The sequence below is a fragment of the Epibacterium sp. Ofav1-8 genome, assembly GCF_022348185.1.
Classification (GTDB): Bacteria; Pseudomonadota; Alphaproteobacteria; order Rhodobacterales; family Rhodobacteraceae; genus Epibacterium.
In genome coordinates this window covers 110,953-166,143 of the sequence record NZ_JAKRFD010000005.1, presented here as the reverse complement: position 1 = coordinate 166,143, position 55,191 = coordinate 110,953, and the positions used below count along the sequence as shown (strand labels likewise).

General features: G+C 61.7%; 57 protein-coding genes, 1 tRNA gene, 1 pseudogene and 1 riboswitch (2 of these 60 cut by a window edge). Of the genes and pseudogenes, 35 read left to right on the top strand and 24 right to left on the bottom strand.

Features of this window, described 5'->3' with window-relative positions; all coding sequences use genetic code 11:
• Positions 1–728, top strand: the 3' portion of a protein-coding gene (locus MHM97_RS09990; RefSeq protein ID WP_239322221.1) for a carnitinyl-CoA dehydratase. Its footprint begins 61 nt before the window's first position; the window shows 728 of its 789 coding nt (coding positions 62–789); its start codon lies beyond the left edge, outside the window; it ends in the stop codon at positions 726–728.
• Positions 729–902: 174 nt separating this feature from the next.
• Here the strand turns inward: MHM97_RS09990 and MHM97_RS09985 are convergent, their stop codons facing one another.
• Positions 903–1,538: a class I SAM-dependent DNA methyltransferase gene (locus tag MHM97_RS09985; protein ID WP_239322220.1), complete on the bottom strand. Its 636-nt coding sequence runs from the start codon at positions 1,536–1,538 to the stop codon at positions 903–905.
• A gap of 83 nt (positions 1,539–1,621) precedes the next feature.
• Here MHM97_RS09985 and MHM97_RS09980 point away from each other — a divergent pair, with 83 nt between their 5' ends.
• The gene (locus MHM97_RS09980) at positions 1,622–2,503 is read left to right on the top strand and encodes an SDR family oxidoreductase (protein WP_239322219.1); all 882 of its coding nucleotides are present in this window, start codon (positions 1,622–1,624) and stop codon (positions 2,501–2,503) included.
• Positions 2,504–2,552: 49 nt separating this feature from the next.
• Here MHM97_RS09980 and dxs read toward each other — a convergent pair whose 3' ends face one another.
• From dxs to MHM97_RS09945, 7 genes are all read right to left on the bottom strand, one after another.
• On the bottom strand, positions 2,553–4,481 hold the full coding sequence (gene dxs / locus MHM97_RS09975; RefSeq protein WP_239322218.1) for a 1-deoxy-D-xylulose-5-phosphate synthase: 1,929 nt from the start codon (positions 4,479–4,481) through the stop codon (positions 2,553–2,555).
• Positions 4,482–4,509: 28 nt separating this feature from the next.
• Positions 4,510–5,373, bottom strand: coding sequence for a polyprenyl synthetase family protein (locus MHM97_RS09970; RefSeq protein ID WP_239322217.1), 864 nt, complete (start codon positions 5,371–5,373; stop codon positions 4,510–4,512).
• Positions 5,374–5,379: 6 nt separating this feature from the next.
• Positions 5,380–5,625: an exodeoxyribonuclease VII small subunit gene (locus MHM97_RS09965; RefSeq protein WP_239322216.1), complete on the bottom strand. Its 246-nt coding sequence runs from the start codon at positions 5,623–5,625 to the stop codon at positions 5,380–5,382.
• Positions 5,622–6,548 carry a histone deacetylase family protein gene (locus MHM97_RS09960; RefSeq protein ID WP_239322215.1) on the bottom strand — a complete coding sequence of 309 codons (927 nt, stop codon included), beginning with the start codon at positions 6,546–6,548 and terminating at the stop codon, positions 5,622–5,624. Before MHM97_RS09960 ends, MHM97_RS09965 begins: the two co-directional genes overlap by 4 nt.
• Before the next feature lie 77 nt (positions 6,549–6,625).
• A complete protein-coding gene (locus tag MHM97_RS09955; RefSeq protein ID WP_239322214.1) occupies positions 6,626–7,567 on the bottom strand; it encodes a histone deacetylase family protein in 942 nt (313 codons plus the stop codon).
• Between the two features lie 9 nt (positions 7,568–7,576).
• On the bottom strand, positions 7,577–8,278 hold the full coding sequence (locus tag MHM97_RS09950; RefSeq protein WP_239322213.1) for a response regulator: 702 nt from the start codon (positions 8,276–8,278) through the stop codon (positions 7,577–7,579).
• On the bottom strand, positions 8,275–8,787 hold the full coding sequence (locus MHM97_RS09945) for a MarR family winged helix-turn-helix transcriptional regulator (protein WP_239322212.1): 513 nt from the start codon (positions 8,785–8,787) through the stop codon (positions 8,275–8,277). The genes MHM97_RS09950 and MHM97_RS09945 overlap by 4 nt, the downstream gene beginning before the upstream one ends.
• Positions 8,788–8,947: 160 nt before the next feature.
• Here MHM97_RS09945 and MHM97_RS09940 point away from each other — a divergent pair, with 160 nt between their 5' ends.
• Entirely contained in the window at positions 8,948–9,814 is an 867-nt protein-coding gene (locus MHM97_RS09940) for a branched-chain amino acid aminotransferase (RefSeq protein WP_239322211.1), read from the top strand.
• 179 nt (positions 9,815–9,993) lie between these two features.
• On the opposite strand, the gene MHM97_RS09935 is transcribed toward MHM97_RS09940, so the two are convergent.
• Positions 9,994–10,431: an organic hydroperoxide resistance protein gene (locus MHM97_RS09935; RefSeq protein WP_239322210.1), complete on the bottom strand. Its 438-nt coding sequence runs from the start codon at positions 10,429–10,431 to the stop codon at positions 9,994–9,996.
• Between the two features lie 110 nt (positions 10,432–10,541).
• Here MHM97_RS09935 and MHM97_RS09930 point away from each other — a divergent pair, with 110 nt between their 5' ends.
• Positions 10,542–10,973 (top strand): MarR family winged helix-turn-helix transcriptional regulator, encoded by a 432-nt coding sequence (locus tag MHM97_RS09930; RefSeq protein WP_239322209.1) that lies wholly within the window; start codon positions 10,542–10,544, stop codon positions 10,971–10,973.
• Positions 10,974–10,979: 6 nt separating this feature from the next.
• On the opposite strand, the gene MHM97_RS09925 is transcribed toward MHM97_RS09930, so the two are convergent.
• Entirely contained in the window at positions 10,980–11,921 is a 942-nt protein-coding gene (locus MHM97_RS09925; protein WP_239322208.1) for a DMT family transporter, read from the bottom strand.
• An 87-nt stretch (positions 11,922–12,008) separates the two neighbouring features.
• Positions 12,009–12,689 (bottom strand): cation transporter, encoded by a 681-nt coding sequence (locus MHM97_RS09920; RefSeq protein WP_239322207.1) that lies wholly within the window; start codon positions 12,687–12,689, stop codon positions 12,009–12,011.
• An 86-nt stretch (positions 12,690–12,775) separates the two neighbouring features.
• On the opposite strand from MHM97_RS09920, the gene MHM97_RS09915 reads away from it, so the two are divergent.
• Positions 12,776–13,192, top strand: coding sequence for a MerR family transcriptional regulator (locus tag MHM97_RS09915; RefSeq protein ID WP_239322206.1), 417 nt, complete (start codon positions 12,776–12,778; stop codon positions 13,190–13,192).
• Between the two features lie 57 nt (positions 13,193–13,249).
• On the opposite strand, the gene MHM97_RS09910 is transcribed toward MHM97_RS09915, so the two are convergent.
• Both MHM97_RS09910 and aroC read right to left on the bottom strand, forming a co-directional pair.
• Entirely contained in the window at positions 13,250–14,194 is a 945-nt protein-coding gene (locus MHM97_RS09910) for an AEC family transporter (protein ID WP_239322205.1), read from the bottom strand.
• Positions 14,195–14,203: 9 nt separating this feature from the next.
• Positions 14,204–15,307, bottom strand: a complete 1,104-nt coding sequence (gene aroC / locus MHM97_RS09905) for a chorismate synthase (RefSeq protein WP_239322204.1) — start codon at positions 15,305–15,307, stop codon at positions 14,204–14,206.
• A gap of 226 nt (positions 15,308–15,533) precedes the next feature.
• Positions 15,534–15,638: riboswitch (TPP riboswitch) on the top strand.
• A 52-nt stretch (positions 15,639–15,690) separates the two neighbouring features.
• Here aroC and thiB point away from each other — a divergent pair.
• The 7 genes from thiB (at position 15,691) to MHM97_RS09870 (ending at position 22,539) form a co-directional block, all read left to right on the top strand.
• On the top strand, positions 15,691–16,668 hold the full coding sequence (gene thiB / locus MHM97_RS09900; RefSeq protein ID WP_239322203.1) for a thiamine ABC transporter substrate binding subunit: 978 nt from the start codon (positions 15,691–15,693) through the stop codon (positions 16,666–16,668).
• The gene (locus MHM97_RS09895; RefSeq protein ID WP_239322202.1) at positions 16,644–18,215 is read left to right on the top strand and encodes a thiamine/thiamine pyrophosphate ABC transporter permease ThiP; all 1,572 of its coding nucleotides are present in this window, start codon (positions 16,644–16,646) and stop codon (positions 18,213–18,215) included. The genes thiB and MHM97_RS09895 overlap by 25 nt, the downstream gene beginning before the upstream one ends.
• On the top strand, positions 18,202–18,900 hold the full coding sequence (locus tag MHM97_RS09890; RefSeq protein ID WP_239322201.1) for a thiamine ABC transporter ATP-binding protein: 699 nt from the start codon (positions 18,202–18,204) through the stop codon (positions 18,898–18,900). Before MHM97_RS09895 ends, MHM97_RS09890 begins: the two co-directional genes overlap by 14 nt.
• Before the next feature lie 87 nt (positions 18,901–18,987).
• Positions 18,988–19,590: a glutathione S-transferase gene (locus tag MHM97_RS09885; RefSeq protein WP_239322200.1), complete on the top strand. Its 603-nt coding sequence runs from the start codon at positions 18,988–18,990 to the stop codon at positions 19,588–19,590.
• A gap of 237 nt (positions 19,591–19,827) precedes the next feature.
• On the top strand, positions 19,828–20,388 hold the full coding sequence (gene petA / locus MHM97_RS09880) for a ubiquinol-cytochrome c reductase iron-sulfur subunit (RefSeq protein WP_239322199.1): 561 nt from the start codon (positions 19,828–19,830) through the stop codon (positions 20,386–20,388).
• 12 nt (positions 20,389–20,400) lie between these two features.
• A complete protein-coding gene (gene petB, locus MHM97_RS09875) occupies positions 20,401–21,729 on the top strand; it encodes a cytochrome b (protein WP_239322198.1) in 1,329 nt (442 codons plus the stop codon).
• A gap of 18 nt (positions 21,730–21,747) precedes the next feature.
• A complete protein-coding gene (locus MHM97_RS09870; protein WP_239322197.1) occupies positions 21,748–22,539 on the top strand; it encodes a cytochrome c1 in 792 nt (263 codons plus the stop codon).
• Positions 22,540–22,663: 124 nt separating this feature from the next.
• Here the strand turns inward: MHM97_RS09870 and MHM97_RS09865 are convergent, their stop codons facing one another.
• The 3 genes from MHM97_RS09865 to dapF are packed head-to-tail and all read right to left on the bottom strand — an operon-like array spanning position 22,664 to position 25,297.
• Positions 22,664–23,185 (bottom strand): chloramphenicol phosphotransferase CPT family protein, encoded by a 522-nt coding sequence (locus tag MHM97_RS09865; RefSeq protein WP_239322196.1) that lies wholly within the window; start codon positions 23,183–23,185, stop codon positions 22,664–22,666.
• 19 nt (positions 23,186–23,204) lie between these two features.
• Entirely contained in the window at positions 23,205–24,470 is a 1,266-nt protein-coding gene (gene mtaB, locus MHM97_RS09860; protein ID WP_239322195.1) for a tRNA (N(6)-L-threonylcarbamoyladenosine(37)-C(2))-methylthiotransferase MtaB, read from the bottom strand.
• The gene (dapF, locus tag MHM97_RS09855; protein ID WP_239322194.1) at positions 24,467–25,297 is read right to left on the bottom strand and encodes a diaminopimelate epimerase; all 831 of its coding nucleotides are present in this window, start codon (positions 25,295–25,297) and stop codon (positions 24,467–24,469) included. The genes mtaB and dapF overlap by 4 nt, the downstream gene beginning before the upstream one ends.
• Before the next feature lie 248 nt (positions 25,298–25,545).
• Here dapF and MHM97_RS09850 point away from each other — a divergent pair.
• The 14 genes and pseudogenes from MHM97_RS09850 (at position 25,546) to MHM97_RS09785 (ending at position 39,598) form a co-directional block, all read left to right on the top strand.
• Positions 25,546–25,621: transfer RNA gene (locus tag MHM97_RS09850), tRNA-Lys, on the top strand.
• A gap of 338 nt (positions 25,622–25,959) precedes the next feature.
• Positions 25,960–26,097: pseudogene (locus MHM97_RS09845) on the top strand (integrase core domain-containing protein); the annotation flags it as partial.
• A gap of 57 nt (positions 26,098–26,154) precedes the next feature.
• The gene (locus MHM97_RS09840) at positions 26,155–26,436 is read left to right on the top strand and encodes a DUF2218 domain-containing protein (RefSeq protein WP_239322394.1); all 282 of its coding nucleotides are present in this window, start codon (positions 26,155–26,157) and stop codon (positions 26,434–26,436) included.
• Positions 26,437–26,561: 125 nt separating this feature from the next.
• Positions 26,562–27,458: a siderophore ABC transporter substrate-binding protein gene (locus MHM97_RS09835; protein ID WP_239322193.1), complete on the top strand. Its 897-nt coding sequence runs from the start codon at positions 26,562–26,564 to the stop codon at positions 27,456–27,458.
• Positions 27,459–27,464: 6 nt separating this feature from the next.
• The gene (locus MHM97_RS09830) at positions 27,465–28,415 is read left to right on the top strand and encodes an ABC transporter permease (RefSeq protein WP_239322192.1); all 951 of its coding nucleotides are present in this window, start codon (positions 27,465–27,467) and stop codon (positions 28,413–28,415) included.
• Positions 28,405–29,349 (top strand): iron chelate uptake ABC transporter family permease subunit, encoded by a 945-nt coding sequence (locus MHM97_RS09825; protein ID WP_239322191.1) that lies wholly within the window; start codon positions 28,405–28,407, stop codon positions 29,347–29,349. The genes MHM97_RS09830 and MHM97_RS09825 overlap by 11 nt, the downstream gene beginning before the upstream one ends.
• The gene (locus MHM97_RS09820) at positions 29,346–30,098 is read left to right on the top strand and encodes an iron ABC transporter ATP-binding protein (protein ID WP_239322190.1); all 753 of its coding nucleotides are present in this window, start codon (positions 29,346–29,348) and stop codon (positions 30,096–30,098) included. Before MHM97_RS09825 ends, MHM97_RS09820 begins: the two co-directional genes overlap by 4 nt.
• Positions 30,099–30,245: 147 nt before the next feature.
• On the top strand, positions 30,246–31,886 hold the full coding sequence (locus tag MHM97_RS09815; protein WP_239322189.1) for a GMC family oxidoreductase: 1,641 nt from the start codon (positions 30,246–30,248) through the stop codon (positions 31,884–31,886).
• A gap of 15 nt (positions 31,887–31,901) precedes the next feature.
• A complete protein-coding gene (locus tag MHM97_RS09810) occupies positions 31,902–33,515 on the top strand; it encodes a long-chain-fatty-acid--CoA ligase (RefSeq protein WP_239322188.1) in 1,614 nt (537 codons plus the stop codon).
• Positions 33,516–33,745: 230 nt separating this feature from the next.
• Complete coding sequence (locus tag MHM97_RS09805; protein WP_239322187.1) at positions 33,746–34,585, top strand: flagellar motor protein MotB; 840 nt, start codon at positions 33,746–33,748, stop codon at positions 34,583–34,585.
• A 130-nt stretch (positions 34,586–34,715) separates the two neighbouring features.
• On the top strand, positions 34,716–35,984 hold the full coding sequence (locus tag MHM97_RS09800; protein WP_239322186.1) for a flagellar hook protein FlgE: 1,269 nt from the start codon (positions 34,716–34,718) through the stop codon (positions 35,982–35,984).
• Between the two features lie 51 nt (positions 35,985–36,035).
• Positions 36,036–37,484 carry a flagellar hook-associated protein FlgK gene (gene flgK, locus MHM97_RS09795; RefSeq protein ID WP_239322185.1) on the top strand — a complete coding sequence of 483 codons (1,449 nt, stop codon included), beginning with the start codon at positions 36,036–36,038 and terminating at the stop codon, positions 37,482–37,484.
• 3 nt (positions 37,485–37,487) lie between these two features.
• Positions 37,488–38,495 (top strand): flagellin, encoded by a 1,008-nt coding sequence (locus MHM97_RS09790; RefSeq protein WP_239322184.1) that lies wholly within the window; start codon positions 37,488–37,490, stop codon positions 38,493–38,495.
• On the top strand, positions 38,495–39,598 hold the full coding sequence (locus tag MHM97_RS09785; protein WP_239322183.1) for a flagellar basal body P-ring protein FlgI: 1,104 nt from the start codon (positions 38,495–38,497) through the stop codon (positions 39,596–39,598). The genes MHM97_RS09790 and MHM97_RS09785 overlap by 1 nt, the downstream gene beginning before the upstream one ends.
• A 492-nt stretch (positions 39,599–40,090) precedes the next feature.
• Here the strand turns inward: MHM97_RS09785 and fliP are convergent, their stop codons facing one another.
• From fliP to fliF, 4 genes are read right to left on the bottom strand one after another with little or no spacing between them, the layout of a single operon-like run.
• Positions 40,091–40,837, bottom strand: coding sequence for a flagellar type III secretion system pore protein FliP (fliP, locus tag MHM97_RS09780; RefSeq protein ID WP_239322182.1), 747 nt, complete (start codon positions 40,835–40,837; stop codon positions 40,091–40,093).
• On the bottom strand, positions 40,834–41,130 hold the full coding sequence (locus MHM97_RS09775) for a FliM/FliN family flagellar motor switch protein (protein ID WP_239322181.1): 297 nt from the start codon (positions 41,128–41,130) through the stop codon (positions 40,834–40,836). Before MHM97_RS09775 ends, fliP begins: the two co-directional genes overlap by 4 nt.
• Positions 41,123–41,719, bottom strand: a complete 597-nt coding sequence (locus MHM97_RS09770; protein ID WP_239322180.1) for an ABC transporter ATP-binding protein — start codon at positions 41,717–41,719, stop codon at positions 41,123–41,125. The genes MHM97_RS09775 and MHM97_RS09770 overlap by 8 nt, the downstream gene beginning before the upstream one ends.
• On the bottom strand, positions 41,719–43,404 hold the full coding sequence (gene fliF, locus MHM97_RS09765; protein WP_239322179.1) for a flagellar basal-body MS-ring/collar protein FliF: 1,686 nt from the start codon (positions 43,402–43,404) through the stop codon (positions 41,719–41,721). The genes MHM97_RS09770 and fliF overlap by 1 nt, the downstream gene beginning before the upstream one ends.
• Before the next feature lie 119 nt (positions 43,405–43,523).
• Here fliF and MHM97_RS09760 point away from each other — a divergent pair, with 119 nt between their 5' ends.
• From MHM97_RS09760 to MHM97_RS09720, 9 genes are all read left to right on the top strand, one after another.
• Positions 43,524–44,048: a flagellar basal body-associated FliL family protein gene (locus MHM97_RS09760; protein WP_239322178.1), complete on the top strand. Its 525-nt coding sequence runs from the start codon at positions 43,524–43,526 to the stop codon at positions 44,046–44,048.
• Between the two features lie 9 nt (positions 44,049–44,057).
• On the top strand, positions 44,058–44,525 hold the full coding sequence (locus MHM97_RS09755) for a hypothetical protein (protein ID WP_239322177.1): 468 nt from the start codon (positions 44,058–44,060) through the stop codon (positions 44,523–44,525).
• On the top strand, positions 44,525–45,136 hold the full coding sequence (locus MHM97_RS09750; RefSeq protein ID WP_239322176.1) for a MotE family protein: 612 nt from the start codon (positions 44,525–44,527) through the stop codon (positions 45,134–45,136). The genes MHM97_RS09755 and MHM97_RS09750 overlap by 1 nt, the downstream gene beginning before the upstream one ends.
• A 74-nt stretch (positions 45,137–45,210) precedes the next feature.
• Positions 45,211–46,080 carry a flagellar motor stator protein MotA gene (gene motA / locus MHM97_RS09745; protein ID WP_239322175.1) on the top strand — a complete coding sequence of 290 codons (870 nt, stop codon included), beginning with the start codon at positions 45,211–45,213 and terminating at the stop codon, positions 46,078–46,080.
• Positions 46,077–48,521: a hypothetical protein gene (locus tag MHM97_RS09740; protein WP_239322174.1), complete on the top strand. Its 2,445-nt coding sequence runs from the start codon at positions 46,077–46,079 to the stop codon at positions 48,519–48,521. Before motA ends, MHM97_RS09740 begins: the two co-directional genes overlap by 4 nt.
• Before the next feature lie 369 nt (positions 48,522–48,890).
• Positions 48,891–50,930 carry a flagellar biosynthesis protein FlhA gene (flhA, locus tag MHM97_RS09735; protein WP_370645717.1) on the top strand — a complete coding sequence of 680 codons (2,040 nt, stop codon included), beginning with the start codon at positions 48,891–48,893 and terminating at the stop codon, positions 50,928–50,930.
• A complete protein-coding gene (locus tag MHM97_RS09730) occupies positions 50,927–51,706 on the top strand; it encodes a flagellar biosynthetic protein FliR (protein WP_239322172.1) in 780 nt (259 codons plus the stop codon). The genes flhA and MHM97_RS09730 overlap by 4 nt, the downstream gene beginning before the upstream one ends.
• Positions 51,703–52,794 (top strand): flagellar type III secretion system protein FlhB, encoded by a 1,092-nt coding sequence (flhB, locus tag MHM97_RS09725; protein ID WP_239322171.1) that lies wholly within the window; start codon positions 51,703–51,705, stop codon positions 52,792–52,794. The genes MHM97_RS09730 and flhB overlap by 4 nt, the downstream gene beginning before the upstream one ends.
• Entirely contained in the window at positions 52,791–53,195 is a 405-nt protein-coding gene (locus tag MHM97_RS09720; protein WP_239322170.1) for a hypothetical protein, read from the top strand. The genes flhB and MHM97_RS09720 overlap by 4 nt, the downstream gene beginning before the upstream one ends.
• A gap of 70 nt (positions 53,196–53,265) precedes the next feature.
• Here MHM97_RS09720 and MHM97_RS09715 read toward each other — a convergent pair whose 3' ends face one another.
• The 4 genes in view from MHM97_RS09715 to flgG are tightly spaced (at most 12 nt apart) and all read right to left on the bottom strand, a layout consistent with a single transcriptional unit that may run on beyond the window.
• Positions 53,266–53,790, bottom strand: a complete 525-nt coding sequence (locus tag MHM97_RS09715; protein ID WP_239322169.1) for a flagellar basal body-associated protein FliL — start codon at positions 53,788–53,790, stop codon at positions 53,266–53,268.
• A 12-nt stretch (positions 53,791–53,802) separates the two neighbouring features.
• Positions 53,803–54,540: a flagellar basal body L-ring protein FlgH gene (gene flgH, locus MHM97_RS09710; RefSeq protein ID WP_239322168.1), complete on the bottom strand. Its 738-nt coding sequence runs from the start codon at positions 54,538–54,540 to the stop codon at positions 53,803–53,805.
• On the bottom strand, positions 54,540–54,956 hold the full coding sequence (gene flgA / locus MHM97_RS09705; RefSeq protein ID WP_239322167.1) for a flagellar basal body P-ring formation chaperone FlgA: 417 nt from the start codon (positions 54,954–54,956) through the stop codon (positions 54,540–54,542). Before flgA ends, flgH begins: the two co-directional genes overlap by 1 nt.
• Positions 54,957–55,191: the 3' portion of a flagellar basal-body rod protein FlgG gene (flgG, locus tag MHM97_RS09700; protein WP_239322166.1), read on the bottom strand. It continues 551 nt past the right edge of the window; only the last 235 of its 786 coding nucleotides appear in the window; the start codon falls outside the window, past its right edge — the gene reads right to left on this strand; its stop codon occupies positions 54,957–54,959. It abuts the gene before it with no gap.

The window sequence follows — 55,191 nt, the reverse complement described above, 5'->3', positions numbered from 1 at the left end:
ACCGTCCCAAGGCCAATGCCATCGATTTGCAAACCTCGCGCCGGATGGGCGAGGCGTTTCAGGCCTTTCGCGATGACGATGACTTGCGGGTTGCGATCATAACGGGGGGTGGCGAGAAATTCTTCTGCCCCGGCTGGGACCTGAAGGCGGCCGCTGACGGCGATGCGGTGGATGGCGATTATGGCGTCGGTGGCTTTGGCGGTTTGCAGGAGCTGCGCGACCTCAACAAGCCGGTGATCGCCGCCGTCAACGGCATCGCCTGTGGCGGCGGGCTGGAGCTGGCCCTGTCGGCGGACATGATCCTTGCGGCCGATCACGCCAGCTTTGCCCTGCCGGAGATCCGCTCCGGCACGGTGGCGGATGCTGCGTCGATCAAGCTGCCCAAGCGCATTCCCTATCACATCGCCATGGAGCTCCTGCTGACGGGCCGCTGGTTCGATGCTGAAGAGGCCCATCGCTGGGGCCTGGTGAACGAAATCATCCCCGGCGATCAGCTGATGGACCGCGCCTGGGAGCTGGCGCGCCTTCTCGCCTCCGGCCCGCCGCTGGTCTATGCCGCGATCAAGGAGATCGTGCGTGATGCCGAGGATTCCAAGTTTCAGGATGCGATGAACCGCGTCACCGGGCGGCAGTTGCGGACGGTGGATGTACTCTACGGATCCGAAGATAACCTCGAAGGCGCGCGGGCCTTTGCCGAAAAGCGCGACCCGGTGTGGAAAGGGCGCTGAGGCCGCCCCATATCCGACCGGCGGCGGGCCGCTGACCGGGGCAACCGCCTGGAATGGAGCGTGAGGGCAAACCCGGAGGAGGGGGCGCTCCCGCCTGTTTCCGCCGCCCTTGCGGGCGACCAAAACAGTTGGGCCGGGCGCCGTGCCTGGCGGCACGGCGCGGCGCATCCGCGATCAGACCTTCTGAAACAGGGCGATCAGCGCGGTATCCTCGTGATGGGCGCTGCCTGCATCGCCCCCGTAGATGCGGACTTCGGGCAGGGACAGGTTGCTGATCCATTGTCCACGCAGCAAACGGTCAAAGGCTTCGGCAAAGCCGGCTTTTTGATAATGGGCCGCGTTGATGGACATCGCCAGCCAGGCCCCGGGGCGTGCGACCCTGAGAATGGCGGGCAGGACTTCCGGTCCGAGGTGCCCATGGGTGAAGGCTCCGGAGGAGACGACGCCTGCGTAACTGGCCCGAGGGACCGGGATCCCCTCGTACAGGTCCGCCTCGATCACGTCACGGTAGACATCCTTGCGCAACGCCTGTGCCAGCATATCCGGGCTGATGTCGGCGGCGTCGACCGGGGTGATCCGCAACCCCGACAAGGCGACGCCACACAGGCCGGTGCCTGCGCCCACATCGAGCACAGGTCCCTGTCCGCCAGCCTGGGCGAAGGCCCGGGCGGTCAGGCCGGGCAACAGATAGGCCTCTGACCTGGCAAAGCTTTCGTCATAACTGTCCGCCCAGTCTGCATAGAGCTGGCGCAAGTCGTTCGGGGACGCCGCCGCATAGGCGTCGCTCACATCGGGTGTTTTTCTGGTCATGCACAGATCAAAGGCGCGGCGGAGATTCGAATCAAGCCCTTGCCGTCTTGCATCTGCCCGCCGTGGATCGCATGGTCCGAAACATGACGAAAAAGACGCTTCTCTGCTTTGGATTTGGCTACACGGCGCGGGCTCTGGCGCGGACCCTCGCGGGACCGGGCTGGCGTATCCTCGGCACCACCCGTGATCCCTCCGAAGCCGAGCCGATGGCCGGAGTGGAACTCCTGACCTGGCCCGGCGACACTGTCCCGCTGGAGGAGGTGACCCATATCCTCTTGTCGATCAGCCCGTCCGAACAGGGCGACCCGGTTCTGAATGAACTCGGCGCGCGTCTGGCGGCACTGCCATCTCTGGAATGGGTCGGCTACCTCTCGACCACGGCGGTCTATGGCGATCACGATGGTGCCTGGGTGGACGAGCATACGCCCGTGACGCCATCGAGCCAGCGTGGCGACTGGCGCGCAGGTGCCGAGGCGGCGTGGCAGGCCGTCCCGAACCTGCCGCTCCACATCTTTCGTCTGGCGGGGATCTACGGGCCGGGCCGGGGTCCCTTTGCCAAGCTGATGGCAGGTCGCGCCCGCCGGATCGTCAAGCCGGGGCAGGTGTTCTCGCGCACCCATGTCGATGACATCGCGCAGGTGCTGGCGGCCTCCATCGCGCGGCCCAACCCCGGCGCGATCTACAATGTCTGCGATGATGAACCCGCACCGCCGCAGGATGTGCTGGGCTATGCCGCCGAGCTGCTGGGGCTTCCGGTGCCTGCCGAAGTGCCCTTTGACGAAGCCGGGATGAGCCCGATGGCGCGCAGCTTCTATGGCGAGAACAAGCGGGTGCGCAATGACCTGATCAAGAAGGAGCTCGGCGTCACCCTGCGCTACCCGGACTATCGCAGCGGTTTGAAAGCGGTGTTTGCAGCCGAGGATATGGAGCGTTTTGTCCCTCCGGCGGATCCGCCAGGGGTCTGAGTAGGCCCAATCCAGCGCAGGTTGGGCTGCTGGGGCAGTGGGAGCATACTCAGGCCCGCTTTTCCCCAATCCTTGCAACCCCAAGCACATCGAGCACCTTTGCTTCGATGTGCTCGGCATTCATTGCGGCCACGTCGTACATGTCGCGGGGGCTGGCTTGGTCGATGAATGTATCGGGCAGAACCATGGAGCGGAACTTCAGGCCGTCGTCAAACACAGCCTCCTCCGACAACAGCTGCGCCACATGCGAGCCAAAGCCGCCGACCGCGCCTTCCTCGATGGTGATCAGCGCCTCGTGATCGCGCGCCAGTTGCAGGATCAGGTCGCGGTCCAGCGGCTTGGCAAAGCGCGCATCGGCGATGGTGGGCGTGATGCCCTTGGCCGCAAGCGCCTCGGCCGCTTTGCGGACCTCGCCCAGGCGGGTGCCAAAGGACAAAAGCGCCACGCGCGTGCCGGACTGGATCATCCGGCCCTTGCCGATCTCCAGCACGTGCGGCTGTTCGGGCATTTCCACGCCCTCGCCCTCGCCTCGCGGATAGCGGAAGGCGATGGGGCCATCGCTGTAGGCGGCGGCGGTGGCGACCATATGCTTCAGTTCCGCCTCGTCAGCGGCGGCCATCACCACCATGCCGGGCAGATTGGCCATATAGCCGATGTCGAACGATCCCGCGTGGGTGGCCCCGTCGGCGCCGACCAGACCGGCACGGTCAATGGCAAAGCGGACGGGCAGGCGCTGGATGGCGACATCGTGCACCACCTGATCGTAGCCGCGTTGCAGGAAGGTGGAATACATCGCGCAGAACGGTTTCATCCCGCCCGCCGCCAGTGCCGCGGCAAAGGTCACGCCGTGCTGCTCGGCAATGCCCACGTCAAAGGTGCGCGAGGGGTAGCGCTCTGCCATCAGATTGAGGCCGGTGCCGTCGGGCATCGCGGCGGTGACCGCGCAGATCTTTGAATCCTGTGCGGCCAGCTCCACCAATGTGTTGCCAAAGACCGAGGTGTAAGAGGGCGCGTTGGAGGGCGCTTTTTTCTGCTCGCCCGTCACCATGTCGAATTTCGCCGTCGCATGGCCCTTGTCGCGCGCCGCTTCGGCCGGGCGATAGCCCTTGCCCTTTTTGGTGACCGCATGGATCAGGATCGGCCCGGTTGCGCGCGCCTTGACCGTGCGCAGCACCGGCAGAAGCTGGTCCATGTCATGGCCGTCGATGGGGCCGATGTAGGAAAAGCCCAGCGATTCGAACAAGGTGCCGCCCATGGCCATGCCCTTCAGCATGTCCTTGGCGCGTTTGGCGCCCTCGCGGAAGGGTTCCGGCAACAAAGAGACCGCGCCCTTGGCGGCGGCCTTGAGGTCGTGAAACGGCGCCTCGGTATAAAGCCGACTGAGATAGGACGACAGCGCCCCAACCGGCGGCGCGATCGACATCTCGTTGTCGTTGAGGATCACGATCAGCCGCTTGCCGAGGTGACCTGCGTTGTTCATCGCCTCAAACGCCATGCCGGCGCTCATGGCGCCATCGCCGATCACGGCGATCGCGTCGCCAAGACCCTCTTCGGTGACGCCACCCAGATCGCGCGCCACGGAAAACCCCAGCGCGGCGGAAATCGACGTGGAACTATGCGCCGCCCCAAAGGGGTCATAGGGGCTCTCGGTCCGTTTGGTGAACCCCGAGAGACCGTCCTTCATGCGCAGGGTGCGGATGCGATCGCGCCGCCCGGTCAGGATCTTGTGGGGATAGCTCTGGTGCGAGACGTCCCAGATCACCTTGTCCTTGGGCGTGTCGAACACCGCATGCAGCGCCACCGTCAGCTCCACCACGCCGAGCCCTGCGCCGAGATGGCCGCCGGTGACAGAGACCGCAGAGATGGTTTCCTGCCGCAGCTCATGCGCGACCTGCTCCAGTTGCGCGTCAGAGAGACGTTTCAGATCCGCAGGCGATGCGATCTGATCCAGGAGCGGGGTCTGTGGCCGGTCGGTCATGCGGGTCGTGGCTCCTTCGGGGCGCGATTTAGCTGTCGCGCGAGATAACGAAGCGGGCGGCGTCCTTCAAGGTATCGCCTGCCGCACCATAGGGGGCAAGGGCTGCACAGGCCTGGTCGGCGAGGTCCAGCGCACGCGATTTCGCCCCCTCCAGCCCGAGCAGCGACACAAACGTGGCCTTGCCGGCTTCCGCATCCTTGCGCACCGCTTTGCCCACGGTGGCAGCATCGCCCTCAATATCCAAGATGTCGTCGGCGATCTGAAAAGCCAGTCCGAGTGCTTGCGCATAGTGTCGCAGCGGTTCGGGATCGGCACCTGCCAGCCGGGCACCGGCGCAGGCGGACCATTCGATCAGGCAGCCGGTCTTGCGCACCTGAAGCGTGGTGATGTCGTCAAGCGTCAGCGGGGTTTCTGCCGTTTCTGCCGCGATGTCCAGCATCTGACCGGAGACCATGCCGTCCTTGCCGGCTGCCTTGGCCAGAGTGCGGATCAGGGTCACGGCATGAGGGCCGACCGCGTCACGGGCGAGCAGTTCAAACGCCAGGGTCTGGAGGCTGTCGCCCGCCAGCACCGCCGTGGCCTCGTCCCATTTGCGATGCAGCGTCGGCTGGCCACGCCGCAGGTCGTCGTCGTCCATGCAGGGCAGGTCGTCATGGACCAGCGAATAGGCGTGGATGCATTCGATCGCCAGCGCCGCCTCAAGCGCGGCCGGTTCGGGCACATCATGCAGGCGCGCGCTCTCCAGAACCAGGAAACCGCGCAGCATCTTGCCACCGCGCAACGCGTAGGCCATGGCCTGATGCAGCACATCTGAGGCCGTCAGGCGCATGTCCATATGGGTGGAGATCTTCGCCTGCGCCTGTGAGAGCGCGGCGGCAAACCCTGCCGTCATCGGGCCTTATCCCGCGTCGAGCGGTTGCGTGCCGGCGGGCTGGCCGTTGGCATCCAGCGTTATCGCGGCGACCTTTTCCTCGGCGCGCTTCAGCTCGTCCTCGCAGCGTTTTTTCAGTTGAGCGCCCCGCTCGTAAAGCGCGATGGACGCATCCAGTGCCACGTCCCCGCGCTCCAGTTTATCGACGACGCGTTCCAGCTCCTGCATCGCAGTTTCAAAGCTCATCTCTTCGACGGGGGTCTCGGTTGTCATGTCGCGGCCTTTATCAGTTCTTCCACATGCGCCTTGGCGGCGTCGGCTAGGGCGTTCAGATCATATCCGCCCTCCAAAGTCGAGACGATACGGCCCTGACACAGCTCTTGCGCAAGGCGGCACAGCTCAGCCGTGAGCGACCGGAAATCCTCCGTCTGCCAGTGCAATTGCGCCAGCGGATCGTCGGTGTGGGCGTCAAACCCGGCCGACAGGATCAGCAGCTCCGGCTTGAAGGCGCGCAGGCGCGGAAACACCTGTTCGGAGTAAAGCTCCCGCATGGCGGTGCCGTCGCTTTCGGGCGGCAGCGGCAGGTTCATCACGTTGCCATGGGCCCCGTCCTCCTCCGGGTGGCCGGTGCCGGGCCACAGCGGCATTTGCTGAGAGGTGATGACCAGGGCGCGTTTCTCGTCCCAGAGCAGGTCCTGGGTGCCATTGCCGTGATGCACGTCGAAATCCACCACTGCTACGCGTTTGAGCCCGTGGTGATCCAGCGCGTGTTTTGCGGCCAGCGCCGCGTTGCCAAACAGGCAGAACCCCATCGGCGTGTCGGTTTCGGCGTGATGCCCGGGCGGACGGGTGGCGCAGAACGCATTGCCGACCTCGCCCCCCAGCACCATGTCGACGGCGCGCACCGCAGCCCCGGCCGCGCGAAAGGCAGCGTCCAGCGATCCTGGTGACATCCAGGTGTCCGCATCCAGCTGCTTGCGCCCTTCCGCGGGCAATTCGCGGCGGAGCTCCGTCAGATACTGGGCGGGATGCACCCGCAGAATGTCATCTTCGGCGGCCACCGGGGCGGTGACACGCTTGAGGTCAAGCCCCGCAAGTGCGTGCAGCACATGTTCGAGGCGGGCCACCTGCTCCGGGTGGCCTCCGGGTGTTTCATGCGTCAGGCAATCCGCGTGGGTCAGCAAGGCAGTGGTCATAGTGGTCCCCGATCTGTTTTGCGGCACGATCCTTCTTTGCCGGGCATGTTGCAAGAGGGGGGACCGTCAGATCAGTGTCAGTCCGCATGGGCCCGGATCAGGGCCTCCACATGCGCCCGGGCCGATGACGCCAGCGCCGGCAGGTCATAGCCGCCCTCAAGCACCGAGACCACACGCCCCGCACAGGTGCTGTTGGCAATGGCGCAGAGATTGCGGGTCAGCCAGTCGTAGTCCGCCTCGCGCCAGTTCAGTTCAGCCAGCGGATCATCCCGGTGGCAATCGAAACCGGCTGAGATCAGGATCAGCTCGGGATCAAAGGCCCGCAGCCTCGGAAAGACCTGTTCGGCGTAGAGCGCGCGCATCTCGGCACCGCCGGTTCCGGGCAGGAGTGGAATATTGACCACATTGTCATGCGCGCCACGCTCTTCGGGCGTGCCGGTACCGGGCCACAGCGGCATCTGTTGCGAGGTCACGACCAATGCGCGCGGCTCGTCCCAGAGCAGGGCCTGGGTGCCGTTGCCGTGATGAACGTCGAAATCGACGATTGCAACACGCCTCAGCCCGTGCCTTTCCATCGCATGCCGCGCTGCAAGCGCGACGTTGCCAAAAAAGCAGAACCCCATCGCCCGGTCCCGCAGTGCGTGGTGCCCCGGTGGGCGCATGGCGACAAAGGCGTTTGGGGCCTGACCGGACAGCACGAGGTCCACAGCCCGGGCCGCACCGCCCACCGCCCGAAGCACGGCATTCAAAGAGGTGGGCGACAGGCTGGTTTCATCGTCCGTATCAGAGTCTAAAAAGGCGAAACCCTGTTCGGGAATGCTGCCGAGAACATGATCGACATAGGCGGGATCATGCAGCGTTTCGATCACATCTCGCGCGGCCAACGGCGCCGAATGTCGTGCGAGCGGCAGATCGTCGATTGCCCGGAGCACGAAATCCAGCCGCCCGACCTGCTCATGGACCTTTGCAGGGGTCTGATGCAGGAGCCCCTCGGGATGGGTGACGAGAGCAGTCTTCATGTCGGGCACTTAATCCGGGGCCAGCATGTAGCCTGCACCGCGCACGGTTTGCAGGTATTGCGGCTGTTTCGGGTTGGGCTCGATCTTGCGGCGCAGGCGGGTGATCTGCACATCGACGGCACGCTCCTGCGCCTGTCCCCGGTCGCGCCCCAGGTCCTCGACCAGCTTGGCGCGGCTGACCGGTTCGCCGGGCTGGGCTGAGAAGATCTTCATCAGCTGGCTCTCGGTCGAGGTCAGCCGGATCAGGTCTTCGCCCTGCCACATCTCGCCCCGCTCGATGTCATACCGGATCGCCCCGAGCTGCATATACTTGGGCGTGACGTCTTCGGGCTGGTTCTCGGGCATGCGCCGCAGGATCGCGTTGATCCGCAGCAACAGCTCCTTGGGTTCAAAGGGTTTCGGCAGGTAGTCATCCGCGCCGGCTTCCAGCCCCTTGATGCGATCATCGGTTTCACCGCGGGCTGTCAGCAGCAGGATCGGCGTCACCATGGTTTCGCGCAGCGCAGCGGTCAGGGACAGCCCATCCTCACCCGGCATCATCACGTCGAGCACGATGAGGTCGAAATCCAGCCCCGACAGAACCCGCCGGGCATGGGCGGCATCCCGCGCTGCGGTCACCAGGAACCCCGCGCGCATCAGGAATTTCTTCAACAGGTCGCGGATACGCTCATCATCGTCGACGATCAGCAGATGGGCATCGGGTGAGTTCATTGGGGCGCCTCGCGCAACTCGACATAGGCGCGTCGCATGTCCGGATCCATCATCGCCTCCAGCACCTTTTTAAAACCCTGCACCGCTTCGGGGCCGGCCTGTTTGTAGGCCGCACGCATGCGGACGCGCTGGGCATCCGACAGGCGCTGCTCCAGGTCGCGACCGCGTTCCGTGAGGAAGAGATTGCGCTCGCGCTTGTCGAGTGTGCCCACCCGGCTGTCCACCAGCCCGTCCTCGACCAGCGCCCGCAGCACCCGGTTCAAGGATTGCTTGGTCACTCCGAGGATACTGAGCAGGTTGTTGACCGTCGTGCCAGGAGAGCGATTGATGAAATGCAGGGCCCGGTGATGCGCCCGCCCATAGGCCAGTTCTGCAAGAATGCGATCCGGATCCGCCGTAAAGCCGCGATAGGCGAAGAACATCGCCTCGATCCCCTGGCGCAGCTGCTCATCGGTCAGGAACAGCAGGCTTTCGCCGCCAAACCCCGCTCCGGAACGCCCGTCAGACATATGTGCCTCTCCTTTATTTTGAACGCTAGTTTATGTCAGCATTATTGACATTCCAAGACCCGAGATGTATCGAGTTGCGGGTTTGGCGCAATTATGTGAATGAATTCACGTCATGTTGCGCAACAACCGAAAATGACACGGCGCTGAAAAGGAATGCGGAATGGCTGGATATGATGACCGCGACGGTCTGATCTGGATGGATGGCGAACTGGTGAACTGGCGCGATGCCAAGGTCCACATCCTGACGCATGCAATGCATTACGCCTCTTCTGTGTTTGAAGGCGAACGTGCCTATAACGGCAAGATCTTCAAGAGCCGCGCCCATTCCGAACGTCTGATCGCCTCTGCCGAGGCGCTCGACATGCCGATGCCCTACTCGGTGGATGACATTGAGACGGCCAAGGAAGAGACCCTGAAAGCCTCCGGCCTGAAGGACGCCTATGTCCGCGCGGTGGTCTGGCGTGGGTCGGGCGAGGATATGGGCGTTGCCTCGGCAAAGAACCCGGTGCGGATGGCGGTCGCCGTCTGGGGCTGGGGTGCCTATTACGGCGATGCCAAGATGCAGGGCGCAAAGCTCGACATCGCGGAATTCAAACGCCCCTCGCCTGAAACCATCCCGGTGCATGCCAAGGCGGCGGGCCTCTACATGATCTGTACGATCTCCAAGCACAAGGCGGAGGCCAAGGGCTGCTCTGACGCGCTGTTCATGGACTACCGCGGCTATGTTGCCGAGGCGACCGGTGCGAATATCTTCTTCGTCAAAGATGGCGAGGTACATACGCCGAAACCGGATTGCTTCCTCAACGGCATCACCCGGCAAACGGTGATTCAAATGTTGAAGGACAAGGGCATTACCGTGCATGAGCGCCACATCATGCCGGAAGAGATGGACGGGTTTGAACAGTGCTGGTTGACCGGTACCGCCGCCGAGGTCACGCCCGTAGGCGAGATCGGCCCCTATACATTCGAAGTCGGCCAGATGACCCGCGAGATTGCCGAGGACTACGAAGCCCTGGTTCGCAGCTGACACAATTCTGGCTACTAAAATGCAAAAGCGCGGGACATACGCCCCGCGCTTTTTCTGTATGAGCACCTTCGGTGCCGTTGGCCACCTGTCGCCTCTTCAGCTTTTCTCAAATATCTCGGAGCGCGAGGCAGCGCCTCGCATCCCTGATCAAACCTGTGCGCCGCAGGCGCTCCGCTGGATCACGCGATTTCTGTGGTGACGTCGACGTTGCCCCGGACAGAATTGGAGTAGGGGCAGATTTTGTGTCCCGCTTCGGTCAGGCGCTCGGCGGCGTCCTTGTCAACGCCCGGGAGCGTGATTTTCAGGTGCACCTTGAGGCCAAAACCCCCCGCCTCGCGCGGGCCGATTCCGACCGCGGTTTCGACTTCGACGCTGTCGGGAACTTTCGGCAGGCTATCATCTTGCGTGGTCGCGAATTTCATCGCGCCGATGTAGCAGGCGGAATAGCCCGCGGCGAAGAGTTGCTCCGGATTGTAGCCTTTGCCATCGCCACCCATTTCGGTTGGCGGGGCGAGGTCAAGAACCAGGTCGGTGCCGGCCACTTTGGCCTGACCATCCCGACCTCCGGTGGCGGACCCATGGGCGGTGTAAACGGGGGAAACGGGGGAAACGGACATGTGCGACTCCTTTAATCGTGTACGATTATATCGTGTGCGATATATCTTGGGCGCGCGACGCCTGATGTCAACCGCTTGCGATCATATCGTGCAAGATCTAACGTCTTTGGATGGATCGACCATTGAAAATCGACGAGCTTTTGTGCTTCTCCGTATATTCGGTGAACCATGCGATCTCGCGCCTCTATCGCCCCTTGCTGGCCCCTCTGGGGCTGACTTACCCTCAGTATCTAGTGCTGGTCGCGCTCTGGAACAGGGACAGGCGCAAGGTCAACGAGTTGGGGCGTGAATTGCAGCTGGATACCAACACGCTGACCCCGCTCCTCAAACGGATGGAGGCGGTAGAGTTGCTGACCCGACAGCGCAATCCGGACGATGAGCGCAGCCTGATCGTGGCGCTCACCGACAAGGGGCGCGCCTTGGAGCAAAAGGCGGGTGAACTGACCGCCTGCGTGCTGGACGCAATGGGCGGGGACATCGAAGAGCTGACCGCGTTGCGGGACCGGCTGCATCTGTTGCGCGACAAGCTGGAACGGGGCTAGCGCGCCCTAGCCGCCCTTGGGGTCGGTCAGCGGCTTGGCCTTGCCACGGTCCAGTCCCAGACGGCTCTCGCGCCAGATCACGATGCCATTGGCCACTATCACCAGCGCCGCCCCCGCCAGCATCACCAGCGAGGGCCATTCCGAAAACCATACATAGCCGATGACCAGCGCAAATAGCATCGACACGTAGTCATAAGGCGCCAGTAGCGACGCCGGGGCAAACCGGTAGGACGAGGTGATGAGCAGCTGCGCGATCGCTCCGATGAAACCGGTACTGACCAGCAGCAGCAACAGGGGCCTATCGGGCATGACCCAACCAAACGGCAAGGTCAGCAGCGACAGCAGGGATGCGGTGACGGAGAAGTAGAAGACAATCGCGGCGGTATCCTCGCTCTGCACCATTTTCCGGATGTGGATCTGCACAAACCCCCGCAACGCCGCTGCTGTCAGCACCAGTATTGCCCCGATAAAGGCCGTGTCCTGAAAGGCTTCGGACCCATTCAGACGTGGCGATAGCATGATCAGCACGCCGACAAGTCCGATCACCACAGCGCTGATCCGGATGATGCGAATGCGTTCTCCAAGCAGGAGTGCGGCGAGAATCAGCGTGAAGATCGGCGTGGCATAGCCGAGCGCGGTGACCTCCGGCAGGGGCAGAATCGCCAGTGCGGCGAAGTTCAATCCCATTGCCGAGGTGCCCACGAGGCCGCGCCAGAAATGCAGCATCGGGCTTTGGGTGCGCAGCCCCCGTGGCAGATCACCGCGCAGAGCAAGCCAGACCAGGATCACCGGCAACACGAAGAACGAGCGAAAGAACACCGCCTGCCCGGTGGGCACAACCTGCGTGATTTCCTTGATCAGGCCGGACATGATCGTAAACAGGCCGATGGCGGTCACCTTCAGCGTGATGGCCAGCACAGGTCGATGCGATGTTAAGCTTTTTGCCATGCGCGGACCCTGCGCGCTCCGCAGGTGAATGGCAAGCGCGCGAGGGGAGACTGGTACATTATTTAGACCGCGACAGCTGCGAAGCGCTCAGTGGGCGTGTTCGTGTGCTTTGGTGCTGTCGTGGCTGTGATCACAGGTAGACCGCGGGGTCGGCGCCTTGCCCTGCTGCCATTCAGCCAGCGCCTGACGCAGAATCTGGAACGCGGAGCTGAGGAAGAGGCCCGCCATGATGCCGGCGACGATCAGATCCGGCCAGCCGGTGGCCGTGCCCCAGACCCCAAGCGCCGCGATCATCACCGCCAGGTTGCCGATGGCGTCGTTGCGCGAACACAGCCAGACCGACCGCACGTTGGCGTCGCCATCCTTGTAGGCGGCCAGCAGCGCCACCGACAGGAGATTTGCGGCAAGCGCGAGAAAGCCAATGGCCCCCATCACCTGGGCCTCGGGGACGCCGGCGACAAATACCTGCCACAGGGTGGAGCCGAACACCCAGATCCCCATGACCAGAAGGCTGACACCCTTGCCGATCGCTGCCAGAGACCGGGTGCGCAGGCTGGCACCGATGACCGCCAGCGAAATCCCGTAGGTCAGCGCGTCGCCAAGAAAGTCCAGCGCGTCAGCCTTAAGCGCTTGGCTGCCGGCGGCTTCGCCGGCGCTCATCTCGACAACGAACATCACCGCATTGATGGCAATCACCATCCACAGGCGGCGTTTATATTGTTTGGATACCCCGTCGAACTGGGCGTCATGGTTGCAGCATCCTGCCATCAGTCAGGTCCTTTGCTCTTGTCCTTGGTCTCGATTCGGGATCAACCTAGGTGCTCTAGTCACTAGAGGTTCAAGAGGGGATTGCGATGTATTCCATCGGCGCATTGTCCAAGGCGACCGGCGTGAAGGTTCCGACCATCCGCTATTATGAGGAGATCGGCCTCATCGACCCCGCCACGCGCAATGCGGGCAACCAGCGGCGCTATGATCAGGCCGGTCTGGAGCGGCTTGGTTTTATCAAGCACGCGCGCGATCTCGGGTTTGGGCTGGAGGAAATCAAGGAGTTGATGGGGCTCAACGGCGAGCTGGGGCGCGATTGTCATGCCGCGGATGACATCGCCCGGGCCCAGCTTGAAAAGGTGCGCGCCCGCATTGCCCGGCTGCAACAACTGGAGGCGGAACTGGAGCGGATCACCCAGCTGTGCGAAGGGGGATCGGGTGGCACCTGTCAGGTGCTGACGGCGCTGGGCGATCACAGCCAATGCCTTGGAGAGCACAGCTAGGGCGTTTTGGGATCTGGCGCCTTTGGTCGGGATCGCAGGCGCGGATACCCGCCGGGATCAGGTCAGCACCCACAACAGACCGTTCAAGGTGACATAGGCAAGAACGGTCGCGGCGAGCGACGCGAGGCTCGCCGCGCCTTCATGCCCCTTGGCCTGAGCAAAGATCGTATAGGTGGCAAACATCGGCATCGCCGCCGACAGGATGAGCGCGGCGCGGATCTCGGGTGAAATCTCCAGCAGACCCGCCGCGACGCAGATCGCCGCTACCACTGCGACAATGGCGGGATGAATCACCAGCTTGCCCAGTGTCGCCTGGGCTGCGAGGCTCTTGTTGCCGCGCAGAGGCAGCCCGGCTAGCGACCCGCCGATCACGATCAGCGACACCGCCCCGGCAGAGGCCGCGAGCATATCGGTAAAGCGAAAAAACGGCGCCGGGATCGGCACATGGAGGAGCGCGACCAGAAGCCCCGCGACAAGGGCCATCATTGTCGGCATCTTCGCCACGTTCCAGACGATCCGCCACAGGCGCGGCCCAAGCGGGACGGAACGGTCGGCGTCGGCCGCCTCCATCAGCATCAGGCAGATCGGGATCAGGATCAGCGTCTCGATCACCAGGTTCAGTGTCAGGACGATGCCCGCAATGTCAGGGAATGCCAGCAGCATCACCGGATAGCCGACAAATCCGTTGTTGGGACAGGTCGAACCCATGACGCCCACCGCCCGCCGCATCGGATCAAACCCGCGTAGCGAGAACAGCAGATAGGCGACCGCAATATTCAGTACGCCGCCAATCAGATAGGGCAGCACATAGGCGGCCTGGAACACTTCGACCGGGTCGCGGCTGGCGATGGTGGTGAAGATCAGCCCCGGCAGCGCCAGGTTGAAGACATAAGCGCCGAGGCTCTTGATGTCGTGGCTGGAAAAGATGCCTTTCCAGACAAACAGGTACCCCAACCCGAGGGCCGCGTAGATCGGAAATGTAATCCCGAGAATGGCGACCATGGGCCTGGGTTATCCGATCCGGCCCTGATTCTCGCCGATCTGGCCGCGATGCAGCAACAGGTGATCCAGGATGACGCAGGCCATCATTGCCTCGGCCACGGGCACGGCACGAATGCCGACGCAGGGGTCGTGGCGGCCCTTGGTGATGACTTCGGTGGCGGTGCCGTCCTTGCGGATCGACTGGCGCGGCGTCAGGATCGAGGAAGTCGGTTTGACCGCGAACCGTACCACGACGTCCTGACCGGTGGAAATGCCGCCAAGGATGCCGCCGGCGTGGTTGGAGGAATAGACCGGCTGGCCGTCATTGCCCATGAAGATCTCGTCGGCGTTCTCCGACCCTTTCAGGTGGGCGGCATGCATGCCCTCGCCGATCTCCACGCCCTTCACGGCATTGATCGACATCATCGCGGCGGCGAGGTCGGTGTCGAGCTTGCCATAGATCGGCGCACCTATACCGGCGGGCACCCCGCGTGCCACCACCTCGACCACGGCGCCGACCGAGTCATGATCCTTGCGCAGCGCTTGCAGGTAGTCTTCCCAGTCCTGGACAGCGCCGGCATCCGGAATCCAGAAATCATTCTGGTCGATCGCTGCCCAGTCAAACCGGCTGCGGTCGATCTCCATCTCGCCCATCCGGGTCATGTAGCCCTTGATCTGAAGGCCGGGCACCAGTGCGTTGATCGCTTCGCGTGCAACCCCGCCCGCGGCCACCCGCGCCGCGGTTTCGCGGGCCGAGGACCGCCCGCCGCCGCGATAGTCACGGTTGCCGTATTTCTGGAAATACGTGATGTCCGCATGGCCGGGGCGGAAGGTTTGCGCGATCTCGCCATAGTCCTTTGACCGCTGATCGGTGTTCTCGATCATCAGTTGGATCGGCGTGCCGGTGGAGTGGCCCTCGAACACGCCCGACAGGATCTTTACCGCGTCCGGCTCGTTGCGCTGGGTGGTGTTCTTGTTCTGGCCGGGGCGGCGCTTGTCCAGCCACTGTTGCAGCAGGTCCGGGTTCAGCGGGACATTCGGCGGACAGCCATCGACGGTCGCCCCGAGAGCAGGCCCGTGGCTTTCGCCCCAGGTGGTGACACGGAAGAGGTGGCCGAAAGAGTTCATGGACATGCGCGCGGGTCTCCTTTGTCCTGACCCTTTAACGGCAAAGCGCGCCCGGGAAAAGAGAGCCGCGCATCAACAGGGCAGAAACGACAGAAACATCGCCTGTTTCTCATTGTCCTCGTGTTTCGCGGATGAAACGACAAGTCAGGCGCGCTGACCTAAGCGAGCGCTGGTTTCCGTCTTCGGCATCTCAAGGCTGCGCTTGCCAATCCGGCAAACGCGCCCTAGGGTTTGCCCCACCTCGGGGTGCGCGACATGACGCGCTGAGATGCCGGATGGCGAACCCGTTGAACCTGAACCGGATTATACCGGCGGAGGGAAGGTTCCGGATGTTGCGGTGCGCTGATGCCCCGATCTCCTCCTTGCCTGACGCCGCATTGGAGGACGATATGAAACCCCTCTTTGTTGCGAGCGCGCTTTTGGCCGCCACCGCCGCGACGGCGGACACGCCAGAGCTTGTGGTCTACACCTACGACAGTTTTGTGTCCGAGTGGGGCCCCGGCCCGGCGGTGGAACAGGCGTTTGAAGCGACCTGTGGCTGTGATCTGAAATTCGTCGGCGCCGGCGACGGGGCAGCTCTGCTGGCGCGGATCAAGCTGGAAGGCGAGCGGTCCGATGCGGATGTGGTGCTTGGCCTTGATACCAACCTGACCGCCGCGGCAAAGGACACCGGTCTGTTTGCGCCGATCTCGGTCGAGGCCGACTATGCGCTCCCCGTGGCGTGGAACGATGAGGTCTTCGCGCCCTACGACTGGGGCTATTTCGCCTTCGTGCACAATGCCGCCGCAGATGCGCCCACGAATTTCAAGGCGCTGGGCGAGAGCGATGCCAAGATCGTCATCCAGGATCCCCGCTCCTCCACCCCCGGGCTCGGGCTCCTGATGTGGGTCAAGGCCGCCTACGGCGACGAGGCGCCGGCGATCTGGGAGAGTCTGAGCGACAATATCGTCACCGTCACCAAAGGCTGGTCGGAAGCCTATGGTCTCTTCCTCGAAGGTGAGGCGGATATGGTGCTGTCCTACACCACCTCGCCCGCCTATCACCTGATCGCCGAGGAGGACGACAGCAAGGCCGCCGCCGTCTTTGACGAAGGGCACTACATGCAGGTCGAGGTGGCCGGAAAACTCGCGGCCAGCGATCAGCCGGATCTCGCGGATCAGTTCCTGCAATTCATGGTGTCGGATGGGTTCCAGTCGATCATTCCGACCACCAACTGGATGTATCCGGCGGTCATCCCCGCCGATGGCCTGCCTGCCGGGTTCGAGACTCTGGTGAACCCGGAGAAAGCCCTGCTTCTGCCCGAGCAAGAAGCCGCAGACCTGCGGGCAAAGGCGCTGGACGAATGGCGCACAGCGCTCAGCCGGTAAACCTGCGTCCGGTCGCGACCTGGCCCGGAACCTGCGCCGCCCTTGGGGTGGCGCTGCTGGTTCTGGGCACGTTGGCGGCGGTGACCCTGCGGGCGGAGGGCGGCGCCGGGTTTGGCGCAGCCGATCAGTCGGCCCTGCGGTTTACGCTGGTGCAGGCGGTATTGTCGGCCCTGATCAGTGTCGGTCTGGCGATCCCGGTCGCCCGTGCCCTGGCCCGCCGCAGGTTTCCAGGGCGTCGTGTGTTGATCACGTTACTGGGCGCGCCGTTCATCCTGCCGGTGATTGTTGCGATCCTGGGGCTGCTGGCGGTCTTTGGCCGCTCCGGATGGGTGAGTGATGCGCTGGGGCTGGTGGGCCTGCCCCCGGTTCAGATCTACGGGCTGCACGGGGTGGTGATCGCGCATGTGTTCTTCAACCTGCCGCTGGCAACCCGGCTGATCCTGCAAGGCTGGCAGGAGATACCGGCAGAGCGGTTCCGGCTCGCGGCGCAGCTGGATGCCGGGCCGGGGGCCATGTGGCGTCTGCTGGAACTGCCGATGCTGCGGCAGGTGGTGCCCGGTGCTGCGGCGGTGATCTTTGCCATCTGCCTGTCGAGTTTCGCGGTGGCGCTGACCCTTGGTGGCGGGCCACGTGCAACGACGCTGGAACTGGCGATCTATCAGGCGTTTCACTTCGACTTTGATCTTGGGCGGGCGGCGATGCTGTCCAGCGTGCAGCTTGTCCTGACGGTGGCAGCGGCGCTTCTGGCGTTGCGGGTGTCGCTCGGGGATGGTCTTGGCGCCGGTCTCGACCGGGCGGTGGCCCGTTGGGACGGGGCGGGGGCGCGCGCATGGCTGTCTGACGGTCTGTGGATCGCCCTCGCCGCGCTGTTCCTGATGCTGCCGCTGCTGGCGGTGCTGGTGGCGGGCGTGCCTGGCCTGGCGAGCCTGCCCGGTTCGGTGTGGAGCGCGGCCTGGGTGTCGATCCAGATTGCCAGCCTGAGCACCGCACTGCTGTTGCTGGTGGCGCTGCCCCTGTCGGCAAGCATTGCCATGGGGCGCAAACGGCTGGGAGAAGTCGCCGGCATCCTTGGGCTCGCGGCGTCGCCGCTGGTAATCGGGACCGGGCTGTTCGTGATGGTCTATCCCTTTGTCGACCCGTTTGTGCTGGCGCTGCCGGTCACGGCGGTGGTCAACATGGTGATGGCGCTCCCTTTTGCGCTGCGCATTCTGGTGCCTCGCATGCGGCAGGTGCTGCGACAGAATGCACGCCTGGCCGTTGCGCTCGACATGCGTGGCCGAGCGGTCTGGCAACGGGTGCTGCTGCCGCGCTGTCGTGCTCAGATCGGCTTTGCCGCTGGTCTGACGGCCGCGCTGTCGCTCGGTGATCTTGGTGTCATCGCGCTGTTTGCCGATCCCGAGGTCGCGACGCTGCCGTTGCAGGTCTACCGGCTGATGGGGGCCTATCGCATGGAGGCCGCGCAGGGGGCGGCGCTGCTGCTGTTTGTCCTGTCGATGGGGGTATTCTGGCTGCTGGACCGGGGAGGGCGATACCATGCTGAAACTTGAAGGCGCAGACATCCGGAAGGGCACGTTCCGCCTCGAAGCTGACCTCGAGATCGCCGGTGGTGCGCGGGTGGCGGTGATTGGTCCGTCCGGTGCGGGCAAATCCACCCTGCTGGAGGCGGTTGCCGGGTTTCAGCCCCTCGCGGCGGGGCGGATCCTGTGGCAGGGGCGAGATCTGGCGCCGCTGGGTCCCGGCAAGCGGCCGGTGGCAATGCTGTTTCAGGACGGCAACCTGTTTCCGCATCTCTCGGTGCGGCAAAACGTGGGTCTCGGGGTCGATGCCAATCGCCGTCTGACTGCGACGGAGCGCGCTCAGGTCGACGCTTCGATCGCCCGCGTCGGGTTGCAGGGCTTGGAAGATCGCAAACCCGCCGAGCTGTCCGGTGGCCAGCAGAGCCGGGCAGCACTGGCGCGGGTGCTGGTCCAGGGGCGGGAACTTCTGTTGCTGGACGAACCCTTTGCGGCGCTGGGCCCGGCGCTCAAGGCGGAGATGCTGGATCTGGTGCGGGACATCACCACCGAAAGCGATCTTACCATGTTGATGGTCAGCCACGATCCGCAGGACGCGCGCCGGATCGCGGATCAGGTGGTGCTGGTGGCCGAGGGTACGGCACGACCGCCCGAACCCACAGTGCAACTGCTGGACAACCCGCCTGCGGCGCTGCGCAGCTACCTGGGCGACAATTGACCGCGGTTTCCGCATTTTTTGCGATCCTACATTTCCAAAACGGCGGAACGCCCGCTAGAGTTGCGCCAACCAGGGAGACCCAGTGACATGAAACTCTTCTATTCGGCTTCTTCCCCCTTTGTGCGCAAGGTGGTGCTGGTGCTGCATGAAACCGGCCAGCTGGAGGATGTTGCGCTGTTGCCGGTCACCACATCCGTCACCGGCCCGGATGCGGCGCTTGCGGCCAGCAACCCGCTGGCCAAGATCCCGGCGCTGACCCGCGAGGGTGGTCCGACACTCTATGACAGCCGGGTGATCTGCGAATTCCTCGATGCCCGTGCGGGGGGCGCCCTCTACAAGGGCGGTTGGGACATGAAGGTGCTGGAGGCCACGGCGGACGGCATCATGGATGCCGGTGTCTCCATGGCCTATGAAAAACGCCTGCGCCCCGCGGACAAACAATGGGACGGCTGGCTGGACGGGCAGCGTCACAAGATCCTCGGCGCCTGTGCAGCGGTCGAGGCGCGGTGGATGCCGGCATTGAACGGGCCGGTGAACATCGGCCAACTGGCCATGGCGGCGGCGCTGGCCTATGTGGATTTTCGTCACCCGGACGCCGGTTGGCGCGAGGGCAACCCGCAGCTTGCCGAGTGGCTGCGGACCTTCGAATCGCGCCCATCGATGCAGGCGACGCGACCGGATGCCGCCTGAACGCCGTCTGGGGCCGGGTTTTCACCCGGTTTTAAAGGAGAAGCGGCAGATAGGGGCGTAAGCGGCGCAGCATTGCAACGGTTCTGTGAAAGAAACCCCGTCTTCGGCAGACCTGCGCTGCTTTGACCGCTAGACGAACCCGGTTTGCATCGCTAGACACGCGGCTGAGTCACCGCGTCCAGTTGCGGTGTAAGCGCATGTTTGCCCTAAACGGGCGCTGAAATTGGAGAAAACCTCGTGTCCCACGCAGAAGACCACGAAGGAACCCGGAGAGATTTCCTCTACTACGCCACCGCTGGCGCAGGGGCTGTCACCGCGGGTGCCGCCGTTTGGCCACTGGTCAACCAGATGAATCCCTCCGCTGACGTTCAGGCCCTGTCCTCCATCCTTGTGGACATTTCCGGCGTGGATGTTGGTACGCAGATCTCTGTGATGTTCCTTGGCAAGCCGGTGTTCATCCGCCGCCGCACCCAGGAAGAAATCGACGAAGCGCGCGCAGTCGAGATGCAAGAGCTGATCGACTCGTCCTCGGAAAACCCGAACAAACCGGGCACCGACGCCGCCGATGAAAACCGCACCCTCGACGAAAACGGCGAATGGCTGGTGATGATGGGTGTCTGCACCCACCTCGGCTGCGTGCCGCTGGGCGATGGCGCCGGGGAATTCAATGGTTGGTTCTGCCCCTGTCACGGGTCGCACTACGACACCGCGGGCCGTATCCGCAAAGGTCCCGCGCCCGAGAACCTGCATATCCCGGTGGCCGAGTTCACCGACGAAACCACCATCAAGCTGGGATAAGGAGACGCGCGAATGGCTGGTATTCCACACGACCATTACGAGCCGAAGACAGGCGCAGAAAAGTGGCTCAACAGCCGCCTGCCCATCGTCGGCCTCATCTACGACACCATCATGATTCCCACCCCCAAGAACCTGAACTGGTGGTGGATCTGGGGCATCGTCCTCGCCTTCTGCCTCGTGCTGCAGATCGTCACCGGCATTGTCCTGGTGATGCACTATACGCCGCATGTGGATCTCGCCTTTGCCTCCGTTGAGCACATCATGCGCAACGTGAATGGCGGCTACATGATCCGCTACCTGCATGCGAACGGCGCGTCGTTGTTCTTTGTTGCCGTCTACATCCACATCTTCCGCGGTCTGTTCTACGGCTCCTACAAGGCCCCGCGCGAAATCACCTGGATCGTGGGCATGCTGATCTACCTCTGCATGATGGGCACCGCCTTCATGGGCTACGTTCTGCCCTGGGGTCAGATGTCCTTCTGGGGGGCGACCGTGATTACCGGCCTGTTTGGCGCGATCCCGTTCATCGGTGAACCGATCCAGACCTGGCTTCTGGGCGGACCCGCGGTGGACAACGCAACGCTGAACCGCTTCTTCTCGCTGCACTATCTGCTGCCCTTCGTGATCGCGGCCCTCGTGATCGTTCACATCTGGGCCTTCCACACCACGGGCAACAACAACCCCACCGGTGTCGAAGTGCGTCGCGGTTCCAAGGAAGAAGCCAAGAAAGACACGCTGCCGTTCTGGCCCTACTTCGTGATCAAGGATTTCCTCGGTCTGGCCGTGGTGCTGCTGGTGTTCTGGGCCATCGTTGGCTTCATGCCGAACTACCTTGGCCACCCGGACAACTACATCGAAGCCAACCCGCTTCAGACCCCTGCGCACATCGTCCCGGAATGGTACTTCCTGCCCTTCTACGCGATCCTGCGGGCCTTTACCTCCGAGGTCTGGATCGTGCAGATCGCGTCCTTCGTGACCGGCGGTATCATCGATGCGAAGTTCTTCGGTGTTCTGGCGATGTTTGGTGCGATTGCCGTGATGGCACTGGCGCCGTGGCTGGATACCTCTCGCGTGCGCTCGGGCAAATACCGTCCGCAGTTCAAGTGGTGGTTCCTGCTGCTGGTCATCGACTTCTTTGCCCTGATGTGGCTGGGCGCGATGCCTGCGGAAGAACCCTATGCGTCCTTCTCGCTGATCGCATCCGCCTACTGGTTCGGCTACTTCCTGGTGATCCTGCCGCTGCTTGGTGTGATCGAGAAACCGGAACCGATCCCCGCCACCATCGAAGAAGATTTCGACGCCCACTACGGCAAGAAATCCGAAGCTACTCCTGCTGAATAAGAAGAAGGACAGCTACCTATGTTCAAGAAATTTGTAACCGGTGCTGCCTTCGCTCTGGCACTCGTCCCGGCCGCGTCCTTTGCGGCTGGGGGTGAGGGGCATATCGAAGACTTCGCCTTCTCCTTCGAAGGTCCCTTCGGCACCTATGATCAGAACCAGTTGCAGCGTGGTCTCCAGATCTTCACCGAGGTCTGCGCCGCATGTCACGGGCTGAAGCAGGTTCCGATCCGCACCCTCTCTGACGAAGGCGGCCCCGGTCTGCCCGAGGACCAGGTGCGGGCCTATGCCGCCGACAACTTCGAGGTGTTCGACGCCGCGCTGGATGATTTCCGTCCCGCGACGCCGGTAGACCATTTCCCGGCAAACACCGCACTGGGCGCGCCCGACCTCAGCCTGATGGCAAAGTCCCGTGCTGGCTTCCACGGTCCCTACGGTCTGGGTCTGAACCAGCTGTTCAAGGGTATGGGCGGTGCGGAGTATATCGCCTCGCTGCTGACCGGCTACACCGGTGAGACCAAGGAAGAGGCCGGCACGCTGTTCTACGAGAACACCGCCTTCCCGGGTGGCTGGATCTCCATGGCGCCGCCGCTTGCGGATGAGCAGGTGGAATTCATCGATGGCCACGCCAACGATCTGCACCACCTGGCCGAGGATGTCTCTGCCTTCCTGATGTGGACAGCGGAACCCAAGATGATGGCCCGCAAACAGGCCGGTTTTGTCGGTGTGCTGTTCCTCGCCGTGCTGTCGGTGCTGCTCTACCTGACCAACAAGCGTCTGTGGGCACCGCATAAGGGCAAGAAAACCTCTTAAGGGCGTGCACCTGCAAGATTGAAGAAACCCCCGTATCGGTTGATGCGGGGGTTTTTTGCTGTTTTGAGGGCAGGCGGCAGATCGTCAGCCCGCTGCACGCACCGGGCCGTGGTGGCGGGTGATATCAGTCAAAGAAGTGAGAGCGGGCGCGTGGGGCCGCGATGCGTGCAAGGATCTGCTGCGCGCCCTCCTGTGCCCCTGTGCGGCCATCAAATGTGACGTCGTAGACGAGACCATCATGGACATGACCGAAGTCCCGCGCGGCGCTGCCTGCGGGGCGGTCTGCGCGTGCCGCCTCGCGGGCCTCAAGCACCGCCAGAGGGGTCATCAGACCGACGAATATAACCTCATGACCGGCCAGTCGCTGTTGCAGGTCCTGATGCCAGCCCGGGGTGTCGAGGATATGTTCCACGATCAGATCGTTGCCGGCATCGGCAAAACCGGCAATGGCACGGTGAAAGCCCGAGAAGAACTGCGGCCGGGCAGCGCTCCAGTCCGGATAGGCCGCAGGGGTCCATGCGCCGCTGTCACGCAGGTGATCGATGGAGAGGTGCAGGAACGGCCGCTCAGACGCGTTGCGTATCGCCGTGGCCAATGTGGATTTGCCGCTGCTGGATGGGCCGTGCAGGAACAGGATCAGGGCCATGCGTGCGTCCTTGGTGTTGTCAGGCGGTCAGCTGTGTACCCTCGATGCCGGTAATACGGGCCTGGATCAGCGCGCCTTCGATCTGCGGGGTGGCAAAGCGCACCTCGGTGAATTGCTCTGTGCGCCCCATATGCGGGTTTTCCATCAACACGCTATGTTGACGCCCCAGTTGCCGGGAGAGGTGTTTTTCCACCTGTGCATCGCCCTTGGCGCGCAGGCGGGCGGCCCGATCCTTGATGATGTTGCCGTTGACCTGCGATGGGATCTTCGCCGCCGGTGTGCCTTCTCTCTTGGAGTAGGGGAACACATGCAGCCAGGTGAGATCGCAGTCGGTCACCAGCTTGAGCGAGTTTTCAAAATGCGCTTCGGTTTCGGTCGGGAAGCCGGCGATAATATCGGCCCCAAATGTCATGTCGGGACGCAGTTTGCGCGATTCCTCCGCAAACCTGATCGCATCGTCGCGCAGGTGGCGGCGCTTCATCCGTTTCAGGATCATGTCGTCGCCATGTTGCAGGCTGAGATGCAGATGCGGCATCAGGCGCGGTTCGGTGGCAATCGCCTGCATCAGGTTCTCGTCAACCTCGATCGAGTCGATGGAGGAGATGCGCAGGCGTGGCAGATCCGGCACCAGCTTCAGGATTCGCATCACCAGATCACCCAGTTTCGGCGTTGCGGGCAGGTCCGCGCCCCAACTGGTCAGGTCGACCCCGGTCAGCACAACCTCGTTGTACCCCTTGTCGACCAGCCGCTTGATCTGGTCCACCACCACACCTGCTGGAACCGAGCGCGAGTTGCCGCGCCCGTAGGGAATGATGCAAAAGGTACAGCGGTGGTCGCAGCCGTTCTGCACCTGCACATAGGCCCGCGACCGGCTGCCAAACCCATCAATCAGGTGGCTTGCGGTTTCGGTCACCGACATGATGTCATCCACCAGCACCTTCTCGGTGGTGCCGATGAAATCCGGCCCCTTCGCCATACGCTGCCAGGTCTCGGGCTGCATCTTCTCGGTATTGCCGATGACCTGCGTGACTTCGCTCATGGCGGCAAAGGTCTCCGGCTCGGTCTGCGCTGCACAGCCGGTCACAATGATCGGCGCATCGGGGTTGTCGCGGCGCAGCTTGCGGATTTCCTGACGGGCCTTGCGCACGGCCTCTGCCGTCACCGCACAGGTATTGACCACCACGGCGTTCTCGAGGCCCGCCTGCCGGCTCAGCTCCTTCATGGCTTCGGTCTCATAAGCATTGAGCCGACAGCCAAGGGTGGTGAACTTCGGCGCAGCGCTCACGGGGTGAGGCTTTCGAGGAACTGACGGGTGAAATGCCCATCGGCCACATGCATGGTCGGGCCTGTCATCCAGACGCCATCCTCGCGCCAGTCGATCCACAGCGTGCCGCCATCCAGATCGATCTGCACCTTGCGCCCCGTGAGCCCCTTGCGTGCCGCGGCAACCGCTGTCGCACAGGAGGAAGACCCAGAGGCAAGGGTCACCCCCACGCCACGTTCCCAGACACGCATGCGCAGGTGATCGGGACCGACAACATGCGCCACCTGCACGTTGGTGCGTTGCGGATAGAGCGGGTGGTGTTCGTAGCGGGGGCCAAAATCCTCCAGCGGGATCAGATCGGCGTCCTCCACAAAGAAGGTGCAATGCGGATTGCCCATGCCGGTCGCCGTGGGGCCGCCCTCGATGGGCAGCTCCAGCGTATCCATGTCCTCGCTCAGGGGGATTTCATCCCAGGAGAGTTGTGGCATCCCCATGTTGACCGAGGTCAGCCCGGCGCCGGCATCACGTGCAAACAACGTACCCCTATCCGTCGTCAGGGTAAGCCCGGTCGCGCCGCTCTGATCCAGCAGGTAGCGCGCGATGCAGCGGGTGGCGTTGCCGCAGGCAGCCGAAGTCGACCCGTCGGCATTGTAAAACACCAGATGCGCATCCGTGGCACCGTCATCGGGCTCTGGGGGCAGGATCACCGCCAGCTGGTCGAAACCCAGGCCGAATTGACGATGGGCGATTCCCTTCGCCAGAGCGGGGGTAATGTGAGAGTTTTCGGTGCGGGCATCGATGACGACAAAGTCGTTTCCAAGCCCGTGCATCTTCATGAACGGCAACATATGATCGGATCCTGGGGAGGCCATGACCCGCATATAGACCTCATGAGAAAATGAATCCAGAGATAGCGCAGAAAACTTTGAAAAGGGGGTTGACCCTTTGCCGCCGTGACCGTAGAAGCCCCCCCTATCGGAACGGCGCGGCCAGCTTGGCCAAGACGTTTCAGCCCGAAATAAGCGCTTGATCCTCCGGGATTAATCAGCTCTAAGGGCGATCCGCGGAGGCCGGACCAAGCCTCCAGACAGAGAGTGGGCCGTTAGCTCAGTTGGTAGAGCAACTGACTTTTAATCAGTGGGTCGCAGGTTCGAATCCTGCACGGCTCACCACTTCTCACAATATGTAACGACTGATGATAGTTGATCCTTCGGTCATGATTTTGGTCACTCAGCGAGCCTGTTCGTGGCGAGCGAGGGTGACACAAGCCGCCAATGCGCGGTTTCGACAATACGGCTCCCGGTGCGCCCGATCTATGCGGGGATGCACTCTGATGGAACGGAATTCGTTCAGGTCACAGGATGCTGCAAAAAGCGATGACGCTTGAGACCGATGCCCTTTTCGGCGCGCGCGTCACGCCATCCGTTTTTCAACCCGACACGGCTGGCAGGTGTCTCGCCGAGACCCCGCGTGTAAGCCTTTTCAAGAACTGGTTTTTTCGTTTCATGTAAACCTGCGCCACGCACGGGATCTGATCGCTGCCTGGCGGAGCAATTATCATCGCCAGTGCCCACACCCGAGCCTCGACGGGCTCACCCCATGGGAGTATCACCAACGGTCAGTAGAGGGCCAACCCCTGAACACAGCGCGCCCAGAAACGCGGGCTCTGCAGGGAGCACGTCGCCCACAATCAGAGGATTTACGTATGCTGAACACCAAATGCCGTTTCGAAACCTCCAAAGCCAGCCAGTACCTACAACAGCTCTGCAAGCATTTTGCACATAAGGTCGAGGCCCGTTTCGATGATCGCGAGGGCTCCGTGGGTTTTGCACGTGGTACGGCGGTTCTGATCGCCGAGGATGACGTCCTGGTGATTACGGTCACGGCAGAAGATCAGGACGGGCTTGAACAAACCAAGGGCATTATCGAGAGCCATCTGCTCCGCTTTGCCTTTCGCGAAAACGTCGAACGCCTGAACTGGGACTGAGATATTCCAAAATGGACATGGCCATTTCCTGAAGGCTGTGGCAGGTTCTGCCCGCCAGCAAGTGTGCACGCACAGCCAGCGAAGCAGATCTTTCCCTTCCTTGAAATGACATGGGGACTTGTCCGATGTTTCGATCGCTTGCTTGCGGCGCTGCGCTGCTTCTGGCTCTGCCTGCGTTTGCCGCAGATACCGTATCCATTGACACTTATCGCGGTGCTGCGAAGGTCCCGGAGGCCCCGGAAAAAATCGCGGTCTTTGACATTGCTGCCGTAGACACTTTGTCGGCGCTGGGGGTCGACATCACGGGTGCACCGCAGAACCTCTACGTGGATTACCTCGACAGCATTGCCGAGAAAGCCGAAGATCTGGGCACCCTTTTTGAACCTGACATCGAAGCGGTACATGCCTTACAGCCCGACTTGATTATTGTCGGCGGGCGCAGCTCGGATCAGGTCGAACCGATGTCAGAACTGGCTCCGGCGATCGACATGACCATCTGGGAAGATGTGGTCGGTCAGGGGCTTGATCGGCTCGAGGCCTATGGCAGGATTTTTGACCTTGAGGACAAAGCCGCCGAACTGCGTGCCGCCTTCGATACCCAGCTGGCCGACACCCGCGCTGCGGTGGCCGGTCAGGGAACCGCGCTGATCCTCCTGACCAATGGACCGAAAATCTCTGCCTATGGCAAGGCGGGCCGGTTCGGCTGGCTGCATTCCACGCTCGACCTGCCGGAAGCCGCGGCGGAGATCAGCGACTCGACGCATGGCGAGAGCATCTCGTTCGAGTTCATCCAGACGGTGAACCCGGATTGGCTGATCGTGATCGACCGTCTTGCCGCGATTGGTCAGCCGGGCGAGGATGCAAAGACCACCCTCGACAATACGCTGGTGCATGAGACCACAGCCTGGAAGAACGATCAGGTCGTGTATCTCAATGCGTCCGACATCTACATCTCCGGCGGTGGGATCCAGTCGATGATGCGGACGCTTTCGGATATCGAGGCCGGCTTCAGCGGAAACTGATCCCTGATGTCGCACACTGTCCCGGGGGTGCTGCTCCTCAGCCTCTTGTTTGTCGGATCGCTCTTTGTGGGGGCGACCCCTCTGGCGCTGACGGAAATCATGACGACGGAGGCCTGGGTGTTGATCCGGGACAGCCGCCTGCCGCGCGCATGTGCGGTGGTGCTGACCGGGGCGTCGTTGGCGATTGCCGGTCAGATCATGCAGCTGATCGCGCGCAACAGGTTCGTGGAGCCGATGACCGCAGGCACCGGCCAAAGCGCGATGCTGGGCCTGTTGCTGGTTTCGGTCCTGCTGCCGACCGCGGCCATCGGAGTGAAGATGACCCTAGCGGCCTGTGCGGCCCTCGTGGGCAGCATGGGGTTCTTCGCGCTCACGCGTCGCCTGCCGCCAGAGGAGCCACTGCTGGTGCCGCTTGTAGGCATCGTCTACGGGGGCGTGATCGGGTCGGCCGCCGTCTACATCGGGTTTCAACTCGATATGCTGCAATATATCGACATCTGGCTGACCGGCGAGTTCTCCGGCACCATGCGTGGCCGATATGAACTGCTGTGGGTCGCGGGTCTGGCTGCGGCGCTGAGCTATCTGGTGGCGGATCAGTTTTCCATCCTCGGCCTCGGGGAAACCGTGAGCCTGAACCTCGGTCTTAACTACCGTCAGGTCGTCCTGAGCGGTCTGGTGGTGATTTCCGTGGTGACGGGCCTCACCGTGGTGACGGTGGGTGCGATCCCCTTTGTCGGGTTGGTCGTGCCAAACCTTGTCAGCCGTCTCGTCGGCGACAATCTGCGCCGGAGCCTGCCGCTGACGGCGATGGTGGGCGCGGGTTTGGTCCTGGCGTCGGATATCTTCGCGCGCCTTGTGGTGCATCCGTTCGAGGTGCCGGTGGCGACCGTTATCGGCATCATCGGCGCGGCTGTCTTTCTGTGGATGCTCTACGGCAGAGGCCAGCATGTATCGTAATCGCCTGCTGTGCCTGGCGCTGGTTCTTGTGGCCTGCGCGCTTGCCTATCTGTTCACGGGCGTGAAGGGCAGTCTTGAGTTTGCGCTGATGTTTCGCGGCAAGAAGCTCGCGGCATTGGTGTTGATCGGCGCAGCACAGGCGGTGGCGGCGGTGATGTTTCAGACCATTTCCGGCAATCGCATCCTGACGCCGTCGATCATGGGATTTGATGCGCTGTATGTTCTGATCCTGACCTCTGCGGTGGTTGCATTGGGCGCGCCTGCCTACCTGCAACTTGATCCGGGGCTGTTGATGCTGACCAACGCAACATTGATGTCTGCGGCAGCGGTGACGCTGTTTGGTCTGTTGTTGCGCAAAGGGCAGGGCGATCTGATGCGCATGCTTCTGACCGGGGTGGTGCTGGCGGTGATGCTGCGCTCGGTCACTGGTCTGTTGCAGCGTGTAATCGACCCAAGTGAATACGCCGTGGTGCAGGCGGCGTCCTTCGCGCGGTTCTCTCGGGCTGAAACTGATCTGCTGGGCGTCTCGGCCATCCTGTGCTGTGTGGCACTGGGATGTGCCTGGCGCATGCGGCACCGGCTGGATGTGCTGGCGCTCGGAGCGGTGGCATCAACCTCGCTGGGGGAGCCCCCACTCAGAGGGCAGCGCCGGGCGCTCTTGCTGATTTCGATCCTGGTTGCGGTTTCCACCGCGCTGGTGGGGCCGGTGGCCTTCTTCGGGCTTTTGGTCTCTGCGCTGACCTATCTGGTGCTGCCAACCTACCGCCATGCGATCCTGCTGCCCGGGAGCGCGCTGATATCCGGCGTGATCCTCGTCGGCGGCCAATGGGCGCTGGAGCGGGTCTTTGCCTTTACCACGCCGCTCAGTGTCGTGGTCGAATTCCTTGGCGGGTTGGTGTTCCTGCTGTTGCTGATGAAAGGACTGAAACGATGATCGAGGTCCAGAACCTGTCCCATCATATCCACGGAGCTCCGATCCTGAACGAGATTTCCGTCACCGTGCCCAAGGGCGGTGTGGTGGCGCTTGTCGGTCCCAATGGCGCGGGAAAATCGACGCTGCTGTCGCTGATGGCGCGGCTGATACCGCAGCAGCAGGGGCGCATCACCGTCGATGAGCTGATCGTGGGCGAAAGCGATGACAAGGAACTGGCCAGGCGGCTTGCGATCCTGCCGCAGACGGTCCACGCCGCAAGCCGCCTGACGGTGCGTGATCTGGTGGGCTTTGGCCGCTACCCCTATCACCGCGGGCGCCCGACGTCAGAAGACCGCGCCAAGGTCGAAGAGGGCCTGGGCCTGTTTGATCTTTTTCCGCTGGCGGATCGGCCGCTTGATACGTTGTCTGGTGGGCAGCGGCAGCGGGCGTTTGTGGCGATGACCTATGTGCAGGACACTGATTACCTGTTGCTGGATGAACCGCTCAACAATCTTGATCTGGCCGCGTCGCGCGCTTTGATGGCCCGCCTGCGGGATTTGGCGGACAACAAGGGGCGCACCATTATCATCGTGCTGCATGACGTCAACTTTGCCACCGCCTACGCCGACCGTGTGCTGGTGATGAAAAATGGATGCCTGTGTGCAGATGGCGCGCCACGGGATGTGGTGACCGCGGACCTGATCAGAGGTGTCTTTGAAACCGATGCGCCGCTCCGCATGGTGGATGGGCGCCCGATTGTGATGGTGTGATCCCGCCCACCGACAGCGCGCCGGTCCCTGCCGCTGGCGCGCAGGGGAGGGGATGCGGCTGCCGTCAGGCCGGAATGCGCGCCTGACGTACCGTTAGAGTAGACAGCGGAGGTCTTCTGCGCGCTGATCAGCGCCAGGAGGAGCAGCATGGAATGCGACTATGTCATCGTGGGCGGGGGCTCGGCCGGTTCCGTTCTGGCGGCGCGGCTGTCGGAGAACCCGGCGGTCACCGTGTGCCTGCTCGAGGCCGGGGGGCGCGGCGACGGGCTTTTGGTCCGCACCCCCGCGGCGGTTGTCGCGATGCTGCCGGGGCGGCCCAAGATCAACAACTGGGCCTATGAAACGGTCCCGCAGGCAGGGCTCAACGGGCGCAGAGGGTATCAGCCCCGGGGCAAGGCACTGGGCGGATCAAGCGCGATCAACGCCATGCTCTATGTGCGCGGCCATGCGTGCGACTATGACGAATGGGCCGCGCTTGGCTGTCCCGGATGGGGGTGGCAGGACGTGCTGCCCTATTTCCGCCGGGCGGAGAACAATCAGGCCGGCTGTGACCCGATGCATGGCGCTGATGGTCCGCTTCACGTCAGCGACCAGAAAGCGCCGCGCCCGGTGACGGAGGCATTTGTGCAGGCAGGGCAGGCCATGCAGATCCGCCGGAGCGAGGACTTCAATCGCGGCGACAACGAAGGGATCGGCTACTATCAGGTGACGCAGTTTCACGATTCCGCGCGCAATGGGCAGCGCTGTTCGGCAGCGGCTGCCTATCTGCACCCGGTGATGGGGCGCCCGAACCTGACCGTGCTGACCGGCGCCCATGCCACGCGGATCCTGTTCGAGGGCAAGCGGGCGACCGGGGTTGCCTACCGGCACCGGCGTAAACAGCGGCAAGTTCTGGCACGACGGGAGGTCCTGTTATGCGGCGGGGCGTTCAACTCGCCCCAGCTGTTGCAGCTGTCCGGTGTCGGGCGACCACAGGATCTAAAGCCGCACGGGATCGCGGTGCGGCACGCATTGCCCGGTGTGGGGCAGAACTTGCAGGATCATCTCGATTTCACTCTCGCCTACAAGACGCGGGACACGGACAATTTCGGGATTTCGCTTGCCGCCGGAGGAAAGCTTCTGCGGGAAATCCTGACATGGCGCCGAAGCGGGCGAAGCATGATTGCCACCCCTTTTGCCGAAGGCGCGGCCTTTTTGAAAACGGATGCCGCGTTTGACCGTCCGGATGTGCAGTTGCATTTCGTGATTGCCATTGTCGACGATCACGCGCGCAAGCTGCATCTTGGGCACGGGGTCAGCTGTCATGTTTGCTTGCTGCGCCCAAAATCGCGGGGCACCGTATCCCTCGCCTCTGCCGATCCGCTGGAGGCACCGGTGATTGATCCCCAGTTCCTGGCGGAAAACGACGATCTGGAAGGGCTGTTGCGTGGCGTGCGGCTGACCCGGCGGCTCATGGCGCAGCAACCCATTGTCGATTGCCTGACCAAAGAGCTGTTCATTGACGCCGAACCGGATGATGCCACGCTCGCAGCGCATATCAGGGACCGCGCCGATACCATCTATCACCCGGTGGGCACCTGTCGGATGGGCCGAGACCCCGATGCGGTCGTCGATCCGGAGCTGCGGGTGCACGGACTGGACGGATTGCGGGTGATTGACGCGTCGATCATGCCGCGTCTCATTGGCGGCAATACCAACGCGCCCACGATCATGATCGCCGAAAAGGCGGCCGACATGATCCTGGGGCGACCAGGACCGGCTCCGGGCGGGCCGGAACACCACAGATAACAGGAAGGACATCCAATGCTTGGCAAGATGATGACGCAACCGCTGACCATCAGTTCGCTGATCGAGCACGCGGGCAAGTACCATGCCGGCACTACCGTGGCGTCGGTCGAAACCACCGGTGGCGTCGAACACACGACCTGGGGGCAGGTTGCGGGCAACGCGCGCAGGCTTGCCGCGGCGTTGGATCGGCTTGGGCTGGCACCCGGTACCCGCTGCGGCACGATCGCCTGGAACAACCGTCGCCATCTGGAAATTTACTTTGGAGTCGCGGGGGCGGGTTATGTCTGCCACACGCTGAACCCGCGCCTGAAGCCCGAGCAGCTGATTTACATCATCAACCACGCCGAGGATGAGGTGCTGTTCATCGACGCCACCTTTGTGTCGGCCGTGGCCCAGTTGCGACCGCACCTGCCGAAGCTGCGCCATGTGGTTCTGATGGGGCCGGAAGATGCCGAGGCCGCCGCCCAGATCGACGGGCTGCTGTTCTATGACACGCTGCTCGCCGCAGAGAGCGATGCTTATACCTGGCCCGATCTGGACGAGAACACCGCTTCCAGCCTGTGCTACACCTCGGGCACCACCGGCAATCCCAAGGGCGTGCTCTATACCCACCGCTCCACGGTGCTGCACTCGCTGGGCGGCAATCAGCCCGACGGCTTGGCGCTTGCAGCCCGCGACAGTGTCATGGCGGTGGTGCCGATGTTCCACGTGAATGCCTGGGGCGTTCCCTATATCACTGCCGCAGTCGGCGCCAAGCTGGTGTTGCCGGGGCCGCATCTTGATGGCGAAAGCCTGGTGAGGCTGATCGATGCAGAACAGGTCACCATTGCGCTGGGCGTACCGACGATCTGGATGGGTCTGTTGCAGGCCCTGGAGACAACCGGAAGCAAGATCCCCAGCCTGGAGCGTACCGTGGTGGGCGGGTCTGCCTTGCCGTCGGTGATGATCCCCACATTCCGCGATACCTACGGGGTGGAGCTGATCCACGCCTGGGGGATGACCGAGACCAGCCCGCTTGGCACGCTCAATCAGCTCCTGCAGAAACACGCGGATCTGAGCGACGCCGACAAAGGCGCGATCCGCACGGGACAGGGGCGCCCGCCTTTTGGTGTAGAGCTGCGCATCGTCGACGAGGCCGGGGTCGCCCTGCCCGAGGACGGGCAAACCCAAGGCGCGCTTCAGATCCGGGGGCATTGGATCATCGACACCTATTTTGGCCAGGAACAGTCCGCGCTGAATGATGATGGATGGTTCGACACGGGCGACGTGGCGACCATAGATCCCGACGGGTACATGATCATTCGGGACCGGACCAAGGACATCATCAAATCGGGCGGCGAGTGGATCTCCACGGTCGAGCTGGAGGACATCGCCATGTCGCATCCTGGGGTTGCTCAGGCCGCGGCGATCGCGGCGCGCCACCCCAAATGGGATGAGCGGCCGGTACTGATTGCGGTGAAATCCGACCCGGCGCTTACGGAGGTAGAGCTTCTTAAACACTATGATGGCAGGGTCGCCTCGTGGCAGGTCCCGGATGCGGTTGTGTTCGTGGATGCCTTGCCGCTCGGTGGAACCGGCAAGGTTCAGAAGAACAAGCTCCGCGAATCATATGGTGACCTGCTGTTGTGACAGCGTCAAAGGGGGCGGGAATTTGACCCGCCCCGACCGCCGCCACAAAGCGGCCACATTGTCGCCAGGAGCCTGCCTCAGGTTCACCCCCGAAAAGCCAGGATGGCCTCGATTTTGCCTTATAAACCATACGTTTAGGTGTGTTACTGGGGCCAATTTTATCTGTTAAGACCTGGTTAAGGAACGCCTCTGTATCCCGGTTTTGGGTGAACAGAAAAGGTGGTGGGAACATGACTGCTCAGAGCAATGAAGCTCCGGTAATTATCAAGAAGGTGAAGAAAGTCAGCGGTGGTGGACACCATGGCGGCGCATGGAAGGTGGCCTATGCCGACTTCGTGACCGCGATGATGGCATTCTTCCTTCTGATGTGGCTCTTGAATGCAACCACGGAGAAACAGCGCAAGGGTCTGGCAGACTATTTTTCGCCCTCGATTCCGCTTGCGCGGGTTTCCGGCGGCGGCAACGGCGCCTTCCAGGGCGACACCATGTTCACCGAGGACGTGAAACCGCAGAACGGGATTGGCGCGACCCGGGAAAACCCGACCGATGCCTCCCGCGCGCAGGGTGATTCCGGTGTCGCCGACAATCAGAAGAACGACGCCGCCGAAGAGGCCAGCTTCCGCAAGATCGAAGAGGCGCTGATGGGGCGCGGCGGCGAGAGCATGGTCAGCATTGATATGGCGCGCCACATCGTGACCCGCGTCACGGACGAAGGTCTCATTATCGAGCTGTTCGAAACCGATGATGCCAAGCTGTTTGAAGCGGGCAGCGAACGTCCCACGGCCCTGATGCGGGATCTGATGCGGATGGTGGCGCGGGTGACCGCCTCGGTAGAGAACGACGTCGCCATCAGCGGACACGTGGCCTCGACCCCGGTGGTGATCGCCAACAACCCGGTCTGGTCGCTCTCTCATGCCCGGGCGGACGCAACGCGGGAACACCTGCAGGCGGGCGGCATGAAGGCCAAGCGAATCTCGCGGGTGACCGGTCATGCTGATCGTGACCTTGCCTCCGGAAATCCGATGTCACCGCGAAACAACCGCGTCGAAATCACGCTCCTGCGGAAGTGACAGCCCCATAAAAGCAAGGCAAAAGCGGCTAACAGATAGATTGGATTTTATCTGTTAGCCGCACGTTAAGTACAAGCGCGGTAAGTGTTTCTGCGAGTAGATCTCAAGATGCAGCAGAAAGGCGTATCTCATGACCATTTCTTCTTCGCTGAATGCTGGCGTAGCCGGGCTTGCCGCGAACTCCAGCCGTTTGGCGGCGATTTCAGACAATATCGCAAATTCTTCGACCGCCGGTTATAAACGCGTCGTGACCTCATTTGAATCCATGGTCATCTCGCAATCCGGCGGCGCCTATGCCGCAGGTGGCGTATCGGTCAACAACGCGCGCATGATTGACGAGCGCAGCTCTCTGATCACCACCAGCAACTCCACCGACCTTGCCGTCGACGGCAAAGGGTTCCTGCCCGTCGCAAGCCTGGCGGAAGTCGAGGCCGGCGAAGACGCCACCATGCTGCTGACGACATCCGGGTCGTTCCGCACCAACGAAGAGGGGTATCTGACCACCTCGTCCGGTCTGGTGCTGCTTGGCTGGCCGGCGGATGCGGATGAAAGCTTCCCCACCGTGGCCCGTGATACCGATGATCCGCTGGAGGCGATCAAGTTTGATACCTCGCAGCTGAGCGCGGCGCCCACCACTGAAGTCAGCCTCGGTGTGAACCTGCCAGCGGAAAGTGCCGTGACCGGCGCTGCGGGTGATACCGAACAGAACACGATCCAGTATTTCGACAACCTCGGTGGTCAGCAGGATCTGGATATCGAATACACGCCGACCGGTCTCAACGACAACGAATGGACCATGACGCTGACCGATGGCGCGACCGGCACGGTTGTCGGGGACTATACCCTGACCTTCGATGACTCCGCCACGGGCAAGGGCACGCTGGACACGGTCACGACCACAACGGGCGGCGCCTATGACTCCACCACCGGCACCATCATCGTGACCACCGACAGCGGTCCGATCGAGATCGAAATCGGTGTGATGACACAGCTCTCCAGCGCCTTCTCGGCGGCAACGATCGAGAAAGATGGCTATGAGGCTGCCAGCTTTGCTGGCGTCGAGGTGGACGAGGGCGGTTTTGTACACGCGCTGTATGAAAACGGCAGCAGCCGCATCGTGTATCAGATCCCGCTTGCGGACATGCCCAATGCCAACGGCATGAAGTCGCTGGACAGCCAGACCTTCATGCCCTCGCCGGGCAGCGGTGCCTACTACCTGTGGGATGCCGGAGCGGGCCCGACCGGCACCGTGGCCAGCTATCGCCAGGAAGAATCCGCAACCGATGTGGCGACTGAGCTGACCTCGATGATCCAGACCCAGCGTGCTTACTCGTCCAACGCAAAGGTCATCCAGACCGTGGATGAAATGTTGCAGGAAACCACCAACATCAAGCGCTGATAAAATCGGCGCTTCCACTTGATGAAACATAGTCACAGAAGGTGATTTGGGATGTCTCTTTCGACTGCCCTCAATAGCGCGATGTCTGGCATCACGGCGGCCGGCAGGTCGACGTCGGTGGTGTCCGACAACCTCGCGAACGCCCTCACAGAAGGGTACTACAGGCGCACTCTGGATCTCAGCTCCAATGGGGCCGCGGGTGGCGTGAGCATCGGTTCGGTGCAGCGCATGATCGATCCCGCGATCCAGAAAAGTGTCCGGGCGGCGGAAGCGAACTTTGCCGCCACCTCGGTGACCTCCGATTTCTATGCGCGGATTTCTGAACAGGTCGGCACCGTGAACGATGGATATTCCGTCGCCCAGCGGCTCACCGACCTGGAATCCGCGCTGATCGAAGCCACGTCCCTGCCCGATTCCGATGCCCGGCTGAACGACCTCTCGATGCAGGCCGAAGAACTGGCGATGTCGATCCAGGATGCGGCCGAAGGGGTTGCGACCCTGCGGAACAAGGCCGAAGATTCCATCGTCTCCTTGGTCGACGGGCTGGAAACGGACCTGAACAACCTCAATGATATGAACAAGAAGATCCTGGCTGCTGAAATTCGCGGTCAGGACACCTCGGGCCTGGAAGATCAGCGCGACAACCTGATCGATTCCATCAATGAGGTCATCCCGGTTCAGATCTACCAGCGCGACAACAATCAGACCGCGCTTTACACGACATCCGGTATCAAGCTGATCGACGGCGGTTCCGTAGCGGAGTTTTCCTTCGACGAAACCCCGCTCGTGACCCCCTATATGACCATCGACAATGGTCAGCTGTCGGGATTGGAAATCGACGGAAAATCCATCGATACCTCGATCAACGGCAGGATCGGCGGTGGCAGCCTTGCCGCGCAATTCCATGTTCGGGATGTGGCGTCGGTGCAGGCGCAGGAAGATCTGGATACCATGGCCGGCGATCTGATCGAACGGTTTCAGGATCCCACGGTGGATACGACACTTGGTGCGACAGATCCTGGGATCTTTACCGACGGTGGTGGGTTCTACGACAACACCAACGAGTTGGGCATCGCCAACCGCATCGAGATCAACAGCACCATCGCGATGAGCGGGTATGCGGAAACCTGGCGCCTGCGCGACGGCCTCAATGCCACCGGCATCGGCAACAAGGGTGACACCACCATCCTGAACAACTACGGCGCCGCGCTGGAGGCCAGCAACACGATTTCCTCTGCGGGTCTTGGGACCGGCGATTACAGCGCCTATGAAATCGCCTCCAACCTGATGACGAATTTCACTCAGGAGAACACCTGGGCGGAACAGGAACTGGCGTTTTCCTCTGCAATCTTCTCCGACATCCAGGCCCGCGAGCTGGAGCAGGGCGTCGATACCGACTCCGAACTCCAGACGCTGATGATGATCGAGACAATCTATGCCGCGAACGCCCGGATGATCCAGGCGATCGATGAAATGATGCAGGAACTGATGAGGCTCTAAGCTATGAATGTGCAATCCTTTGGTGACATGGCGCAGTATCTGTTTCTGCGCGGTCGGTCAGTCGAACTCAACAAAACCCTGGATACGTTGACCCAGGAAATGAGCACGGGCATCGCCTCCAACCTGCCAGAGCGCCTCGGTGGCGATCTGGGGTTTGTGGCAGATCTTGAACGCTCGATTTCCAAGATGGACAGCTACCAGGTCGCCGCGCAGGAGGCTGCGCTTCTGTCCTCCACAGCGCAGGACTACCTCGAGCGGATCAACGACAACGCACTGAACCTCGGTGCGGACATCCTGTCCCTGTCCAGCACCTCGAATGACACCACGGCGCAAGAACTCGCCGCCCAGTCGATGACCTTCCTGCGCGAGACCATCTCCAACCTGAACGGTCAACTGTCCGGTCGCAGCCTGTTTGCGGGAACCGACACCGGCGCAACCCCGCTGGAAAGCGCGGACACGATGATGACCGCGCTTGTGGCGGAAGTGGGTGCGTTGACCGATGTGGATGACATCACGCAAGCGGTGCAGGACTGGTTCGATGATCCCGCCGGGTTTGATGCGATCATGTACAATGGTTCCACCGATGACATGAGCGCGGTGCGTATCGGCGCGAATGAAGAGGTGAACTTTGCCCTTCGGGCAGACGATGACCGCTTCAAACAGGCGATGAAGAGCTTTGCGCTCGGCGCTTTGGCCAGCGAGGATTATCTGGGCCATCTGTCCACGGTCGAAAGCTCCGCTCTTGTTGAACGGGCCGGCACCGAACTGATGAATGCGCAATCGGAACTGACAGATGTCCAGTCCGACATCGGCTTCATCGAGGCGCGCATTTCCGAAACTCAAACGCGCAACGCCGCAGCGCTGACATCGATGGGCACCACGCTCAACGACCTGATCCTGGCCGACCCGGCCGAAACCGCCAGCCGCATCGAGGAGGTGGAGTTCCAATTGGAAGCTCTCTATTCGATCACGGTGCGGTCCTCGCAACTTAACCTGCTGAACTACATGTAATGCGTAAGGTTCTGTATATCCTGATGACATGCCTGCTGATGCCAACGCTGGTGCAGGCCAATGCAATTCGTCTCAAAGACCTCGTCGAATTCGACGGTGTCCGGGGCAACGATCTGGTCGGCTACGGTCTCGTGGTTGGCCTGGACGGCACCGGGGACGGGTTGCGCAACTCGCCCTTCACCGAAGAGATCATGACCAACATTCTGGAACGCCTCGGGGTCAATGTGACCGGCGAACAGTTCCGCCCCAAGAATGTCGCAGCCGTGTTTGTGACAGCGACGCTGCCGCCATTCGCACGCGTCGGCGGGACCATCGATGCCACGGTGTCGGCGATCGGCGACTCCAGCAGCCTGCTGGGCGGCACACTGATCATGACCCCGCTCAACGCGGCAGACGGCCAGATCTATGCGGTCGCGCAGGGCACCATTCTTGCAGGGGGCGCCGTTGCAGAGGGGGAAGCCGCTACGGTAACGCAAGGTGTGCCGACCTCTGGCGTGATCCCCTCAGGGGCTCGGGTGGAGCGCGAGATCGAATTCGATCTGTCCTCGCTCAATTCGATGCGCCTGGCATTGCGGGAGCCCGATTTCACCACGGCCGGCCGGATCGAACAGGCGATCAACAGTGAGTTTGGCCGCAATGTCGCAGTGATGCGCGATTCCGGCACTGTTGAGGTCAATATCCAGCGCACCAATGCCCGCTCCACCGCGCATGCTGTTGGTCGCATGGAAAACGTCCTGGTCGAACCGCAGCGCAAGGCGCGTGTCGTTGTCGACCAACGCTCCGGTACCATCGTGATGGGCAGCGATGTGCGCATCTCTCACGTTGCTGTTGCACAGGGGAACCTGACGCTGCGGGTTGAAGAAGCCCCGCTGGTTTCGCAACCCAACCCCTTTGCGGATGGCGAAACGGTGGTTGTTCCACGCACCGGCGCTGCGATCGACGAAGAGGAAGGCGTTCAGCTGGCCGAAGTGCGCGAGACCACATCCCTGTCCGAAGTCGTGGCCGGCCTCAATGCCCTTGGGGTCTCGCCGCGCGACATGATCGACATCCTGAAGAGTCTCAAGGCTGCAGGGGCGCTACATGCGGAGTTCGTCGTGCGTTGACCCGCCTGACCTCAGCCCCCTGATGAAACACCCCGGGAGACCCGCCCGGGGTGTTTCTCTTTGTGCGCGGGCGCCAGGCGGCTCCGCGGATGGTGCGCACCGCTGATGGCGCATGAGAGGTTTGCCCCCTTCCCGACAGACGGACCTGGGGGACAGGGGAGGCAATACGGGGTTCTGCGGCTTGGATGCGCGAGACCCACGGGCGATGTCCTTGCTGGTGTTGCGAAATGATCTGACTTTTCACTCTATGGCCCTTGATGACATGCGGGATGAGGCCGCCGCGATGGAGGATGTCCGTCTCCTTGGTCGCTGGCTTGTGCATCCTGGTAGGGGCGCAGGTGGGTGGCACGCGCGGTCACGTTTGTAGGGGGGACCGATGAAAGGGCGTCTCTGTACCGGGTTATCGCGGTGACAAAACCCACATCCGCAGATACAAAAAGCCCCCGCTCCGGGTGACGGAGCGAGGGCTGTGGTGGTGTGCTGAGGCGTGCGTCAGCTTGGATAGTAGCTGCGGACCAATGCGGTGGCGATCAGGCTCCAGCCGTCCGCGACCACGAAGAAGGCCAGCTTGAACGGCAGGGAAACCAGCGCCGGTGGGACCATCATCATCCCCATGGACATCAACACGGTGGCGGTCACCAGGTCGATCACCAGAAACGGCAGAAACACGAGAAACCCGATTTCAAAGGCACGCGTGATCTCTGACAGCATGAAGCTTGGAATCAGGACGGAGAGCGGTGCTTCGGGGGTCGGATCTATGCCTTCGGTTCCGGGACGCAGATCCGCGATCGCATAGAACGTATCCGGGTCCAGCCGGTTCGCCATGAACCCACGGAAGGGGACGACGGCGCGTTCAAGCGCAGGCACCACTTCGAGCTGCTCGTCCAGTAGCGGCGCGATGCCCACGTTCCATGCTTCGGTGAAGACCGGCTCCATGACGAAATACGTCAAAAACAGCGCCAGGCTGATCATCAGCATGTTCGGAGGCGCCTGCTGCAGGCCGATGGCCTGCCGCAGAATGGACAGCACAGTGACCAGAAACGGAAAACAGGTGATCATGATCAACAGACCCGGCGCAATGCTGAGCACCGTGATCAGCAGGATCAGTTGAATGGTCCGAGCCGAAATCGATTGTCCGTCTGCGAGGTCAAGGCTCAGTTCTTGAGCCAGCGCTACCTGGGGCAGCATCAGCAGTGCAATGGCTGCCAATGCCCCTAGAGCGAAGAGTTTACGTGTCATCCCAGCCCGCTTTGCAAATCGGCAATTTCAGTCAGCCGGACGGCCAATTGCCCGGCCTGGTCGCCCTCCATCTCTTCCAGTTGCCCGCGTGCCACCAGGCGGTCGCCGACGTAGAGATCGACTGGATCCTCGACTTTCTTGTCCAGGGTCAGGATGGCGTTCTCGCCCAGATTGACGAGATCCCGGATCAAGGGGCGCGCCTTGCCCACGGAGACAATGACTTCCACCGGCACCGATACAAAGGGGTTCGCGGCATCGGCCGATTTGGGGTTCAGTTCACCGGACTCATCCATAGTGGCTTTCCTCTTTGAATTGGTAGGAGAAGGCATCAATTGAATCGCGGATCGATTCGATCAGGGCCTCGGAGTTCAGTTCGCGTTCGCATTTGCCAACGCGCAGCTGCGCCTGACCGGGAGACAGACCCGCATCCTCGCGCACGCGGACGTCGGATGTGGGCTCCTCGCCCAGCAGCGCGCGTACCGCATTCCCCTCACCGGCAGCGACAACGACCTCCATCGGTTCGTTAATCTGACCCTTTGCCATCTCGCTCAGGTGATCGATGACATGATGGCCAAAGGTCGCGGCCATGGTGTCAGGCAGGATGACGGAGGTCAGGACCTTGAACATGGGATCAAGCGATTCCATCAACTGCGTCTGCGCTTCGTGATAGGTGAAGGTGAGGTCTTCGAGCGATCCGGCAAGGGTTGCGGAGATCCGTGTCGTCTCCTTGTCCTTGGCGTCGATCGCATCGTCCCAGCCTGCGGTGTAGCCCTTTTCAAAGGACACAAGCTTGGCTTCTTCCACGATTTCCTCGGAGAAGTTGCTCACGGGTTCGACCGGAGTCTTCACGCCGAAATCTTCAAGAAGATGTGCAATGGTCATCAGGCACGCTCCTCGTTGTTTTCTTCAAGCCACCCGCGCAGGATCTGCACGGTCTCTTCCTGACGCTCGCCGATCATCGAGCGCAGACGGTCCACCGGATCGTCGCTCATGCCGCCACCGCCAAAGCTGTTGAGCCCATCGCCCATGCCCGGCAGGCCGCCCATGCCGCCCATCGGGTCGAACTGATCGTCCTCGCCATTGTCGATCTCGCCATCGAGCGCGATACCGGCACCGAGATTGGGGTTGGTCATGAACCCCGAATCGCCGCCCATGGCAGGCAACTCCGGCAGGCCGCCGGCGGGGGCAGGGCCATCGGGACCCGGCAGCGCTTTCACCGATGCACCGTTGCCGGCGAGGATCGGACGCACCACGAAGAGCCCGAGGATCAGCGCGACCACTGCCAGGGCAGCCATCTGGATAATCGACATGACATCAAAGTAGAGATTGTCGAAGAATGAGGCCTCGGCTGTGGTGCCTTGCGGTTCCACATTCGGCAGATCCATGGATTTCAGGGTGATGACATCACCGCGTTCCGCGTCGAAACCAACGGCGGCGGAAATCAATTCGCGCAGGGCGTCGAGTTCATCCTGGGGGCGCGGCTCGAAGACGGTCTGACCCTCTTCGCCGCTCTCTGTGGTGATACCATTGATCAGTACCGCAACCGTGAGGCGCTTGATCGCACCGGGTCCACGGATAATTTCTTTTTCGGTTTCCGAGATCTCGTAGTTCACACGCTCGCGCGTTGCGTTGGTATTGGCACGGGAGCCTTCACCGGTGCCGGCATCACCATCCGGGATATTCGAGGCCACAGTGACCTCCCCCGCCTGATTCTGCGAGCTGTCGGTGCGTTCTTCGACATCGGTGCTGATGGCAACGCGGCTGTCGGGATCAACCCGCTTTTCGCGAATGGATTCCGTGTCGGTTACGGTTTCAACACTGATTTCTACGACCGCGTTGCCTTGTCCAACGCGTGCTTCGACCAGGCGCAAGACCCGTTCACGCAGCGTTTGAGAGCGATCGTCCGTGCCCGCGCCTGCGGCCGCTGCGGCCTCTGGAGACCCGATCAACGCGCCATTGGCATCAATCACCGCAACATTATCCACTGCGAGACCGGCCACGGCTGAAGCAACCAGGAAGCGAATCGCGTTGGCCTGCGACGGGGTGATCGGGGTTCCCATTGGGGTGACCGAGACCGAGGCCGTGGGTTCGATGGTTCTCTGAAACGGGTTGTTGCTGGTGTTGGCGATATGAACACGCGCCTGGGTGACATGGGGGTTGGCGACAATGGTGCGGGCCAGCTCCCCCTCTTTGGCGCGCCAATAGGCGGCGTCAAACATTTGCGATGTCGTCCCAAAACCGCTGAGCGAATCGAGCAGTTCATACCCTTTGCCACCATTGGCGGGCAGACCCTGGCTGGCCAGCGTCATTCTCAATTCATCGCGTTTGTTTGCGGGGACATAGATGGATCCACCGCGCACTTCATAGTCGACAGCACTCTGTTCCAGAGCGCTGACCACATCTCCGGCCGAGCTGCTTTCGAGCCCGGCATATAGTAGTTGCATGGTTGGCTTGTTGGCCACCATGGACATCAGGAAGAAGGTGAAGATCACGGCGAGTGTCGCCCCGATTCCCATCATCCGCTTCCGCGTGTCCAAACCTGCCCAGACATTCTTGATCTGCTGCACATTAACCTCCGTCGCACCGGCGTTCTCTCCGGCCTGCAACCCTTTTCTCCGATTGGCCTTAACATTCGGTTAGTTCCTGTCGGGTTATGAACGGGGTGCACGACGTTTTAGGAAAAGCCATGACAGACGCTGTAGCTGATGTAGAAACAGAAGGATCGGCGAAGAAGAGTAAGATGCCCCTTATCATTGGGCTCGTACTTGCCATTGCCGGTGCAGGGGGCGGGTTTTACGCCGTTCAGTCAGGCCTTCTTCCCTTTGGGAGCACTCAGGCGCCGGAAGATGCGCATGCGACCAAAGAGGCACCAGAAGGTGTGAGCAAGGGTGAGTCGGCGGAAGAGATCGCCAGCCTCGCCTTTATCGAAATGGAACCGATCGTGATCACGCTGAACAAAGCCAGCGGTGTTCAACAGCTTCGGTTCCGTGCGCAACTCGAGGTCAACCAGGCCGATCAGGCCGAGGTTGAAAAAGTCCTCCCCAGGGTTGTCGATGTTCTGAACAGTTATCTGCGGGCGCTGGAGCTTGAGGATATGACCGATCCGATGGCCTTGCCGAAACTGCGGGCACAGATGCTACGGCGGATCAATATCGCGACCGGTCAAGGGCGCGTGCGCGATCTGCTGATCATGGATTTCGTACTCAACTAGGAGGACAGGATGGAACTTATTGCTGATATCCTGCTTGCGGCCGGAGCACTGGGTGCCGGGTTTTATTGCCTGGTGCTGTCGCGCCGTCTGAAACGCTTCAATGATCTCGAAAAAGGGGTCGGAGGCGCGGTGGCGGTGCTCTCATCGCAAGTAGATGACTTGAACAAATCGCTGGTGGCAGCCCGTCAGATGTCTGACGGATCCAGCCGGGCCCTGGAGCAGCTGACCGGACGCGCCGAATCGGTGGCGCACAAGCTGGAGCTGATGATGGCGTCGATGCACGACATCGCACCGCAGCAGGAGGCTCAGCCGGCCGCTCAGGCAACCGAGGAAAACGACGCCTTGGCCGAAGCGTATGAAGCGGATGCGCAGGTGGAGGAGCCGGCCGAGCCGGTTCAACCCGAGCCGCAGGAGGAGTCGAAACCTGCGGGGCTGATGTTTGTGCGTCACAACCGGAATCAGAACCGGGTGGCGTGATGGCGAAGGCAGACAAATCCAAGAAGATGGAAAAGGCCAAGCGTGGCACATTGATGTTGCTGGCCGTGTTCCTGATGGGCTCTGCAGCTGTCCGCATCGCGCTGGAGGCTGGTCCGGCGATCGCGCGCGAAGTGGCGGAGCTTCAATCCGACACGCCGAACGAACAGGCCGGGCCAATGACGCGACAGGCGGTTCCCGATTCGGCGGAAATGCAGGCGATGCTGGCAGCCTTCAAGAAGCGCGAAGCCATGCTTGATGAGCGCGAAGCCGAGATCGAAGACCGCATGAAGGCGCTCGAGATCGCGGATGAGGCGATCGAGAAGAAGCTGACGGATCTTCAGCAGGCGGAACAGAAACTGCTGGCAACACTGGCCCTGGCGGACGGTGCGGCCGAAGCGGATGTCACCACGCTGACCTCTGTCTATGAGCAGATGAAGCCCAAGGACGCAGCGGCGCTGTTTGAGGAAATGGATCCGAGTTTTGCCGCCGGTTTTCTGGCGCGGATGCGCCCGGATGCGGCCGCTGGCATCATGGCCGGTCTGAGCCCCGAAGCCGCCTATACGATCAGCGTTGTGCTGGCCGGACGAAATGGTGAGGTGCCCAAGGAGTAACTTGGGCGCGCACTCAGCCTTTCTTAACAAGACTCGCCTACCTTCAAAGTAGTGACGGAATTTGGAGCTTACCTATGATCGGGATTGTAGGGATCATCGTGATCTTTGCCATGGTGTTTGGTGGTTACCTTCTTGCAGGGGGTAAACTGGGCATCATCCTCAAGTCTCTCCCTTTCGAGATGATGATGATTGGCGGTGCGGCGATCGGGGCGTTCCTGATCAGCAATGACATGGGCGGCGTTAAGCACACGCTCAAGGACATGGGAAAGGTCTTCAAGGGACCGAAGTGGAAACCTGATGACTACAAGGATCTCCTCTGTCTGCTGTTCGCTCTGATTCGTATCGCTCGGGCCAATCCGGTCGAGGTCGAACAGCATATCGAAGACCCTGAAAACTCTACGGTTTTTGGCAAATACCCAAAAATCCTTGCGGACAAGGAAGCAGTCAACCTGATCAGCGACACCATGCGTTCTGCATCCATGAACTATGATGACCCGCATCAGGTGGAGGAGGTTCTGGAGAAGCGGATCGAGGCGAACCTGCACCACGCGCTGCATTCAAGCCATGCGCTGCAGACCATGGCCGACGGTCTGCCAGCCCTCGGGATTGTTGCGGCGGTTCTGGGGGTCATCAAGACCATGGCCTCGATCGACCAGCCGCCAGAAGTGCTGGGTAAGATGATCGGCGGCGCGCTTGTGGGGACGTTCCTCGGGGTGTTCCTCTCCTACGGCCTGGTCGCGCCCTTTGCGGGCAAGGTGAAGTCCGTGGTCGAGGAAGACGCGCATTTCTATCAGTTGATACGTGAGGTTCTCGTCGCGAATCTTCACAACCACGCCGCAGCCATCTGTATCGAAGTGGGGCGTCAGAACACGCCATCCCACATCCGGCCCGGGTTCTCCGAGCTGGAGGAAGCTTTGAATGAAGTGAAACAGGACGCAGCATGATCTCGCGAGCAATCGCATATGCCACCGCAATGGTGATAGCCGGATACGCAAGCGCGCAGACCATTGTCGCCAGGTCCGGAGAACACGAGGATTTTACACGTCTGGTGATGCGAATTCCGGATGGTGTGGAATGGTCTCTGACGCAGAGCGACCGTATTGCGACAATCAACGTCGGATCGCCGACCGCGGTGTTCAATACGCGCAACGTGTTTGATCTGATCCCCCGCACCCGGGTCCGCTCTGTGAGCCAGACCGGCCCGGGGCAACCGCTCCGGATCGAACTGGGGTGCGAGTGCGCCGTGGACTATTATCAGCAGGCCGATGGCTATCTTGTCGTGGACGTTCGGGAAGGCCGGTCGCTGAAACTGGATGCGCCAGCGGACACAACCAGCCTGCCCCTTACATTTCCGTCTGCGGCGATCGGGGGCGGCTTTCAACTGGGTCAACAGGATTTGGCCAGTGCGCGGGTTGCAATGGACCTGGCGGATGCTGTGGCCCAGACCTTTGGCACAGCTCAGCAAAGCCCTCGGCATACTGGTCCCGTCCAGTTGCCATTGAATGCAGCCGGCCCGGATGGCGCCCCGCTAGAGGGAACAGATGCCGGTGGTACACAATTGGCCGAGGATACACCCGAGGTCGCTGCGAACGAAAAAACCAAAGATGGTAAATCAGAGCCTGCCTCGCTGGAGTCGGACGCCAGCCTGTTGATGGATCTCGACGAGAACCGGCGGGCGGCAATGGTCAATGATACCGAAGCGCGAATCCTGCAACAGATCGGACGCGCCAGCGATCAGGGGTTGCTGCAACCGACAGATCAGGACGCCGCGACCAACCAGCTTGATCCGCTTGGCAATGAGAACCGGCCGCTCAATCCGCTGGACAATATTTCGGTGACATCGGCCATCGACCGTGAAACCGGCTTGCTGGCCGTCGGAGCCGGAGGCGATTCACAGGATACGCATTGCATTGCGGATCGCGAACTGGCGATTCACGATTGGGGTGATGATCAGCCGTTTTCCGAGCAGATCAGTGCGCTGCGCAACAAGATCCTTGGTGAATTTGACCAGGTGAATCGCGAGGCGACCCTTCGACTGGCACGCACCTATCTGTATTTTGGTTTTGGTGCCGAGGCGGCCGCGACCTTGAACCTGATCCCGGAAGACGATCTGCCAACGCGGTCCCGCGAGATCATGACGACCATGGCTCGAATCCTCGATTCTGCGGATTTGCCCGTGAACACCGTTTTCTCCGGTCAGCAAACCTGCGGCGGAGATGCGGCCTTCTGGGCGGCGATGTCGGACGGTGTGGTGAAAAAAAGCGCCAACACCGATGCCATCCAGCAGGCCTTTGCGAAGATGCCGCCTCACCTTCGGGTTCAGCTGGGGCCAAGGGTCAGCACCTTTTTCGCCGAAGCGGGTGATCCCCATGTTGCCAAAGTCGCGATGCGCGCCGTGGAGCGCACCGGCGTCGAGAACATTCCTGATCGCAATCTGGCAGAAGCGGCCATCGCCGCACTTGAGGGAGACAGTGACGCGGTTGCTCGCAACCTGACGGAAGAAGTCGCTGCGCAGAGTGAAAATACGCCGCGTGCTCTGATCGACCTGATCGAATTGAGCTTTCAAGAACGGCGGGCTTTGTCTCCGGATGTGCCAGAGTTGGCGGCCTCTTACGAGTTGGAAAACCGCGATACGGAACTTGGTGCGGATCTGCGTGTGGCTGAGGTCACCGCGCTGGCGCTGGTTGGCCGCTTTGACGAGGCATCTGCGCGGTTCAATAGGCTCACGGCCCGCGACGGGGTCGCGGCGCGCAACCGGGCAAACCTTCCGTTCATGACCTTGCTGACGGAAAACGCGGATGATGTCACTTTCCTCAAATATGGCCTCATTTTTGCCGAGGACAGTGGCGCAACACGTGCAGCGCAGGTTGGTGAGATGGTCGCGCGACGCCTTCTTGATCTGGGCTTTCCCGAGCAGGCAGAGAACCTTCTGCGCAAGATGAGCCTGGAGCCGGGCAATCAAAACCGACGCATGATGAGTGCTGAAGCACATCTGGCTATGGAGCAACCGCAGCGTGCATTGGTGGAGTTGATGGGACTTGAAGGTGAGCAGGCGGATCGCATGCGCGCCAAGGCCCTGTGGTTGAACAAGGAATACAATCGCGCCAGCGAGTACATGCTGTCCGCACAGGAGTTGAACGAGGCTGCCCGTGGTTTCTGGCACTCGGAAGATCGTCAGGCCGTGGAAACACTGGATCAGGACCGGGCGCCATTCCGTGCCGTTTCCGATCTGACGGATCAGATTGATGCGGCGGTGCGCGAACCGCAGGGACTGCCACCGCTGGCCGAAGCGCGCGCGCTGGTCGAAAGCAGTATGGGCGCACGCAGTTCGATCGAAGAGCTGTTGCGGCAGGTTGAACGCGACACAGCTCCAGACGAACCGTAACGCGATAACTCTGCAGGTGACATGGCCGTTCTTCGGGGCGGCCATTTCCTTTCGCGGTGATAACACTTTGTAAATCCTGGACGCCTAACCTGAAATCCAGGGAAGAATCCTGAATTGGAACAGGCAGAATGCCAGTGAACGCGATGAAATTTACCGCGCCGCAAGGCCGGTTGTCCGTGGCCGTGCCGCATTGCTCTGCATTGCCGTCACGGCTTTTGGCGTTTGGTCTTCTGAAACACCTGTGGTCCGACAGATCTCGCCCTGTCCCGACCGGTGCTGCCGGCCTGTTTCTGATCGCTTTCACATAAGAGAAAAACCGTGCCGAATCTGTCAGTCAAAGAGCTTTTCAGCCCGACAATCCTGCTCGCTATGGCGCTCATGGCGATTATCGTCATGATGATCCTGCCAATGCCAGCCTGGGTGCTGGATGTTGGCCTTGCCACATCCTTTGCGCTCGCCATCCTCATATTCACGATCACGCTTTTCATCGAAAGGCCGCTGGATTTCTCGTCGTTCCCGACCATCCTGCTCGGGTCGTTGATGTTGCGCCTGTCGCTCAATGTGTCGTCGACCAAGTTGATCATTGGGCAAGGTCACTCCGGGACCGATGCGGCCGGTAACGTGATCGAAGGGTTTGCCAATTTCGTCATGGGGGGCAGCGTCTTCCTCGGCCTTGTTGTGTTCGGCGTGCTGCTCATCGTGAACTTCATGGTGATCACAAAGGGCGCGGCCCGAATGGCCGAAGTGGGCGCGCGTTTCGCACTTGATGGCATGCCGGGCAAACAGCTGGCGATCGACAGTGATATGTCCGCGGGTGCGATCGATCACGCGACCGCAAAGGAACGTCGCGAGACAGAGCAGAAAGAGACCACCTTCTTTGGCTCGCTGGACGGCGCATCAAAATTCGTCAAGGGCGATGCCATTGCGGGCCTGTTGATCACTCTGCTGAACCTGATCGTCGGCTTGATCATGGGGGTTCTGATCCATGGCATGCCCCTGGGAACCGCGTTTGAAACCTATGCGATTCTGACCGTCGGCGATGGCCTCGTTTCCCAAATCCCTTCGGTCATCATCTCCATCGCGGCGGCGTTGCTGCTGGCCCGCGGTGGCGCTACCGGTGCGACCGACGCGGCGATTTTCTCGCAAATGAGCAAATATCCCGGAGCGCTGGCAGCTGTTGCTGTCTTGATGGTGCTCTTTGCCCTGGTTCCAGGTCTGCCTTTTATCCCTTTCATTACCGGCGGCGCAGTGCTGGGTTTCTTCGCCTACCGCATGCAGAAGAAGAACGCCGAGGAGGCGCAGAAGGAAATTGATGCCAAGGTCGAGGAAGTGCAGTCGCCGGAGAAATCGAAAGCGCTTGGCGATATTCTCGATCTTGATGATCTGCACCTGGAGTTCTCGCAAGACCTGGTGTCGATGGTTCTGGACCCAGGAACGGGCCTCGACGCGAGGATTGCCAACATGCGCACGCATGTTGCGACCACGTTTGGTCTCATCCTGCCGGAAATCCGTTTGACCGATGAGGCGGAACTGGAAAACGGGACCTATGTCATTCGTATCCAGGGTGTTGAGCAGGCACGGGGCACGCTTCATGCCGATATGGTGCTGGCATTGATGCCGGACAATCATGCTGCGCTGCCCAAGGGCACTGATGTTACCGAACCGGTCTACGGCGCGCCCGCGCGCTGGATTTCCACGAAACACCAGGAAGATGCCGCCCTTATGGGGGCCACCGTTGTATCGCCGCCGGAAATCCTGGCCACCCATCTTTTAGAAGTGGTCAAGCAGAGCTTCCCGCGCCTTCTGACACTCAAGGCGTTGCGCCGCCTGCTGCGCGAAATGACCGAACTGTCGGACGAGTTCCGGGCCAATGCCAACAAGAAACTGCTGGATGAGCTGATCCCGGACAAGGTGCCGATCGACACGCTGCACGCGGTGCTGCGGCTGCTGCTGGAAGAGCGCGTATCGATCCGCAACATGCCACTTATTCTGGAGTCCATTGCCGAAGCTCGCATGCGAACCACATCGCCGGAACTGATCACCGAGCATGTCCGTCAGCGCCTGGGGTTCCAGTTGGTCGCGGAAATGAAACGCGAGGATGGTACCATCCCGTTGGTGCAACTGGCGCCTGAATGGGAAGATGCCTTCAACACCTATCAGGTGGAAACCCAGTCCGGCCTCGATATCGCCTTGCCGCCCGACACGTTCAACAAACTGGTGGAGGCGATGAGCGACAAGATCAATCAGGTCACGGAACAGGGGGTGTTTGCTGCGATCGTCACCTCGACCCGCCGCCGGCGCTACCTGCGCACAATTCTGAGGTCGCGCGGCATTCAAAACCCGGTGCTGTCGTTCGAGGAGATCGGCCTCGAGGCACGCCCGGCCCTGGTTGGCATGGTCCCTGCATGAGATTCGAAGGCATCACTCCGGAACTGATGGCACTGCTTGGTATTGGCTTTTGGCAGGCGGCCATCGTGTTCCTGCGGATCGGTGCCATGGTGTCGATCATGCCGGCGTTTGGCGAGCAGATGTTTCCGACCCAGATGCGGCTTGCAGTCGGGCTTGTGTTCACGGCCGTCGTCGCACCGGCGTTGCCGCAAATGCCGATGCCGGAGACGATCATGCAGTACGCGGGGCTGATTGCAACCGAGGTTGTGGTGGGTCTGGCGCTTGGTATGGCGCTGCGCATGTTCATGCATATGTTGCAGACTGCGGGGTCCATCGCGGCCCAGTGTACCTCTCTGAGCCAGGTGCTCGGCGGGGCCGGGGTCGATCCGATGCCAGCGGTCGGCGCGGTCCTGTGGATCGCGGGGATCGCATTGGCGATCTTGCTCGACCTGCATATCCGCGCCGTCGAACTGATGATCGGATCCTACCAGTTGTTTCCCGTTGGGCAGTTCCCCGAGGCATCGGGACTGTCGGAATGGGGCGTGTTCCGGGTTTCGCAGGCCTTTTCCGGCGCGTTCACCCTGGCGGCCCCCTTTATCATCACTGCGGTGATCTACAATCTCACCCTCGGCATCATCAACCGGGCCATGCCGCAGTTGATGGTGGTCTTTATCGGGGCGCCGGTGATTACCCTGGGCGCGTTGTTCCTGCTGATGGTCAGCGCACCGATGATCCTCGACGTCTGGGGGCGTAACTTGCTGAGCTTCTTTGCCAATCCCGGCGCAGGTATGCCATGAGCGACGACAGCGACGACTCTGATAAGTCATTCGAACCAACACCGGAAAAGCTGCGCAAGGCGCGTCAGGACGGTGATGTCCCAAAGTCCAACGATCTGTTGCAAGCGGCCTCCTATCTGGGGCTGCTGATTGCATTGTATTCCGCAGGCAGCGCCTCGGTCGAGAAGTTGGGCACGGTGCTAATGGCCTTTATCGATCAGCCGGATCGGTTGGCGCCAGTATTCCTGAGCGATGGGCTCGCAGCACCGGTGGCCGGGGAATTCATGCGATCATCGGTTGCCGCAGTGTTGCCCTGGTTTATCGTACCGGCTGCGCTGGTTGTGCTTGCGGTCTTTGCGCAAAAGGCGATGGTGTTTGCGCCCAAACGCATTGAACCAAAGCTGTCGCGCCTGTCGGTCATCAAGAACGCAAAGAACAAATTTGGGCGCTCCGGCCTGTTTGAGTTTGGCAAAAACTTCTTCAAACTGATGCTCTACTCCATCGCATTGGGCATCTATCTCAGTTGGCGTTTGCCCGAGATGGTGGCGTCGGTGGACACCAGCGCGTCGACGGTGGTGCCGTTCCTGGTGCAGCTCGCGTTGGAGTTCCTGATCCTGACGCTGGTGATCGCCCTTGGAATCGGCATGGTGGATGCGTCTTTCCAGCAGGCGGAATTCATTCGCAAGAACATGATGTCCCGCAAGGACGTCATGGACGAGATGAAGAATTCAGAAGGGGACCCGCAGATGAAGGGGCAGCGCCAGCAGAAAGGGCGCAAGATCGTCAGCAAGCAGATCGCGGCCGCGATTCCCGAGGCGGATGTGGTGATCGTCAACCCGACCCATTACGCGGTTGCACTGAAATGGAGCCGGGCTTCGGGCAGTGCGCCCGAATGCGTCGCCAAGGGTGTGGACGAGGTTGCGGCGGTGATCCGGGAAATCGCTCAGGAAAACGGCGTACCGCTGCACAGCGATCCGCCCACCGCGCGGGCACTCTATGCCACCGTCGAGGTGGGTGAGGAAATTGCCGAAGAACATTATGCGCCTGTCGCCGCGGCCATCCGGTTCGCCGAAGAGATGCGCAAGAAAGCCAAGGATAGCATACTATGAAACAGGACAAGATGTTGGGTCAGATGCGTGCCGTGACCAACGCGGTCTATCTGAGGGAACATGCAAAGGTGAAACCGCTGCTGGATCGTGAGGCGCAGCTGCGCGGCAAGCTGTCGATGTTGAAACAGCAGGTCGAGGACTCAAAGGCCTTGATCGACAAGAGCCACGAGATGAAAACGCTGGGCGTCGATCTGCAATGGCAGCAATGGCATACCAACGCCCGCCGCGATCTCAATCAGGAGCTGGCGCAGGTGACGGCACAGAAATTCCGCGCCATGGACAAGCTCCGGCAGGCCTTCGGGCGCAAACATGCTGTCGAAACCATGGAGAGCAAACATAAGGCAGATGCAAAGGCGCATCGCAACAAGATGTTGTTCGACCGGCTGATGAACCTGGATTGATCACCAGAACCAGCACTAAAAAAGCCGCCCTCGTTTCGAGGGCGGCTTTCTAATGTGTATCGGCGTTTGTTCAGACGTCCTGGCGGGTGATTTCGAGGATCAACACATCCACGAGGTCCTTGCCAAGGAAGCGGCGCGCCTCCTCCCGCAGGGATGTACGCAGCGGATCAAGCACTTCGGAGCGGGTGAAGGCACCGCGAAAACCGCCCATGTTGGCATGGTCAAACAGCACCCTGAGAAACACATCGCGCAGCTTCGGTTCGAATGCATGGACCTTGGAGGCCATGCCCGGCTTGGTTTCCAGGCTCAAGGACACCACCACCATCGACGCCAGCTGATCGCGTTCGACCACGGGGATCACAAACTGGTTGTTGATCTTGATGAACTCATTAGCAGGCGCATCGCTGGCGGCGTCGTGATCGTCCGCGGTGTCATCCGTATCGGTGCCGGCCTCCGTGGTGGCATTCTCATCAGCCTCGGCGTCTGAACTTGCCGGTGTGATGGGCTCTTCGGGCGCGGGCGCCAGCATGATGCCGGCGCCGATACCCCCTCCAAGTCCGATGATCAGCATGATGACTGGAAGCAGTTTTGACATCACAAGTTCACCTCAGAACGGCAGGACGGCGTCCAGCACCTGCTGACCGTAGCGGGGTTGCTGAACATCGGTGATTTGTCCGCGGCCGCCATAGGACACCCGTGCAGACGCGATCTTGTCATAGGTGATCTCGTTCTGGCGGCTGATGTCATCGGGACGCACATATCCGGACACCAGAAGCTCGCGCAGTTCGAAATTCACCCGAAGCTCCTGCGAACCGCTGATGGCCAAGACACCGTTGGGAAGCACGTCGACAACGGTGGCGGCAACGCGCAATTCCAGCTTTTCGCTCCGGCTGACCGAGCCGCTGCCCCCTGAGGAGGAGGAGGACCCAAGGTCTACAAGATCCGCACTGGAGGCGCCGTCCGGCAATTCCTCGTTCAGGCGCTGGGGCAGGCCGAGGAGCTGAGGCACCTGCATGCTCTCGGAAGACGTGCGCGAGCGTTCGGTGTCATTGGAGATGGACGCCTCTTCGTCGATTTCGATCACGACCGTCAGGATATCGCCCTTTTTCGTCGCGCGACGGTCCCCCAGCAAGGATTGCCGGGACCGGCTCCACAACGAGGCATTGTCGACAGCGCGCTGTGGTTGCGAGGTCAGGGGCAAGCCCTGATAGAGCATCGCGACGTGCTCCTGCGTTTCGTTCGCGGGCGTGAAGCTCGGCGGTTTGCCCAGGTGATCCAGACGTGCACATCCGCCCAGAAGGCCGAGACCGAGGACTGCACATTTGACTGCGAGAATGGGTTTCATCAGTTTACCTCAATATTGCCGTCGGCCCTGATCCGGCCAGTGACCGTCGTGCGCGAAGACAGGTTCATGACACGGATCAGTTCGCCTTCGGCGCCGCGGCCGAGCGAACGGCCTTCCGTGGTGATTTCGAGACCGCCGTGGCGAAAGATCAGCTTTACCAGATCGTTGCGGTCCACCAGCGCCGGCGGTCCGATGTCGCCGGCGTGAATGGGACGGCTTGCATAAAGCGCAACCCGTGCTTCTTGCCCGATCAGCTCTTCCGGTACGCTCAAGGCGCCGGGCGACTGGATGTTCTTGAACACCAGATCTTCGGCGGCGATGATCTCCTTTGCCCGGATGGTCCGAACTGGCACGAGCACATCTGCCAGGGCGGATTGGGCGAAGAGAAGGCCGATGAGGACGGGCAGGAGTTTCATTTAACGCACCTGTGTGGTTGCCGACATCATCTGGTCAACGGCGGAGATCACTTTGGAGTTCATCTCGTAGCCGCGCTGGGCTTCGATGAGATCCGTGATCTCGCGCACAGCATCAACGGAGCTGTCTTCCAGATAGCCCTGTCTCAGTGTGCCCAGACCGTCTGCACCGGGTTCGGTGGTGATGGGCTGACCAGAGGCTTCGGTCTGTTTGAACAGGTTGCTCCCGACAGCCTCC

Excerpts from the sequence above, each read along its gene's own strand:
- flhB (WP_239322171.1), top strand. The coding sequence starts at position 51,703 with ATGAGCGACGACAGCGACGACTCTGATAAGTCATTCGAACCAACACCG.
- dxs (WP_239322218.1), bottom strand. The coding sequence starts at position 4,481 with ATGACCGACCGGCCACAGACCCCGCTCCTGGATCAGATCGCATCGCCT.
- MHM97_RS09965 (WP_239322216.1), bottom strand. The coding sequence starts at position 5,625 with ATGACAACCGAGACCCCCGTCGAAGAGATGAGCTTTGAAACTGCGATG.
- MHM97_RS09945 (WP_239322212.1), bottom strand. The coding sequence starts at position 8,787 with ATGTCTGACGGGCGTTCCGGAGCGGGGTTTGGCGGCGAAAGCCTGCTG.
- MHM97_RS09800 (WP_239322186.1), top strand. The coding sequence starts at position 34,716 with ATGACCATTTCTTCTTCGCTGAATGCTGGCGTAGCCGGGCTTGCCGCG.
- MHM97_RS09915 (WP_239322206.1), top strand. The coding sequence starts at position 12,776 with ATGTATTCCATCGGCGCATTGTCCAAGGCGACCGGCGTGAAGGTTCCG.
- MHM97_RS09870 (WP_239322197.1), top strand. The coding sequence starts at position 21,748 with ATGTTCAAGAAATTTGTAACCGGTGCTGCCTTCGCTCTGGCACTCGTC.
- fliP (WP_239322182.1), bottom strand. The coding sequence starts at position 40,837 with ATGACACGTAAACTCTTCGCTCTAGGGGCATTGGCAGCCATTGCACTG.
- MHM97_RS09830 (WP_239322192.1), top strand. The coding sequence starts at position 27,465 with ATGTCGCACACTGTCCCGGGGGTGCTGCTCCTCAGCCTCTTGTTTGTC.
- MHM97_RS09720 (WP_239322170.1), top strand. The coding sequence starts at position 52,791 with ATGAAACAGGACAAGATGTTGGGTCAGATGCGTGCCGTGACCAACGCG.
- MHM97_RS09940 (WP_239322211.1), top strand. The coding sequence starts at position 8,948 with ATGGCTGGATATGATGACCGCGACGGTCTGATCTGGATGGATGGCGAA.
- MHM97_RS09885 (WP_239322200.1), top strand. The coding sequence starts at position 18,988 with ATGAAACTCTTCTATTCGGCTTCTTCCCCCTTTGTGCGCAAGGTGGTG.
- MHM97_RS09810 (WP_239322188.1), top strand. The coding sequence starts at position 31,902 with ATGCTTGGCAAGATGATGACGCAACCGCTGACCATCAGTTCGCTGATC.
- MHM97_RS09825 (WP_239322191.1), top strand. The coding sequence starts at position 28,405 with ATGTATCGTAATCGCCTGCTGTGCCTGGCGCTGGTTCTTGTGGCCTGC.
- MHM97_RS09970 (WP_239322217.1), bottom strand. The coding sequence starts at position 5,373 with ATGACGGCAGGGTTTGCCGCCGCGCTCTCACAGGCGCAGGCGAAGATC.
- MHM97_RS09820 (WP_239322190.1), top strand. The coding sequence starts at position 29,346 with ATGATCGAGGTCCAGAACCTGTCCCATCATATCCACGGAGCTCCGATC.
- aroC (WP_239322204.1), bottom strand. The coding sequence starts at position 15,307 with ATGTCCATGAACTCTTTCGGCCACCTCTTCCGTGTCACCACCTGGGGC.
- MHM97_RS09775 (WP_239322181.1), bottom strand. The coding sequence starts at position 41,130 with ATGGATGAGTCCGGTGAACTGAACCCCAAATCGGCCGATGCCGCGAAC.
- MHM97_RS09865 (WP_239322196.1), bottom strand. The coding sequence starts at position 23,185 with ATGGCCCTGATCCTGTTCCTGCACGGCCCATCCAGCAGCGGCAAATCC.
- flgH (WP_239322168.1), bottom strand. The coding sequence starts at position 54,540 with ATGAAACCCATTCTCGCAGTCAAATGTGCAGTCCTCGGTCTCGGCCTT.
- flhA (WP_370645717.1), top strand. The coding sequence starts at position 48,891 with ATGGCGCTCATGGCGATTATCGTCATGATGATCCTGCCAATGCCAGCC.
- MHM97_RS09960 (WP_239322215.1), bottom strand. The coding sequence starts at position 6,548 with ATGACCACTGCCTTGCTGACCCACGCGGATTGCCTGACGCATGAAACA.
- MHM97_RS09740 (WP_239322174.1), top strand. The coding sequence starts at position 46,077 with ATGATCTCGCGAGCAATCGCATATGCCACCGCAATGGTGATAGCCGGA.
- MHM97_RS09935 (WP_239322210.1), bottom strand. The coding sequence starts at position 10,431 with ATGTCCGTTTCCCCCGTTTCCCCCGTTTACACCGCCCATGGGTCCGCC.
- MHM97_RS09755 (WP_239322177.1), top strand. The coding sequence starts at position 44,058 with ATGGAACTTATTGCTGATATCCTGCTTGCGGCCGGAGCACTGGGTGCC.
- MHM97_RS09790 (WP_239322184.1), top strand. The coding sequence starts at position 37,488 with ATGAATGTGCAATCCTTTGGTGACATGGCGCAGTATCTGTTTCTGCGC.
- MHM97_RS09895 (WP_239322202.1), top strand. The coding sequence starts at position 16,644 with ATGGCGCACAGCGCTCAGCCGGTAAACCTGCGTCCGGTCGCGACCTGG.
- MHM97_RS09930 (WP_239322209.1), top strand. The coding sequence starts at position 10,542 with ATGGATCGACCATTGAAAATCGACGAGCTTTTGTGCTTCTCCGTATAT.
- MHM97_RS09840 (WP_239322394.1), top strand. The coding sequence starts at position 26,155 with ATGCTGAACACCAAATGCCGTTTCGAAACCTCCAAAGCCAGCCAGTAC.
- thiB (WP_239322203.1), top strand. The coding sequence starts at position 15,691 with ATGAAACCCCTCTTTGTTGCGAGCGCGCTTTTGGCCGCCACCGCCGCG.
- MHM97_RS09770 (WP_239322180.1), bottom strand. The coding sequence starts at position 41,719 with ATGACCATTGCACATCTTCTTGAAGATTTCGGCGTGAAGACTCCGGTC.
- MHM97_RS09785 (WP_239322183.1), top strand. The coding sequence starts at position 38,495 with ATGCGTAAGGTTCTGTATATCCTGATGACATGCCTGCTGATGCCAACG.
- MHM97_RS09760 (WP_239322178.1), top strand. The coding sequence starts at position 43,524 with ATGACAGACGCTGTAGCTGATGTAGAAACAGAAGGATCGGCGAAGAAG.
- MHM97_RS09750 (WP_239322176.1), top strand. The coding sequence starts at position 44,525 with ATGGCGAAGGCAGACAAATCCAAGAAGATGGAAAAGGCCAAGCGTGGC.
- dapF (WP_239322194.1), bottom strand. The coding sequence starts at position 25,297 with ATGTTGCCGTTCATGAAGATGCACGGGCTTGGAAACGACTTTGTCGTC.
- petB (WP_239322198.1), top strand. The coding sequence starts at position 20,401 with ATGGCTGGTATTCCACACGACCATTACGAGCCGAAGACAGGCGCAGAA.
- MHM97_RS09815 (WP_239322189.1), top strand. The coding sequence starts at position 30,246 with ATGGAATGCGACTATGTCATCGTGGGCGGGGGCTCGGCCGGTTCCGTT.
- MHM97_RS09980 (WP_239322219.1), top strand. The coding sequence starts at position 1,622 with ATGACGAAAAAGACGCTTCTCTGCTTTGGATTTGGCTACACGGCGCGG.
- flgK (WP_239322185.1), top strand. The coding sequence starts at position 36,036 with ATGTCTCTTTCGACTGCCCTCAATAGCGCGATGTCTGGCATCACGGCG.
- motA (WP_239322175.1), top strand. The coding sequence starts at position 45,211 with ATGATCGGGATTGTAGGGATCATCGTGATCTTTGCCATGGTGTTTGGT.
- MHM97_RS09985 (WP_239322220.1), bottom strand. The coding sequence starts at position 1,538 with ATGACCAGAAAAACACCCGATGTGAGCGACGCCTATGCGGCGGCGTCC.
- MHM97_RS09835 (WP_239322193.1), top strand. The coding sequence starts at position 26,562 with ATGTTTCGATCGCTTGCTTGCGGCGCTGCGCTGCTTCTGGCTCTGCCT.
- MHM97_RS09955 (WP_239322214.1), bottom strand. The coding sequence starts at position 7,567 with ATGAAGACTGCTCTCGTCACCCATCCCGAGGGGCTCCTGCATCAGACC.
- MHM97_RS09910 (WP_239322205.1), bottom strand. The coding sequence starts at position 14,194 with ATGGTCGCCATTCTCGGGATTACATTTCCGATCTACGCGGCCCTCGGG.
- MHM97_RS09715 (WP_239322169.1), bottom strand. The coding sequence starts at position 53,790 with ATGTCAAAACTGCTTCCAGTCATCATGCTGATCATCGGACTTGGAGGG.
- MHM97_RS09805 (WP_239322187.1), top strand. The coding sequence starts at position 33,746 with ATGACTGCTCAGAGCAATGAAGCTCCGGTAATTATCAAGAAGGTGAAG.
- MHM97_RS09920 (WP_239322207.1), bottom strand. The coding sequence starts at position 12,689 with ATGGCAGGATGCTGCAACCATGACGCCCAGTTCGACGGGGTATCCAAA.
- MHM97_RS09730 (WP_239322172.1), top strand. The coding sequence starts at position 50,927 with ATGAGATTCGAAGGCATCACTCCGGAACTGATGGCACTGCTTGGTATT.
- MHM97_RS09925 (WP_239322208.1), bottom strand. The coding sequence starts at position 11,921 with ATGGCAAAAAGCTTAACATCGCATCGACCTGTGCTGGCCATCACGCTG.
- MHM97_RS09890 (WP_239322201.1), top strand. The coding sequence starts at position 18,202 with ATGCTGAAACTTGAAGGCGCAGACATCCGGAAGGGCACGTTCCGCCTC.
- flgA (WP_239322167.1), bottom strand. The coding sequence starts at position 54,956 with ATGAAACTCCTGCCCGTCCTCATCGGCCTTCTCTTCGCCCAATCCGCC.
- MHM97_RS09950 (WP_239322213.1), bottom strand. The coding sequence starts at position 8,278 with ATGAACTCACCCGATGCCCATCTGCTGATCGTCGACGATGATGAGCGT.